This window comes from Nocardioides sp. NPDC101246 (assembly GCF_044767415.1).
In the GTDB taxonomy this organism is placed as follows: Bacteria; Actinomycetota; Actinomycetes; order Propionibacteriales; family Nocardioidaceae; genus Nocardioides.
Window position 1 is genome coordinate 1 of sequence record NZ_JBIWNX010000007.1, and the last position, 55,364, is coordinate 55,364.

Here is a 55,364-nt window from a genome sequence, read left to right on the forward strand (position 1 = left end):
AGCCAGCCAAATCTTTTCTCGATCTGGTCCGGAGTCCAGGACCGCCGAAGGCGGCCGGCGAAGCCGGCGGGCCGAAGGCCCGTCCTTGACGCCGGCCCAGATCGAGAACACCCTCAAAGCAAGGGTCGGCGGCCCACAGTGCCAAGAAGAACCAGTTCCCAACGGACTGAAAAGCCCGACCAGACGCGAAAGCGACCGTGTTGGTCTCGACACGCTCGCTGGCGCTCGCGGCTCGACCAGCGAGATGGAGCAGAACGTCAGCGGCGCGAGCGGATCCCGAGCCGAGCAGTCTCCCCGGTAGCAGAACGCTCGAGCGCGGCGATGAGAGTGCGGGCGTCGTAGCGACCCTCATGACGGTGCGTACCGACGAAGAACGTAGGGGTGCCGCGGGCGCCGCTGTCGTTGGCCGAGGCCATGTCCTCGCGGACGTGCTCGGCCAGGTCCGGGTCCTCGAGGTCGCGGAGGAACTGTTCGACGTCGAGCCCGAGGGCTCCGGCGTACCCGGCCAGGTCCTGGTGCTCGAGCTCGTTCTGGTGGTCGAAGAGGTGCTTGTGCATCTCCCAGAACCGACCTTGCCGTCCCGCGGCCTCGGCGGCGACCGCGGCCAGTTCGGCGTGCGGGTGCTGGGGGAGGGGCAGATGGCGTACGACGTAGCGGATCCGTGGCCCGAAGTAGTCGCGGACCTCGTTGGCGGTGCCGGTGGCGCGGGCGCAGAAGGGGCACTCGTAGTCGAGGTACTCGACCAGGGTGATCTCGGCGTCCTCGGCCCCGTAGATGTGGTCGCGCTCCGGGTCGACCGGAGTCGAGAGCACCTTCGGCAGCGCCGCGTCGCGCTGGCCGAGGAAGCGCGCGGAGAGCTGGAAGATCACCCAGCCCAGCGCGGAGGCGAGCACCACGGAGAGGAGTACGCCGACGATCGCGTCGCGCCGCAGCGTCTCGGAGTCGAAGGCGAGGGTGGTGATCAGCAGTGCGACGGTGAAGCCGATCCCCGACAGCGCCGCGCCGCCGAGAACATGGCCGCCGCCGACGCCCTGGGGCAGCTGCCCGAGCCGTAGCCGCGTGGCCACGAGCGCGCCGCCGCCGATCCCTAGCGTCTTGCCGAGGACCAGGCCGGCCACGACGCCCCAGGTCACCGGCGAGCTCAGCGCCTCCCCGAGCACGCCGTCGCGCAGGTCGACGCCCGCGTTGGCGAGCGCGAAGACCGGCACGATGAAATAGCTCGTCGGTACGTGCAGCGTCTCCTGGAGCCGTTCGTTGACCGAGATCGTGCGGGTCAGCTCGTCGCGGGTCTCCCGCTGCAGCGTGGGCAGCGGCGACTGCCGGAACGCCCGGAACCGCGAGGTCGCGACCTCCATCTGGGCCCGGGTCGGCTCCGCCGCCGGCACCAGCAGACCGGCCAGCATCCCGGCGATCGAGGCATGCAGACCGGCGCCGAGGGTGGCCACCCAGGCGATCAGGACGAGCAGTACGTAGGGCCCGGCCCGCCACACCTTCACCCGGTCGAGCACGAAGATCCCGACCAGGGCCAGCCCGGCCACCACCAGCGGCCCGATCTCGAGCTGCTCGGTGTAGGCGACGCCGATCACGCTGACCGCGACGATGTCGTCGATGACGGTCAGCGTGAGCAGGAAGATCCGCAGCTGGGTGGAGACCGCAGGCCCGACCAGCGCGAGCATGCCGAGCAGGAACGCGGTGTCGGTGCCGATCACGATGCCCCACCCGCGCGCGGCCTCGCCGGAGGGGTTCAGCAGCAGGTAGATCATCGCCGGCAGGAGCAGGCCGCCCGCGCCGGCGATCAGCGGGACCACCATGCGGCGACGGTCGGTGAGCTCGCCGACGGCGAGTTCGCGGCGTACCTCCAGGCCGACGACGAAGAAGAAGACCACCATCAGGCCGTCGTTGACCCAGTGGTGCAGGCTCATCGAGAGGCCGACGTCGCCGAACCGGACCGAGACCACCGTCTCCCACAGGTGCTCGTAGCCGTGCGACCACGGCGAGTTGGCCCAGGCCAGCGCCAGCAGCGAGGCGATGACCAGCAGCGTGGCGCTGGTCGACTCCAGATGCATGAAGTGGCGCAGCCTGGTGCCGAGCTGCCCGGTCAGGTCTTCGTCACGCCGGGACTTCGTCTGCTGCTTCGCCACGGGACCAGCCTAGGCCGCGCTCGGGTCTCCACGTGTGAATGTCCGCGTGAGAGTCACCTCAGCGACGCACGGCGACCAGCCCGGAGAGCGTGCCCTGGAGCAGGGTGCCGTCGGGGAGGATCGTGCCGACCATCTGCAGGGTGTTGGCCAGCGGCCCGAGGCCGAGGAAGGTCTCGGAGAGGATCTCGCCGTCGGCCGGGTCGATCCGGGCCAGGCGCCAGGTCAGGCCGCTGCCGCGGCGGGTGACGGTGTAGAGGACGTCCTCGCCGCGGGAGAGCCGGGGGACCGCGGCCGAGGGCACCTCGTTGCGCCAGACCGACGTGCAGGTGCCGGCGCGCTCGTCGACGTCGATGCGCTCCATGCCGCCGGCGAAGTCGGCCTTCGACGGCACGGACTCGCCCGCGTCCTCGGTCGCCTGCGCGGGGTAGGGGTAGCCGTAGGTGCTGGCGATGTAGACGGAGTCTCCCCAGGCCACCGGGGAGTTCTCGGTGCCGCTGCTCTCCTCGGTGAGGATCGGCAGCCGGCAGACCTCCCGTCCGTCGCGCGCCCGGTAGACGAGGAGGTTCTCGCGCGGAGAGGCGTTGTCGGTGATCACCACGAACTCGGCCCCCGTGCGCTCCCCGAAGAACGTCGGCGTCGACCCGCTGCCGTGGCTGAGCTGTCCCGGCTTGCGGGCTTCCCCGCGGTCATAGGCCTGACGCCAGACGGTCCGCACCCCGTCGCCTTCGGCGCGCAGGAGGTACGTCGCGTGGTCGGTCGTCACCGCGACCCCGCTGGGGGCGCTGGAGATGGAGTTGGCGACCTTCTCCTCGTCGGTGCCGAGACTCGCGGTGACGACGTCGCCGTCGGGGGTGACGTACCCGGCGCGGCCCTGGGCGGTCGCGAACCAGATGTTGGCGTCGTAACCCGGTCCGACGGTCGTGACCGCGTCGCCCTCGGGCAGGGTCAGCGGCACCTCGCGCTCCACGTCGATCGACCAGCCGAGGCCCGACCTGGAGTGCGCCAGCCAGAGCAGGGAGCCGGAACCGTCGACGGTGACGAGTCGCGACTCGTCGTCGATGTAGGCATAGACACCACCGAGGAGCGAGCCGGCGGAGAGATGGCGCCGGGCGACGGGGAGGAGCGTGGTGGGGTCGAGGAGGTAGAGGCTGGGCGCCCGGTCGATGTACTCGGTGCACAGCGCCTGCACCATCCCGTCGGCTCCGCTGAGGATCGTCGGGCACACCGCGGGCAGCGGCACCGGCTGCGCGGGGGAGGGGTCGGCGCCGGGGCCCTCGAACGGCGTCGTGTCGGAGGCCCCCGCGTCGCCGTGCATGTTCCAGGTGCCGTCCGGTCCGGCGTACGGATTCGGCGGCATGGCCGCGCCCGCCGCAGGACCGGCCGTGGGGCCGGCCACGAGGGCGACGAGGGCCAGGAGGACGGTGGCAGGCGCGGTCCGGCGGATCATGCTGAGGATCTAAGCATGAGTAAGTCGAGCGGATCGCTCGAAGATCATGTGGTGGTCGCCACAGGCGTTACACGAATGTCCAACAGATGCGTGACCTGTCACCCACATCGTCGTTAGCCACTCTGACGGTGGGTAACAGCCGGATGACAGCGCCGAACCAAGTGCGCGGCCCGGTGCCTGCCGTGCATGGGGGCTTCCGGTGTATGTGTCCGGGTGTTGACGGACGCAATCACACACATCGTGGGCATAGCCCGATCGAACTATGTCCTATAGGTCTTTTGGCTCATATTTTGTAGAGGATAAAGTCCTTTCAAGTCTTCCTTGAAAGTCTGGATGGGAGTTAGATGGGCAACATGACAACTAGGCGTTCTCGGCCCGGCCGCCCTAGGCATGTTCCCGATTCAGGTACGACCTCACCGCGCGACCAGATCCTGGATGCCGCATCGCGGCTCTTCGTCTCCCAGGGTTTCGCGGCGACGTCTACCCGCGAGATCGCCGACATGGTCGGAATCCGCCAGGCATCCCTCTACTACCACTTCGCGGGGAAGGACGAGATCCTCGGCGAGCTGCTCCGCCGGTCGGTCCGCCCGACCACGGACAAGGTCGAGAAGATCCTCGACCGGGTGCCGCCGCTCGACTACGAGACCGCGCTCTACCTGCTGGTCCTCGTCGACGTACGCACCCTCGCCGACGTTCCGCACAACGTCGGCATGCTCTACCAGCTCCCCGACGTGGCCAAGTGCGAGGTCTACGACGAGTTCCGCAACGAGCACGCGGAGCTGGCCGGGCACTACGCCCACCTGGCCGGTGAGATCGCCTCGAAGACGGTGAGCTCGACGGTCAGCCGCAAGCAGCTGGGTGACCTGCTCATCCAGCAGGTCGAGGGCGTGATCAACATGCGCACCGAGGACCCGAGCCGTCGGATCCCGTGCCGCGAGGCCTGGGCGATCGCCGCCACCTGCCTGCGGATCTGCGACGTGCCGCAGGAGAAGATCGACGCCGCCGCGCCCATCGCCATCGAGCTGCTCCCGCAGTTCATCGACGAGAAGGTCGTCGAGCCCGCCTGACCCCGCCTGCGTGAGCGTCATAACCCGGTGGACTCGGGTGCGCGGGTAGGTTTCGATGTGGGCATGACCCTCTTCGTCTCGCACACCACCATCGACTGCCACGACGCGTACGCGCTCTCGGAATGGTGGAAAGCCCTGCTCGGCTACGTCGACGTGGAGGGTGACCCGAACCTCCCCGGTCACGAGGAGTGCATGATCCTCGATCCGGAGACCGGCCACCGGCTGCTGTTCATCGAGGTGTCCGACGAGGAGCTGCCCGCCAAGCGGATCCATCTCGATCTGCGCCCGCGCACCGGCACCCGCGACGAGGAGGTCGAGCGGCTCCTCGAGCTCGGCGCGATCCAGATCGCCGACCATCGCGGGAAGTACGGCCCCGGGACCGGCTGGGTGATCTTCGCCGATCCCGAGGGCAACCAGCTCTGCGTGCTGCGCTCCGAGGCGGAGGTCGCCGCGCACGAGGCGCAGACCTCAGGGGCGTAGCAGCTCATACATGCTGGAGAACCCCTGGTCGCCGTGACCCTGGGCGATCCGGCGGTCCATCAGCGCCTTCACCTCCCGCATCCGTACGGCCTCGACACCGGTCGACTCCCGGTGCCCGATCAGATCGTCCATGAGCGCGGCCTGCACGTCGAGGTCGCCGAGGTCGGGGCCGTACGTCCCGTCCTTGATCGCGCCGGCCATCAGCTGCAACAGCCCGGCATAGCCGTTCAGCGACCCGGCCAGCCGCTCGGTGAACGCCTCCAGGTCCATGCCCTCGGCCTCGACCAGGCTGAGGGTGTGCAGGTATCCGATCAGGAACTCGTACCCCATCGCGACCTGGGCGTTGAACTCGACAGCGGCATATCCCGCGTCCGGGCCGTGGTAGAGGACCGAGCCGAGCTCCTGCAGCGCCGGCCGGGCCGTCTCGTACGCCTCGCGGTTCCCGCTGAAGGCCAGCGAGATCCTGGGCGTGCCGACGTCGGGCGGGTCGCCCATCACCTTCCCGTCGACGTACGCGGCCCCGTGCCCGGCGGCCCAGGCGTCGTTGGCACGCGCCTGGGCCGGGGACCCGCTGGTCAGGCTGACCAGGATCCGGCCCGCGGCCGCCTCGCCGACCGAATCCAGCACGTCCTCGACGGCGGTGTTGTCCAGCAGGCTCAGGATCGTCATCGGGCTGGCCGTCACCGCCTTCGCGGCGGTCGAGGCGACCATGGCACCGGCGTCGGCGAGCGTCTCGGCCTTGTCGGCGGTCCTGTTCCAGACGGTGGTCCGATAGCCGCGCTCGAGGTAGGCCCGGGCGAGCGCCGATCCCATGTTTCCCATCCCGATCACGGTGATGGCGGGTCGGTGGTCGAGTTCCGTCATGGTGCAGCTCCATCTCTCGTCGGTGTGTCTTCATGGTCGAAGATCAACTCGACTTGAGGTCAAGGGAGAGGGACGGGTCATCGGTGCCATCACCATCCGATCGGGCCGAGGCGGTCGACGAAGACACCGGTGGGGCCGTCGGGGTCGAGGGTGGCGAGCCGGACGATCGAGTCGGTGCCCTCGGTGACCGTCAGCTGACCGGTGTGGTGGTTCATGTCGGTCGCGGCGAAGGTGCGGTTCGCGACCTCACCGGGCGTGGCGACGTTGAACTTGATCTCCGGCAGCGCGTGGGCGTAGCGAAGCGTGATCATGTTGAGCGCGGCCTTGGAGGAGCTGTACGCCAGCTCGTGCATCGTCGCGACCGGCTGGTCCGGGTCGGTGATCACGCTGAAGGAGCCGCCCCCGCTGGAGACCATCACCACGCGCGGGTTGCCCGACCTGCCGAGCATCGGCAGGAACGCCTGGGTGACCCGCACGGGTCCGTACACGTTGGTGTCGTAGACGGAGTGGAGCTCCTCGGCGGTCGCCTCGCTCGGCGTGACCGCCCGGCCCGGCGCGCCGGCGTTGTTGATCAGGACGTCGAGGATGTCCGTGTGGCCCAGGACCGTCTGCACCGCCTTCTCGACCGAGTCGTCCGAGGTGACGTCGAGCGGGACCAGGACGACATCGGCCCCGCCCTCCCACAGCCGGTCGACCGCGGCCCGGCCGCGGACCGGGTCGCGGGAGCCGAGGAAGACCTTCCAGCCGAGGTCGCCGAGGCGCCTCGCCGCCTCCAGGCCGAGTCCCTTGTTCGCACCGGTGATGAGTACCGAGGTCTGGTCGTGACGCATGTCGAGCCCCTGTTCGAAAGTGATCCGTCCCGCGCTCGTCGGCGGGTGGGATCATCGTCCGGGTACGGCCCGGGGCGCATCAACGGCGAAGGCGGCAACGCAGCGATCAGCTGGGCTTATCGATCGGGTCCTGTCCGAACCGGCGCGGGCCAAGCGAGGCGGCCACGTCGACGAAAGCCCGTGCGCGACGGCTCAGCGAACCGGTGCGCCAGGCCAGGACCCACTCGGTCGTGGGCGCGTCGTGGACCGGCAGCAGGACGACCCCGGGGTGCGAGCCGTGCTGGCGGGCATGCTCGTTGAGCGGGCTGACGCACTCGCGGGCGGCCACCCGGGTCAGCACCTCGTGGAAGGTGGCCACGGCGGGGCCGCGCAGGATCGGCCGGCCACCTGGGGTGACGCGCGGCAGCAGCGCCTGGATCCAGGTCTCCGGCGTCGGCGGCGCCGGGTCGACGACGACCCGTCCGCCGAAGTCCTCCATCGACACCGACTCCCGCTCGGCGAGCTCGTGGCCGGCCCAGACCGCGAGGACCCGGCCTTCGGTGAGCACGACCGGACCCTCGGTGAGGTCGGGCTCGTGCACGGGCTTCCAGACCAGGATGAGGTCGACACCGCCGTCGCGCAGCGCGGTGAACGGATCGCTGAACACGATCTCGTGCATCGATACGCTCGCCTCCGGGTAACGGGCGACGAAAGCGTCGATCACGTTGCGGATCTCGATCCCGACGATCCCCAGGACGCCGAGCCGGAGCACCCCGGCGACTCCGCGCACCGAGTCGGCCGCGCGGGTCAGTCCCTGCTGGATGGCGTCGTACGCCGGGCGCAGGTCATCACGCAGCCGCTCGCCCAGCGGCGTCAGTGTCACCGTCCGGCTCGTCCGCGCGAACAGGGCGCCACCGATCCGGCGCTCCTGGGCCTTGATCACCTGGCTCACCCGGGCCTGCGAGACGTGCAGGCGCTCGGCGGTGCGGCCGAAGTGCAGCTCGTCGGCGAGGGCCAAGAAGATCTCGATCTCCCGCAGCTCCACGTGTCGTCCTTCGGTCATCGGATGGGGACCCGCCGGGCTCGACGGGCCCGCCGATGATAGTCGTCAGCGCTCCGAGGAGGACCCGGTCGCCTCGGTGAGGTCGGCGTCGTTGGCCGCGATCGCGCCGGCGAAGGCGCCGGCGCCGAGTGCGAGTGCTGCGACGCCGAGCGGCCTGCGACGTGTGATCGGTGTCGACGGCGGTGGGGCGTCGGGGTCCTCGGACACGGCTCTGCGATCAGCCGATCGAGACGAGGTCGTGGCTGAGGAAGGCGTGCTGGAGGGTGCCGTCGGCACTCGCCCACTCGACCTCCGCCGTGGTGGCGGAGTCGCCGGCCTCGTACGAGAGGACGGCGGTGGTGAGGGCGGACAGGTCGGCCGAGCCGGCGCCGAGCGGCATCAGGGTCGGGGTGGCGCCGGGGGAGATGGTCAGGGCGAACGTGTCGAGGTGGTCGGGCATCGAAGCTCCTCTGGGTGTCGGTGCACCCCAGCCTCGTCCGGCCACCTGTGAGCGAGCCATGACCCGCATCGCGCGGGCCTGTGGGTCAGCCGGTGGCGACCGGGAGGTCGTGGTTGCTCCACTGGCTCCACGAGCCGGGGAAGAGCGCGGCGTCGTGGCCGGCGATCGCCAACGCGGCGATCTGGTGGGCGGCGGTGACGCCGGAGCCGCAGTAGGTGGTGACGGGGGAGTCCGCCTCGACGCCGAGCGCCGCGAAGCGGGCCCTGAGCTCCTCGGCGGGCAGGAAGCGGCCGTCGGGGCCCAGGTTGTCGGCCGTCGGGGCGGAGACCGCACCCGGGATGTGCCCCGCCTTCGGGTCGACGGGCTCGACCTCGCCGCGGTAGCGCTCGGCGGCGCGGGCGTCGAGCAGCAGACCCTGGTAGGCCTCGACCTGCTCGAACGGCAGCACGGGCAGGTGGCCCGGGGTGAGCGTCACCGTGCCGGGCGCGGGCACGACGTCGTCGGTGGCCAGCGGGTGCCCGGCGGAGGTCCAGGCGCCGAGGGCGCCGTCGAGGAGGAGTACGTCGGCGACGCCCGCCCAGCGAAGCAGCCACCAGGCGCGGGCGGCGGAGGTGTTCCCGACGGCGTCGTAGGCGACCACGGTGTCACCTGCGGAGATGCCCCAGCGGCGGGCGGCGGCCTGGAGCTCCGCGAGCTCGGGGAGCGGGTGGCGGCCGTCGGTCGGCGCGCCGTGGCGGGCCAGCTCGGTGTCGAGGTCGACGTAGACGGCGCCGGGAAGGTGGCCCTCGAGGTAGGACTCGTGTCCGGGAGGGCCACCGAGCTGCCAGCGTACGTCGAGGAGGACCGGGGGCTGGTCGGAGGCGAGCGCGGTCGCGAGCTCGTCGGCGCTGATGAGTACGTTCACGGGTGAAGTCTTTCAGGAGAGCGGTCAGGTGCTGGCCCATCCGGCGGACTCGGCGCTCAGGTGTCGGCAGACCTGGGTCACGGCCGGCGGGACGCCGGGGCCGGTGACGAGCCAGAGCGTGTTGAGCGGCCCGAGCCTGGGTTCGTGGAGGCGTACGACGGTGCCGTCGGTGAGCGCGCCGTCGACGAGGTAGCGGGGCAGCACCGAGGCGCCGATGCCGGCCACGACCGCGCGGAGGATGCCGCGCAGGTCGGGGAGTACGAGCGCCGTGCGGTTGGTGGGGCGCTCGTCGAACTCGGTGAGCCAGTAGCGCCGGATCATCGGGAGGTCGGGGGAGTAGGCCGCCAGGGGGACGGCGGCGAGCGCGTGTACCGGGTCCTGCTCCAGCTCGGCGGGATCGACCTGGGCAGCGATCGCCGGAGCCGCCACGAGGAGGAACTCCTCGTCGACGAGCACCGTCGACCGCAGCCCGGCGTCGTCGGGGCGTATCGAGGAGACCACCAGGTCGAGCCGGCCGTCGGCGAGGCCGTCGAGGAGGTCCTGCGCCAGGCCGGTGGTCACCGCGACGTCGAGACCGTCGCGGATCAGCGGGGCGAGGGCCGGCACGATCCGGGTGGTCATCACATCAGCCGCGCCGCCGATCCGGATGCTCCCGGGGCCGATCGCGGGCTCGGTGCCGACGGCGCCGCGGAGCTGGTCGACCAGCGGGGTGATCCGGGCGGCGAGGGCGTCGGCCCGGCCGGTCGGCACCAGCCCGCTGCGAGAGCGCTCGAACAGGGTCGCACCGAGCTCATGCTCGAGCTTGCGGATCCGGGCGGTCACCGCGGGCTGGGTGAGGTCGAGGCGGCGGGCGGCGCCGCTGATCGACCGCTCCCGGTGGGCGTGCGCGAAGGCTTCCCAGAGATCCAGCGAGGTCATAGAAATAACTATGGCAGAGCAGGAGGTCGCGGGAGTGAACCGAGAGATCCTCGTCGTTAGGTCATCACCAAACCAAACCAGGAGGAAACACCCGTGACACGCGTACTGATGGTCGTCTCCGCGGCCGACACCCTCGTCCTCGCCGACGGCACCGAGCACCCGACCGGCTACTGGGCCGAGGAGGTCGCCGCCTCCCACGAGACGCTCTCCGGAGCCGGCGTCGAGATCGACATCGCCACCCCGGACGGCAAGGCGCCGACCGTGGACGCGCTCTCGCTCAGCGAGCAGGGCGGCGTCCAGCCCGAGGACGCCGAGCGCTTCCGCGCCTACCTCGCGACCCTCGAGGACCAGCTCGCCAAGCCGCTCGCGCTCGCCGACATCGACCCGTCGACCTACGACGCCGTCTACATCCCCGGCGGCCACGCCCCGATGACGGACCTGGTCGAGGACCCCGCGCTCGCCGCACTCCTGACCGCCACCGACGGCGCCGGCCGGCCGGTCGTGGCACTCTGCCACGGTGTCGCCGGTCTCCTCGCCGCCACCGGCGAGCGTGGTTGGCTCTTCGGCGGCCGCCGGATGACCGGGTTCACCGACACCGAGGAGCAGCAGGGCGGCTACGGCGACAGCATCCCGTTCTCGGTCGAGCAGCGGATGCGCGCCGCCGGCGGGATCGTCGAGACCGGTGAGCCGTGGAGCGACACCGTCGTTGTCGACGGCACCCTGATCACCGGCCAGAACCCGCAGTCCAGCGTCTCGACCGCGAAGGCGCTCCTGGAGCGGCTCGCCTGACCGGACGGATCGGAGGAGGGGCCCGGTGACCCGGAGGTCGCCGGGCCTCCTGCTGTCCAGGGCGGCCGACACGTTCTCCGGCGGGCCAGCCATTCGTGTGAATCGCGATTTACTTATGGCTCTCGACGGATCGAAGTGACGTGCGTTACTTTCATGCACATCTCTCGTTGTCAGTTTGCCGACAAGCACCCGTCCCCCAACGCAGGAGGCCCTCGTGAGCCTGCAGCCCTCGGTCTCCGTCACGCGCGTGATGGTGCCGGTCGGAGCCTATTTCGCGTTCGCGTGGGACGTCCTGTGCGAGCTGTTCCGCGGCCGCTTCGCGACGCGGGAGTTCTTCGACCAGGCCTGGTTCGCCGTGCGCGTCTCGCTCCTGCCCACGGCCGTGATCACAGTGCCTTTCGGGGCGGTTCTCTCGCTTCACATCGGGTCGCTCTTCGCCCAGCTCGGAGCGCAGTCGTTCACCGGCTCGGTCGCGGTCCTCGGGATCGTGCAGCAGGCGGCGCCGGTGGTCACGGTGCTCGTGGTGGCCGGGGCCGCGGGCACGGCCGTCGCCGCGGACCTGGGCGCACGCACGATCCGCGAGGAGATCGACGCGATGGAGGTGCTGGGCATCAACACCGTCCGCCGGCTGGTCGTGCCGCGCGTGGTCGCGCTCGCGGTCGTGGCCACGCTCCTCAACGCGGTCGCGACGACGGTCGGGGTCGGCGGCGGCTACGCGTTCAACGTGCTCGTCCAGGGCGGGTCACCGGGGGCGTACATCCACTCGTTCACCACCCTCTCCCAGCTCGCCGACCTGTGGATCGGGGAGCTCAAGGCGTTCGTCTTCGGGCTGATCACGGGCACGGTCGCCTGTTATCAGGGGATCAACGCGAAGTCCGGGCCGCAGGGCGTCGGTGACGGGGTCAACCAGTCGGTGGTGGTCTCGTTCGTGCTGCTCTTCATCGTCAACGCCGCGATGACGCTGCTCTACTACCAGATCGTCCCGCCGAAGGGGATGTGAGATGACCAGACGAGCAGTCACCTCCGGCGTCGAGGCCTTCGCCGGCCTGGGGGACCAGGTGGTCTTCTACGGGCGAGCGCTCGCCGGCGTACCGGTGACCCTGCTGCGCCACCGCAAGGAGGTGCTGCGTCAGCTCGCCGAGGTGAGCTTCGGCCGCGGCGCGCTCGTCCTGGTCGCCGGCACGGTCGGCATCATCATCTTCGAGGTGCTCGCGGTCGGCAGCGTCGTCGGGCTGGTGGGCTACCAGGGGCTGAAGCAGGTCGGGATCCAGCCGTACGTCGGCTTCCTCTCCGCCTACTTCAACACCCGCGAGGTGGCGCCGCTGGTCGCCGCCAACGCCCTGGTCGCCACGGTCGGCGCCGGGTTCACCGCCCAGCTGGGCGCGATGCGGATCAGCGAGGAGATCGACGCCATCGAGGTGATGGCGATCCACTCGGTCCGCTATCTGGTGAGCACCCGGATCATCGCCGCGCTGCTCGCCGTGATCCCGCTCTACCTGATCGGGCTGATGGGGACCTACGCGGCCACCCAGGCCGTCTCGGTGCACTACTACGAGCTCACCGTCGGCACCTACGACCACTACTTCGACCTGTTCCTGCCGCCGATCGACATCCTCTACTCCTTCGGCAAGGTCATCGTCTTCACGATCGTCATGACGCTGATCTGCTGCTTCTACGGCTTCCACGCGACCGGCGGCCCCGCCGGGGTCGGGGTCGCGGTCGGGCGCGCGGTCCGGCTCTCGCTGGTGATGATCGTGGTGACCGACTTCTTCCTCAGCCTCGCGCTGTGGGGCTCGACCACCACCGTCCGGATCGCGGGGTGAGCTGATGTCGCAGGTCGGTCGAAGAGCGGCGTACGGGATGGTCTACTGCCTGGTCCTGGGGCTGCTGGTCACGCTGTGCGTCGGCATCTACCGCAAGGCGATGCCCTGGCAGCGGAGCGCGGAGGTCACCCTGGTCGCGGCGCGTGCCGGGCTCGGGCTCAACCCGCAGTCGGACGTGAAGTTCCAAGGTGTCCTGGTCGGGCAGGTCTCGGCGGTGCACGCCCGACCCGACGGCGTACGCGTCGACCTGGCCATCGACAAGTCCAAGCTCGCCCTCATCCCCGAGAGCGTGTCCCCGCGGGTGGTGCCCAAGACCCTCTTCGGTGACAAGTTCGTCGACCTGGTCGGCTCGCCCGAGGCCGGTCCGGAGCGGCTCAGGTCGGGCCAGGAGCTCGAGGTCGACGAGGTCGCGGTCGAGGTCAGCGACCTGTTCAGCCGGCTGGAGTCGATCCTGGCCGCGGTCGACCCGGCGAAGCTGTCCACGGTGCTCTCGGTGATCGCCGAGGTGCTCCAGGGCCGCGGAGAGCAGATCGCGGCCACGCTCAACCGGACCCGCGAGTTCCTGGAGCAGGTCGACCCGCACCTGCCCACGCTGGTCGAGGACCTGCGCAAGCTCGACCGGACCGCGGACGTCTACGCCGAGGGCGCCGACGACCTCGGCACGATCCTGACCTCGGCCGCCGACCTGAGCCGGGACCTGCTGGTGCCGAGGCAACGCTCCTTCGACGAGCTGCTCGACCAGGTCACGGGGGTCTCGAAGCAGACCTCCGACCTGCTCGATCGGAGCGGGGCCACGTTCGTGAAGGTGACCGGGCGCCTGGAGCCGGTCACCGAGCTGCTGGAGGAGTACTCCTCGGTGCTCGGATGCACGGTCACCGGCACCCGGATCGTCGACACCCTCGCCAACGAGGTGATGGGATCACGCGGCCCCTACGCCAGCCTGACCTTCGACATGATCACCGACCAGGCGCCCTACACCTACCCCGACGATCTGCCGACCAACCCCGACTCGACCGCTCACGACAGCAAGCTCCCGGCGATCTATCCCGGCTGGGAGCCGCACTGTCCGGAGTTCACCGACGCCGTGCTGGCGATGCGCAACCACGGCCCTTACTCCCAGCTGCTTCCGGGTGTCGTGCTCGACCTGGACGAGAAGCACGGGGCGAGCCAGGACGCCCCCTCGCAGAGCGAGCGGGAGAGCGCGGCGATGACCAGCGCGGCGGTGGCCCGGGCGCGGGAGGCGCTGGCGCGGGCGATGGCCGCCTCGCTCACGGGCCGACCGCAGGACGAGGTGCCCGGTTATGCCGGGATGCTGCTGACCCCGATGGTCTCGGACGGAGAGGTGGACCTGCCATGAGCCACGGACGGAGCCCGCTGCCCGCCTCCGCGGTCAAGCTGACGGTGTTCGCCGCCGCATGCGCGGTTCTGGTGGGGCTGCTCGCCGTGGCGATCGGGAACATCTCCTTCCGCAGCACCCATACCTACGCCGGTCTGTTCACCGATGCCACCGGGGTGCAGCAGGGCGACCGGGTGCGGTTCGCCGGCGTGGACGTCGGATCGGTGCAGGGCGTCGAGCTCGACGGCGACGACCTGGCCCGGGTGATCTTCGAGGTCGACGAGGAGATCCCGATGTACGCCGCCGCCCGGCTCCAGCTGCGCTACGAGAACCTGCTCGGCCAGCGCTATCTGTCGATCTCCGCCGATCCCGGCGGAGCCGAGACGAAGATGCCGCCCGAGGGGACCTACGGGGTCGACCACACCACGCCCGCGCTCAACCTGACCGACCTGTTCAACGGCTTCCAGCCGCTGTTCCGGGCTCTGGACCCGGCCAAGGTCAACCAGCTGAGCATGGAGCTGGTGCGTGCGTTCCAGGGCGAGGCCGGCCGGATCAGCTCGCTGATGACGCACCTGGAGTCGCTGACCAGCACGATCGCCGACCGGCAGCAGGTCATCGACCGGGTGATCGACAACCTCAACACGGTGCTCACCACGGTCGGCGAGCGCGATGCCAACCTGACCGCCCTGATCGTCGAGTTCAAGCAGCTGATGACCGGCCTGGCCGCCGACAAGGACACGATCAGCGCCTCGCTCACCGACACCGCGGACCTGCTGACCACGGGTGGGGCGCTGCTGCGTGACGTACGCAGTCCGTTGCACGACAACCTCGTCCCGCTCAGCGACCTGAGCGCCCAGCTCTACGACGACCGCGACATCCTCGACAAGTCGCTCGACCGAGCGCCGATCAAGCTGCGCGCGGCCAACCGGGCCGCCTCGCACGGATCGTGGTTCAACTTCTTCGCCTGCCAGATCGGCCTGCAGATCACCTTGCTGGACGGGCAGGTCATCAACCTGAGCAGTCCGTCGGTCTCGGCCAACGAGCGCGACACCGTCTGCGGTGGAGGTGAGCTGTGAACCGGACCCGCACCGAACAGGACTTCGTACGCTTCGCCGCGATCGGCACGCTCGCCGTCGCGCTCGTCTTCGTCGGTGTCCTGACCTGGAAGCGGCTGCCGCTGGTCAGCGGTGACACCACGACCTACACGGCAGAGTTCGCCGACGCCTCCGGTCTCGTTGCCGGCGAGGACGTCCGGGTGGCCGGGGTGAAGGTCGGCACGATCAGCGACATCAGGCTCGGCAGGGGCAAGGTTCTGGTCGACATCGAGGTCGACGGCCTCGAGGTGGGTGAGCAGAGCACGGCCCGGATCGAGATCAAGACGCTCCTGGGCCAGCACTACGTCAGCCTGCAGTCCGACGGCGAGCCGCTGCGCGACGGCGGGGTGATCCCGCTCGCGCACACCTCCACCCCGGTCGACATCGTCCCCACGCTCGACGAGCTCGGCGCGAAGACCGCCGAGCTCGACTCGGCGAAGATGGCCGAGGCGTTCGCGGCGCTGGCCACGGTCCTCGACAGGTCAGCGCCTCAGCTGGAGCCGACGCTGAGGTCGCTCACCGACATCTCCGAGGCGATCAGCTCGCGCGATGCGAAGATCCGTGAGCTCTTCGAGAACACCAAGACGGTCTCCGGCGTGGTCGCGGCCCGCGACCAGGACCTGAAGGAGCTGCTGGCCAGCTCCGTGCAGGTGCTGCAGATGCTCGAGGATCGCCGCGAGGTGCTCGACCAGCTCATCTCCGGCACCAAGCTGCTGGCGACCCAGGTGCGTGCGGTGATCAGCGAGAACGAGGCGCTGATCGAGCCGACCCTGGCCAAGCTGGACGCGGTCTTGAAGGTGCTGCGCGCCAATCGCGAGCAGATCGACGCCATCCTCGAGAACAGCCTGGCCTACGCCCGCTCCTTCATGGGTGTCGCCGGCACCGGCCGCTGGCTCGACGCGACCGTCGGTCTGCCGCAGGGCGCCGCGGTGTGCCTGCAGCCGACCACCGGTGACCTGGGCGACCTGGTCGGAGGCCTGCTGAGCGAGGCCAACAAGGCGCTCAACGACTCCGACCAGCCGTGCCTGCCGGCCGGGCCCGCGGTGACGAGGTGAACCGATGAGAAGCTTCCGGATCTGGACAGCCCTGGTCGTCGCGATCCTGCTCGTCGGGGTCGGCGTCGCCGTCGTCGGCCAGCGCGACCAGGACCGTCGGGTCACGGTGATGTTCAGCCGCACCACCAGCCTGTACGAAGGTGCCGCGGTCAAGGTCCTCGGCGTCAAGGTCGGCCGGGTCACGCAGATCGAGGTCGACGGCACCGCGGTCGCGGTCTCGATGACCTATGACCGCGACGTACGCCTGCCGAAGGACGTGCACGCGATGATCGTGCCGCCCTCGCTGGTCGGTGACCGGTTCGTACAGCTGGCACCGGCGTACGTCGAGGGGCCGGTGCTGGCCGACGACGCCCGGCTCGGGGTGGAACGTTCCGGAGTGCCGCTCGAACTCGACGACACCTACCAGGGCCTGGACGAGCTCGCGGTCGGGCTCGGGCCCCAGGGCGCCAACCAGGATGGCGCGCTCTCCGCACTGGTCGCGTCCTCGGCAGAGGCGCTCGACGGCAACGGTGAGCTCTACCGGGAGACGGTGACCGAGCTGGCCGCCGCGCTCGACACGCTCGCGACCAGCAGCGATGACGCCTCGGCGACCGTGACCAACCTGAACACGACCACCAAGACCCTCGCCGGCAGCGACGAGGAGATCCGTGCGGTCGTCACGGCCCTGGCCGGCATCGGGGTGCAGCTCAACGGGCAGCGCGGCGACATCAAGGCAGCCGTCGAGCAGCTCCGGCAGGCGCTCGAGACGCTGGCCGACTTCGTGCACGGCAACCGCGGCAACCTGGACAGGACCATCGCCGACCTCACCGCGGTCGTGGACCAGCTCGACGACCACAACGCCGAGATCGGCGAGGTGATCAGCCTGACCCCCGCCGGCCTGTCGAACCTGATCGAGTCCTTCGTCCCGATCAACTCCAAGATCGACGACGTCACCAAGCTCGACCCGGCCGCGCGAGCCGGCTCGCTGGTGCTGCGGGCCAACCTTCTCGACAACCTCGACGTCACCCTCGCCACCCTCTTCGACACGGTCTGCGCGGAGTTCCCGGCCGAGCTGAAGGTGCAGCTCTCGGGAATCTGCGGGGCGCTGCGCGCCGTGGGCGGCGACGTCGGGAAGCTGCTCGACCAGCTCGTGCACGCCTCGCCCGACGGGATTCTCCAGCTCTCCGGCGGCTCGACCACGACCCTGCCGGGTCTGCTGACCGGAGGAGTGGAATGAAGCGACTCACGATCGCGCTGGCGGCAGGCTCGCTCGCCTTGAGCGGCTGCTCCTTCACCCGCGTACAGGACCTGCCGTTGCCCGGTTCCGTGCGCGGCGAGGACACCTACCCGGTGACCGTGGTCTTCGCCGACGCCAACAACCTGGTGCCCAACGAGACCTGCCGGATGAACGACGCGATCATCGGATCGGTGGAGTCGGTCACCTTGGCCAAGGACCTGCGGGCTCAGGTGGTGTGCCGGGTGAAGCGGTCGGTGAAACTGCCCGCCAACCTCTCGCCGACGCTGGCCGAGACCAGCCTGCTGGGGGAGAGGTACGTCGCGCTCGACCCGCCCGCCGGCGAGGAGTCGCGCGGTCGGCTGGCTCCCGGCGCCACCATCGAGGAGGCCGCGACCCACATCAGCCCGAACGTCGAGGTGGTGCTCAGTGCCCTCTCCCAGGTGCTCAACGGAGGCAACCTCGGCAAGGTCGCCTCGATCACCGACGAGCTCACCGCGGTGCTCGAGGGCACCGACGTGCCCGCGACCCTGAAGGCGATCGAGCGGTTCATCGCCACGCTCGACACCAACCGCGACACCCTGGTCCGGACCCTGGACTCGCTCGACCGGTTCGCGGCCCGGCTGGCCGAGCAGCGCACGGCCATCGCGGCGGCGATCGACTCGGTGCCCGGCGGGCTGCGGGTCCTGGAGCAGGAGCGCCCCAAGGTGGTCCGCACCCTGGCCGCGGTCCAGGATCTCTCCGAGCGGGCGACCACGGTGATCGACCGGAGCAAGCGGGCCACCGTCGCCGACCTGAAGCGGCTGGTGCCGGTCGTGGAGTCGCTGGCCACCAGCGGCAACGACCTGGCGATGCTGATCGAGCGGCTCAGCACCTTCCCGTTCCCGACCAACACGATGGCGGTGATGAAGGGCGACTACGGCGGCGCGCTCGCCAACATCGTGGTCGACGTCGACCTGCTCAACCAGCTCCTGATGCCGCAGGCCGGGTCGCTGGCGGCCGAGACGGCGAAGGATGCCGCTCGGGAGACACCGGACCCATCGGCTCCGGACCCGCTGGCCGAGCTTCCCCTCGACGACCTGCTCGGCTACGCGCCGCCGCTGGGCCTGGAGGACATCGTCGGCGGCCTCCTCGGCGGAGGCACCCCATGAGGCGCGTGACGCGGATCCAGCTGATCGCCTTCGTGCTGCTCTCGGTGTTGGCGATCGGCTACGGCTCGGTGCGATATCTCGACGCGGGCGACCTGGTCTCTCCGCCCTACGAGGTCTCGGCGGAGTTCGCCGGATCGGGCGGCGTCTACCCGCGGGCCAACGTCGAGCTCCTCGGCGCCAAGGTCGGTGAGGTCACCGAGCTCCGGCCGGGACCCGGCACCGGCACCACCGTCGTCATGGCGGTCGAGGAGGGCGTGGAGATCCCCCGAGCGGTCGAGGCCCGGATCCGGGTGAAGTCGGCGATCGGGGAGCAGTACGTCGAGCTGACCCCCACCCGCGCCGGAGCACCCCACCTCCGGGCCGGTGACGTGATCCCGGTGGCGGCGACCCAGACGCCCGTCGACACCGCGACGCTCCTCCAGCACGTCGACGCCCTGATGAGCTCGCTCGACCCCGACGACCTCGCCACCGTGCTCGACGAGCTCTCGACCGGGCTCTCGGGCGGCTCGGGACCGGCCACCGAGCGGATCCTGGACGACTCCGCCGAGCTCTCGAAGGTCGCCCTCGACAACGTCGAGGAGATCAACTCGCTGATCGACAACGCCCGCACCGTCCTCGACACCCAGGCCGATCTGGCGCCGACCACGAGCATGTTCCTGGAGCAGATCGCCGGGCTGCTCTCCCAGTTGGAGTCGATCGAGCCGGAGATCGGCGAGGTGTTCACCCAGGGCGTGCGCGCCGGCACCGAGATGAACGGTCTCCTCTCCGTCAACTCCTCGGCCATCCCGCTGCTTCTCGACGACACCCTGCACACCGTCGAGATGGTCGGCGCGCGACTGCCGTCGGTGCGCAAGCTGCTGGTCATGCTGCCGTGGATCCAGGAGTCGGTCTCGGCCGTGTTCCGCTACTGCGACGAGATCGACCCGAAGACGGCCGAGCCGGTGAAGAGCTCGTGCCACTACGACCAGCACGGCCGCCCGCTCTACTCCGCCTACGTGGGTCTGCAGCTGCCCGAGGTCCCCGGTCGTCGGGGCGGACAGTCCTACTTCCCGTGCACCGAGGGCTACGAGGGCACCACCCGCTACCTGCCCGACGGCACCCCGCTCGAAGGCGACGGGCCGCCGCAGGAGAAGGATGCCGATCCCAACCTGGAGGCTCGGTGCACGGTCGACCCGACCGATCCGGTGGCTCCCGACGTACGCGGGTCCCAGAACGTCGACATCCCCGGGACGCCCGCGGTCGAACGGCACTCCGCCCAGGATGCCTCGACGCCCGAGATCGCGCTCTACGACCCCAACACCCACACCGTCGCGACCCCTGACGGGACGGTGCGGATGGACACGTCCGCGCCGCCGTCCGCGGCGGGCGACCGGCTCGGTTGGCTTCTGACCGGCGCCATGAGAGGAGAACGATGAGCAGGCGAAAGATCGTGACCGGGGTGCTGGCGCTCGCGCTGGCGGCGCTGGTCGCCGCCAACGTCGTGGTCAGGATCCGCGCGACCGACGACGAGGACGGCAGGGCCGCACGCGTGGTCGCCCAGCAGGCCGTGACCGGGTTCTTCAGCCTGAACCACGCCGACCCCGGCAAGGACGTCGACGCGGTCGTGGCGCTCTCGACGGGCACGTTCAAGAAGGAGTACGCCGCCAAGCGCTCCGACATCGTGGAGAGCGTCACCAAGAACGAGATGGTCGTGAAGGCGACGGTGCCCGGTGACGGTGCCGCGCTGGAGTATCTGTCGCCGACCTCGGCCCGGGTGCTCGTCGCGGTCGACGTGCACTCGACCTCGAAGAGCGAGTCGAGCGACTCCCGCTACCGCACCCGGGTGCGACTGGCCAAGCAGGACGACGGCGCCTGGAAGGTGTCGGGACTGGAGCAGATCGGATGAGCGAGACCACGCAGGAGACTGCTCCCGAAGCCGCCGAGGAGAGCCCGGACCGGACCGTCGAGGAGGCACGCCGCCTGGATCTCGGTTCGCTGCGCTCCTCGCTCGGCACCCACCGCCTCCACGCCGCACTGGCAGCCCTGGTCCTGGTGGCCGCGGGCCTGCTCGCCTGGCAGCTGCTCGCCGCGTCCGCGGAGGACCCCGTCCGCCCGGTGACCTCGAAGGACGGCTACCGGGCCGGCACGGTGCCGGTTGCGCAGGACGCCCTCGAGGTGGCCGTCGAGGCCCTGCCCGCGGCGCTCACCTACGACTACCGCACCCTCGACCAGAGCCGTGCGCAGGCGACCGCCCAGATGACGCCGGCCTTCGCGAAGGAGTTCGCGGGGACGTACGACGAGACCGTCGGCAAGCTCGCCGAGGACAAGCAGGCGGTCACCAAGGCGGTCGTCCGCGGCGGCGGCGTGCTCAGCGCGAGTGAGACCAAGGTGACCACGCTCGTCTTCGTCGACCAGGTGCTGGTGGCCAGCAAGCAGGCCGCCGACGAGGCACCGATGGTCGTCGCGCAGAGCCGCGTCGTCGTGGAGCTGCGGCGCAGCGGCGAGACCTGGAAGGTCTCCGACATCCGCCCCTTCTGACCCCACAAACGTGCCGAGTCGGCTCGTCCTGACCGTGGTGGACGCTGAGTCGGCTCGTTATAACGAGCCGACTCGGCGGTGGTGTTGGTCAGGATGAGCCGACTCGGCGGGGGTTCTAGATGACTCGAGCCCCGGTGCGCATACGACGGCGCATGTCCCACAGCGTCAGGTGGGCGGGGAACTGGCGAAGCCGGCGTGGCATCCGCCGGTAGACCGGCGGAAAGACCTTCCAGAACCGCTCGTAGCGCCGCTGGTCCTTCTCCGTCCACTCGAACCCGAGGATCTCGCGGGTGCGCGGGTCCAGGTTGCCGCGGTCGAGCAGGGCCTGGAGCGGGGTCATCCAGCGCAGCCAGATCGGCGCGCCCTGGGTGATCAGCCGGTGACAGAAGTCCTGGACGGCGGGGTCGGGTTCCAGGCCGGCGATCTGCCGCTCCCAGTACGCGTCGAACTCCTCGAGCGTCTCGGGCCACTGCTCGGGGCGTACCTGCAGGGCGTTGCCGAAGATCTGCGCGTCGCGGTAGAGCCGTAGCCGCACCTCCGGGCTCGGTGGGCCCCAGATCCGCTCGTGGATGAAGATCCCGTTGTGTGCCAGCGTCGCGGCGACCCACAGCTGCAGATCGGGGTCGAAGGCGGTGTAGCGGCCGGGGGAGCGGACCGTGCGGTGGGCCCGGTTCACCATCCTCGAGATCGCCCGGCGCTCGTCCTCGGAGCCGAGGATCATCACATAGACGTACGTCATCGTCGTCCGCAGCCGGTCCGCGGGCCGTTGCAGCGTGGTGCTGTGCTCGGCGACGCCGAGCCCGACCCCCTTCTCGGCGAGCTGGAAGAACACGGTCGATCCGGCTCCGAGCATCAACGCCTGCTCGGCGATGAGATCGGCCAGTCCGTACCCGTCGTTCTGGTTGGTCTCGGTGGGGCGTTCGGCGATGCTCATGGGGGCTTGCCTTCCTTCCCGATTCGGAGTCCTTCGAGTGTAGTCCAGAATTGAATACGCGTTAGAAAAACTAGTGCAGCGCGACCAGCTCGTGGAGCGTGCTGCCACGCTCGACCCGGGTCTCGCCCTCGATCGTCACGGCGAGCTCGAAGTCGGAGAGGAACCGGAAGTAGCCGGGCCGGCCGACCAGCCGACGGATGACGGGCTTGAGCAGAGCGCCGCCGACCCTGGTGCCCACGACCGGGACGTCGTCGAGCAGATCGTGGCCGTGGATGACCTTGCGTACGTCGAGGCGCAGGTCGATCGTGGCGTCGGTGACCCCGTCGGCGGAGGCCTCGGTCTCCAGGCGGATCCAGGTGGGATGGCTGCGGCGGGCGTCGGGGTGGTGCTGCAGCGGCCCTTCGGTGAGCGTGACCTCGCCGGTGCTCAGCAGGATCTCCTCGCCCAGCGCCAGCATCAGCGGCTTCGACTCGTGGTGGTCGAAGCGTTTCTGGGTCTTCACCGTCGCGAAGACGATCGAGACGTCGTCGGTGTAGAGCCGGCCCCAGTGCCAGCGGTCGATGATCCGGGGCATGTTGCCGGCGCCCCAGTTGTGGTCGTGATAGCCGATGCCGGAAGCCTCGATGGTCTCGCCGTCGAGGACGACGGTGCCGGTCACGACCGCCCGCGGGCCGGGGACGACCCAGCCGAAGAAGTCGCTCTCGCCGTACTTCGTCCAGCCCTGGCCGGGCATCCATGACGGCGTCCGGTTGGTGAAGGTGAGGTCGAGCTCGATGCCGTCCTCGGCGACCTTGACCCGGTGCACCGGGAGCGGGTCGGTGCCGACCAGCTCGGCGGTGTTGTGGCCGATGCGGGTGCGGCACCGGTCGGCGGACGCCTCGAAGGCCATGTGCGGGTAGTGCTTGATGACCTGCCTACGAGTGCCGTCGGGGTGGTAGACGACGATCTCGACGACCGGCTTGCTGCCCGGTGGCTCCTCGGGCCGGCGCTTCTGCAGGAAGACCACGACGGTGTGGCCGGTCTCGAGGCGGGCGTCGAAGTACCAGTGCTCGAAGGCCCACTTCGAGTCGGCGGGGTGCAGCGCGTTGTCACGCGGTTCGACGACGGTCAGCTTGCCGTCCTTGCTGCCGGGGCCGCTCCAGCCCTCGGTGATGGTGATCGCCACGTCGCTCTCTCCTCGGGTCAGCGCCGCAGCGCACTGGTCGCGTCGAACTCGGCCTGCCGGCCTTCCATCTGAGCCGCGTACCAGCTGCGGCGATGGCGGTTCATCACGCCCGCGTGCAGCTGACGCAGGCCGGGCAGCCGACGCAGCAGCTCGACGAGCGTCATCAGCGGGAACCGCGCGACGATGATCAGCAGCCACGGGAACGCCGGCGGCATGTCGTACATCCTTCGGGTCTCCGGGGCCATCCACAGGGCGCAGTAGTCCGAGTAGATCCGGTAGTTGTACGCCGCCCGCAGCCGCTTGAGCCCACGCTGACCCGGTCGCGGCGCGAACGCCGCCGGGAACGACTCGATCAGCTCCTTGCCGGCCGGGCCGGCGTCGTAGCTGCGGGCCGCGGTGCTCATGAACAGCACCTGCAGCTGTTCGATGATGGTGTTCGGCGCCCACCGCGGCTGCACCCCGAGCAGGTGGCCCATGTAGCGGTTGAAGTGGATCAGCGCCCGCATCTCCTTCGGCGTCGTCTGGACGCCGGTGAGCCACAGAGCCAGCGCGGGCGCGACGGCGCCGCCGATCTGGGTCATCTGCTCGTAGGTCTGGCTGATCGGCAGGCCCCATGCCTCGTGGTCCCACTCGGGGTGGTCGCCGACCCGCTTGCGGACCGCGACGTGCATGACCCGCACCAGCATCGCGGTCTTGCGCGCCTGGGAGTTCTTCTCGAAGAGCTGGCCCGGCTCGGAGACGTCGATCCAGAACTTCACGGTCTCCAGGAACCGGCGCAGCGCGGTGTCGCCGGCGTACCCGCCCGCGAGGGACAGCGGCATCGCCACGGCGCCCTCGGTGTAGATCTCCAGCGTGATCGCGCCGGCGACGCTGAACAGCATCGTGCCCCAGCGGGTCCAGACGGCGGCCCCCTGCTCGACGAGGTCGCGGTCGACCCAGTCCGGCACGGTCTCCAGGTCGGCGAAGAGGGCCTTCATCGACTCCGGGGCGTCGGGCACGGACTCGATGCCGTGGTCGAGCGCCGACTCGAGCATCGCACGGCCCTCGCCCCGGCCGTACGTCGACCCGAAGAAGACCTCGGCGACGAACCGTTCGGCCAGCGGGTCGCCGGCGAACTGGTCCTCGCACAGCAGCCGGGCCTGCTCGTCGGTGGGGAAGAGGTCGTGCCCGGTCAGCTTCCGGAACACCGCGCGCCGGCGCTGCCAGTGGGGGAGGTCCTTGCGGTTCCAGTACTGGAACCGCGTCGGGCAGACCTCGCCCGGTGCTCCGGACGGGGGTGGCGGGGTGTGCACGTCGGTGCTCATGGGCTCTCCTGATCGCTCGTGCTGCCCGTCACCCTAACCGAGAACCGTACATCTGTGTATGGTTCTCACTTGACCGACCGAGGAGGATGGGGCGATGGCGACCCAGGTGCGACGCTCCCGCGGATCCCGGCTCACGGCCGACGACTGGGCCGCGGCCGCGCTCGACGTGCTGGTGGCCGAGGGCATCGGCGCCGTCGACATCAATGCCGTCTGTCGTCACGCCGGCGTCACGCGAGGCAGCTTCTACTGGCACTTCGCCGACCTGGCCGCCCTGCATGCGGCGATGGCCGCGCACTGGTCCGCGCAGACCCGGGAGGTGCTCGAGCAGCTGGCCGAGCTCGACCTGCTGCCGCCGCGCGAACGCCTCAGGGCGATGACCATGCGTCTGCTCGACGACTCCAACTGGGGCGTCGAGCGTGCGCTGCGCGACTGGGCCCTCACCGAGCCCACCGTCGCCGAGGTCATCGCCGAGGGCGACCGGTTCGTCTTCTCCCTCGTCGAGGGTGCCCTGCTGGAGCTTCGCGGCGACCCTGCCGAGGCCCGCGTCCTGGCCGGCCTGCTGGTCTATGCGGGCATCGGCTTCGCCCACGGCCGGTCCGGACTGCCCAAGCCGACCGCTGAGGAGATCGAGCAGCTCTTCGACCTCGTCGGCCCCGACGCGACGCCGTCATCGCCGACGGATTCCTGACTGCCGGGCGTACGTCCTCACCGGGGACGTCTCAGGAGGCGACCTCGCCGTCGGTGTCGAAGTCGGCCTCCACGATCGAGCGCTCGAGCTTGCTGAGCAGCCGGGCGAGCTCGTCGCGCTCCTCCCTGGTCAGGTGGTGGAGCAGTGCGTTCTCCGCGCGCAGGTGGTCCTCGATCGCGCGGTTGATCACCTCGAGGCCCTGGTCGGTGAGCTGGGAGTAGACGACGCGCCGATCCTCCGCGTCGCGCTGGCGGGTGATGAGTCCGGCGGCCTCGAGGCGGTCGAGCCGGAAGGTCACGCCCGCCGAGGAGAGCAGTGAGCCGCTGGCGAGATCGCGGCCGGTCTTGCGGTAGGGCGCGCCCGCGCGGCGCAGCGCGGCGAGGACGTCGAACGAGGCCGAGTTGAGATTGTGGCGGCCGAAGACCGTGGTCAGGACCGACTGGTAGCGCAGGTAGATCCGGTGCACCCTCCCGAACAGCGCGATGGGAGAGGGGTCGAGGTCGGGGCGCTCGTGTGTCCACTGGGAGACGATCGCGTCGACCGCGTCATCGCCGCCCGAGGGCTGATCGACGCTGGATCCGGTGTGACTCATGGTCGCAGTGTACGAGCCGACTCGGGCTCCGCGAGACAGGAAGTTAACACGAAGGGGGTTGACGGAGGATCGTGACGCACCGCACACTCTAAGCACTTAACGATTAAGCACTTAGGGATTATTCGTCTGTAGAGTGCTGCGAACCGAAAGTACCCTCACATGGTCAACATCACCCCGGTGCCGCCGGCCGTCACGGCCGAGCAGATCAGTGCCCGGCTCGAGCGGTTGCCGCTCTCGCGCTGGCACGTCAAGACCCGCGTGCTCGTCGGCGTGGCCACCTTCTTCGACGGCTTCGACCAGCTGATGATCGCCTACGCGCTGCCGGTGCTCATCCCGTTCTTCGGCCTGAACCCGGGCATGATCGCCTGGACGATCGCCATCGGCGGCATCGGCATGCTGCTCGGCGCGCTGGCCGGTGGCTGGCTGGCCGACCGGGTCGGCCGGGTGCCGGTCCTCGTCGGCTCGCTCGTGCTGTACGCCGTCATGAGCCTGCTCATGGCGGGCACCTCCACGCTGTGGATCTTCCTGGTGCTCCGCTTCGTCCAGGGCTTCGGGCTCGGTGCGGAGGTCCCGGTCGCGGCGACGTACATCGGTGAGATCACCCGCGCCCACCGCCGCGGTCGCTTCGTGCTGATCTACGAGCTGATCTTCCCGGCCGGGCTGGTCGCCTCGGCGCTGGTGGCGGCCTGGGTCGTACCTGCCTTCGGGTGGCGCTGGCTGTTCGCGCTCGGCGCCATCCCGCTGATCCTGGTGCCGTTCATGCGTCGCGTCCCGGAGTCGCCCCGCTGGCTCGCCGCCCGCGGCCGTCTGGAGGAGGCCGACCAGGCGACGCGCCGGATCGAGGCGGAGGTCGCCGCGCAGAAGGGTGAGCTGCCCGCCCCTGCGACCAGCTCGGCGCAGGCGGTCCGGCAGGGCCGGGCCCGCCTCTCGGAGCTGTTCCAGGGTGTCTACCTGCGGCGCACGCTGATGCTGGCAACGGCCTGGCTCACGGCGTACTTCGTCAACTACGGGATCGCCGCCTGGCTGCCCACCATCTATGGCCGGGTCTTCCATCTCGACGTCGACACCGCGCTGCGCTACAGCGTGGCCACCAGCGTCGCCGGCATCCTCGGCTGCATCGTCATCGCGCTGACCATCGACATCGTCGGTCGCCGGGTGGCGATCACGGTCGCCATGCTGGGCAGTGCGGCAACCCTGTTCGTGCTCGCCTCGACCGGAGCGACCAGCGCAAGCACCGTCCTGTTCTGGTCGGCGGCCTCGGCGATGTTCATCTTCGCGGTCAACCTCGCGCTGTACGTCTACACCGCAGAGCTCTATCCGACCCGGATGCGGGCGCTGGGCGTCAGTGTCGGTGGGGCGTTCGGCAGGCTCGGCATCATCGTCGGCCCGCTGGTCGTCGGCGGCCTGATCGGCCGCGGGTTCTCGATCGCCGACGTGTTCATCGTGATGGGTGCGGTCGCCGTCGTCGGCGCGCTCACCACCGTCGTGTTCGCGGTCGAGACCCGGGAGCGTACGTTGGAGGAGATCTCCCAGTGAGCGCCTCGGACCTGAGGGACGTGGTCGTCCCAGCCGACGAGATCCTGGTCGCGGGGGAGTGGCGTCGCGGCAGCGGATCGGGGTCGGAGAGCATCGACCCCGCCGACGGCGGCGTGATCACGACCGTGCACCACGCCTCGGAGGCCGATGTCGACGAGGCCGTCACCCGCGGAGCGGAGGCCGCCGCCACGTGGGGCCGGCTGCTCCCGCACGAGCGGGCGCGCCACCTGCACCGGATCGCCGACGGGATCGAGGGCTCGGCCGAGCGGCTCGCCCGGCTGCAGACCCGGGACACCGGCAAGACGCTGGCCGAGACCTCGGCCCTGGTCGCCAGCGCTGCGGGCACCTTCCGCTATATGGCTGCCGCGCTGGAGACCTTCGACGAGGAGCTGACCGCGCCGCGCGGGCACTCGCTCACGATGAGCGTCCACGAGCCGATCGGCGTGGTCGGCGCGATCACCCCGTGGAACTCGCCGATCGCCAGCGACGCCCAGAAGATCGCGCCCGCGCTCGCCGCCGGCAACGCGGTCGTGCTCAAGCCGGCCGAGTGGACCCCGCTGGTCTCGCTCGCCCTGGGCCGGATCATCACCGAGTCCGGGCTTCCCTCCGGTCTGGTCTCGGTGCTGCCCGGCCGGGGATCGGTCGTCGGCGACGCGATCGTGCGCCATCCCGGCGTCGGCAAGGTCTCCTTCACGGGAGGCACCACGACCGGCCGTCTCATCGCGCACGCCGCGGCCGAGAAGCTGATGCCGGTCACGCTCGAGCTGGGCGGCAAGTCCCCGACGATCGTCTTCGAGGACGCCGACGTCGAGGCCGCGATCGCGGGGATCCTGTTCGGCATCTACTCCAGCTCCGGCCAGAGCTGCATCGCCGGATCGCGGCTCTTCCTGCCCTCCGCTCGCGCCGAGGAGTTCCTCGAACGCCTGGTCAAGGCCGTCGCGCGCCTGCGCATCGGCCACGGGCTCGACCCGCTCACCCAGGTGGCGCCGCTGGTCCATCACCGGCATCGCGACAGCGTGGCCGGCCACGTCGATCGTGCCCGTGACGACGGCGGGGAGGTGCTGGTCGGTGGTGAGGTCCCCGACGGGGAGGCGTACGAAGCCGGTGCCTACTACCGCCCGACCGTCATCGCCGGCCTGGACAACTCCTCGGCGACCTGCCAGGAGGAGATCTTCGGGCCGGTGCTCTCGGTGCTCACCTATGACGACGAGGACGACCTGGTCGCCCGCGCGAACGACTCGGTCTTCGGGCTGGCGTGCGGCCTGTGGACCGGTGACTACCGGACGGCCTGGCGGGTGGCCCGCCGGATCGACGCCGGCACGGTGTGGATCAACACCTACAAGCAGTTCAGCATCTCCACCCCGTTCAGCGGGATGAAGGAGAGCGGCCTCGGCACCGAGAAGGGCCGTCGCGGCATCGCGGAGTACACGCGCCAGAAGAGCCTCTACTGGGGACTCGACGAGGCGCCGCACCCCTGGGCCGGCTGACCGGTCGCCAAAGAACGGGTCCGCAAAGTGACCTGGGTCATGGTTTCCTCTTGACATGAAAAAGCCTAAGCACTTAAATATTAACCACAAAGAGAAAGGAGTCGGGATGTCGATCGCAACACTGCACTCGCTGCGCAGCGTCCAGCTGCAGGTGCCGACCCTCACCGAGTCGACGGACTTCTACTCCGAGGTCTGGGGCCTCTCGGTCATCGAGCAGGACCACGACGACACCTGGCTGCGGGGCACGGGGGAGCACCACCACGTCCTCCAGCTGACCCGGGCGGCGCGCAACGGCCTCGGCGCCATCTCGTTCGCGGTGCGTACGCCGGCCGAGGTCGACGAGGCCGCTCGCCGGCTCGCCCTCCGCGGGATCCCGATGCTCACCGAGCCGGGCGCCCTGGACCAGGCGGGCGGCGGCTACGGCATCCGCTTCGCCGACCCCGAGGGCCGGGTGATCGAGCTCGTCGCCGACGTCCACGCCGTCAAGCCGCTCGACCGGGACCGTCCGGTCCCGATCGGGGTCACGCACGTCGTGCTCAACACGGTCGACATCGACCGTGCGGTGGCCTTCTACACCGACGTCCTCGGGATGCGGGTCTCGGACTGGTCCGAGCACCGGATGGCGTTCCTGCGCTGCAACACCGACCATCACAGCATCGCCTTCAACCAGGCGGCGTGGACCTCGGTCAACCACGTGGCGTACGAGATGCCGAGCATGGACCACTTCATGCGGGGCATCGGCTCGCTCAAGCAGCAGGGCGTCACCCCGCTGTGGGGTCCTGGCCGCCACGGTCCGGGCAACAACACCTTCTCCTACTTCGCCGACCCCGCCGGGCTCGTGTGCGAGTACACCTCCGACGTCGCCCAGGTCGTCGAGGACCAGTGGCTGTGCAAGGTGTGGCGCCGGGTCCCCGAGCTCTCCGACCTATGGGGGACCGCGGGCCCGCCGTCCAAGGACGTACGCAGCCACATGGCCGGCGTCGAGGACGCGGGCGTCTTCGCCGACCGTCCCGAGCTGGCGACGGCCTACGCCCCGGCGACGGCCCGCGAGCTGGCGGAGGTGACCCGATGACGAAGGTCAGCATCATCGGCGCCGGCGCCATCGGCAGGCCCGTGATCGAGGCACTGGTGGCCGGTGCGGTCGAGGACATCGAGGTCGTGGGAGTCGTCAACGACACCCCGGTCGGCGAGTGCCCGGTGCCGCAGATCCGGCTCGCCAAGGCGATCGAGAGCAGCGACGTGATCGTGGAGTGCGCCGGTCAGGCGGTCGTCTCCCGGCACGGGGTCGAGATCCTCGAGGCCGGTCGCGACCTGCTGGTCACCTCGGCGGGAGCGCTGGCCGACCAGGAGCTGGTCGGCGCACTGAAGGCTGCCGGTCCGGGCCGGATGTTCATCACCTCCGGCGCCATCGGCGGTATCGACCTGCTGGTCAGCGCCGCCAGCCACGGTGCCGTGCACCGGGCGTCGGTGACGACCACCAAGCTGCCCGCGACCCTGCTGCAGCCGTGGATGGACGACGAGACCCAGGAGCGGATCCGCGCCACCAGCGGGCCGACGACGATCTTCGAGGGCTCCGCCGCCGAGGCGGCGCTCTACTTCCCGCGCTCGCTCAACGTCGCGGCGACCGTCGGGCTGGCCGTGGGCGATCTGGAGCTGGTCGAGGTGCGTCTTGTCGCCGACCCGGCCGCCTCGCTGACCAGCCATGTCATCGAGGCGGACGCGGACGCGGGCAGCTACCGCTTCGAGATCCGCAACCACCCCTCGGCAGCCAACCCGCGTACCAGCGGTGTGGTCTCGCGTGCCGTGGTCCGGTCCCTGTCCATGCTCGTCGGCCGCCCGGTCGGCGCGGTCAGCATCATCTGAGGCCGCGATGACCACCACCACGCTCCGCGCCACCGGGGTCCACGTCGAGGACACCGGCAGCGGCCCGACCATCCTGTGCCTGCACGGCATCGGGTCCAGCTCGGCCTCGTTCGCACCCCAGGTCGCGGCGCTCGCCGGCGAGTTCCGGCTGCTGGCCTGGGACGCCCCCGGCTACGCCCGCTCCGCCGATCCAGAGACCGAGCTCGACCTGGACGGCTTCGCCGACGCGGCGGCTGCCGTCATCGAGGAGTACGCGGCGGCCGGCCCGGTCCACGTCCTGGGTGTCTCCTGGGGCGGGGTGATCGCGGTCCGGCTCGCCTCCCGCCACCCGCAGCTGGTCCGCAGCCTCGTGCTCGCCGACGCGAGCCGCGGCTCCGGCACGTCGCCGGAGAAGGCGGCGGCGATGCGTACGCGGGCCGCCGAGCTCGATGCCGCCGGCAGCGCCGGCTTCGCCAGCGGTCGCGGGCCGCGGCTGGTGAGTCCGGCTGCGCCGGGCGAGCTGGTCGACCGGGTGATCGCCACGATGCGGGACTCGATCCGGGTCCCGGGCTACGCCCTGGCCGCCGAGTCGATGGCGGCGACCGACCTGAGCGCCGAGCTCGGCGCGATCGACACCCCGACGCTCGTGCTCTGCGGCGACCAGGACCAGGTCACCGGGATCACCGAGTCGCAGGCGCTCGCCGGCGGCATCCCGGACGCGGTCCTGGTGACGCTGCGCGGCGCCGGCCACCTGGCCAACCAGGAGTCGCCCGAGGCGTTCAACGCCTGGCTCTCCTCCTTCGTCGGGATCGTCGAGCGCCTCTACGGCTGACGCCCCTGACCAACCCCGAACCCGATAACGAACACAGCACCGAAAGGAACGACCCCATGTCGATCACCCAGCAGCCCCTCACGTACGAGACGGCCGAGAGCCTGGAGGAGTTCACCGACTCCATCATCCTGACCCGCGCCTCGCGTCATGAGGACTGGGACACCCTCGGCTTCCAGGCGAAGGCGGGCGACCAGTTCAAGCGCGCCCAGGTCCGCTACGTCGGCTCCGGCGCGACCGGCAACCACGAGAACGACAACCGCACCATCAAGTCCCAGGGCTTCACCTTCTCCAACATGCTGCTGCCCCCGGGCGGCGAGGGCCCCGAGCACACCCACCACGACGCCGAGGAGGCCTTCTTCGTGCTCGAGGGCGAGGTGGAGGTCGGCGTGCACCGCGACGGCCAGGTCGTCAAGCGCACCCTCGGCTACCGCGACATGATCGTGGTGCCGGCCGGCGTGCCGCGCAGCCTGAAGAACAACGGCGACACCGACGCGCTCTTCTGCGTCATCATCGGTGCCCAGAAGCCGCAGGTCCCGACGTACCCGGAGACCTCCGCGATGCACGGCGTCACCCGGGACTGACCCATGAGTCTTCACGGTGCACCGGTTCTGGTCACGGGCGCGGGCCGCGGCCTCGGGCTGGCGATCTCCCGGCGCCTGGCCCAGGCCGGTGCCCGGGTGTGGCTCGCCGACATCCGCGAGGACTGGCTGGAGACGGCCGGTGCCACCCTCCGCGAGGAGGGTCATGACGTCTCGACCGTCCCGGTCGACGTCACCGACCACGCCTCGGTGCGGGCGATGGTGAAGGAGACCGGGCCGGTCCACGGCCTGGTCAACAACGCCGCCCGCGCCGACGGGGTCGGCGGCAAGCCGGTCCACGAGATCGACCCCGCCGAGTGGGACTCGCTGATGGCGGTCAACCTGCGCGGTCCGTGGCTGGTCAGCCGCGAGGTCGTCCCGGGGATGATCGAGGCCGGCGGCGGCCGGGTGCTCAACATCGGCTCGGACTCGGCCCTCTACGGCTCGGCGAACCTCGCCCACTACATCGCCTCCAAGGGCGGTCTGGCGGCGCTGACCCGGGCGATGGCGCGCGACCTCGGTCCGTACGGGATCACCGTCAACACCCTGGCGGCCGGCCTGACGACCACCGAGGCGGCGCAGCAGATCCCCGAGCACCGCCACCAGCTCTACCGCGACAACCGGGCGCTGACCCGGGACCAGGAGCCCGCCGACGTCGTCGGCGCCGCGGCCTTCCTGCTCGGCCCCGAGGCCGCCTACATCACCGGCCAGCAGCTCGTCGTCGACGGCGGCTTCGTCTTCCACTGACAGTCCCTGACTGTTTCCACCGACAGGACCAACCCCATGGATCTCCATCTCGCCGATCGCACCGTGCTCGTCACGGGCGGCAGCTCCGGCGTCGGCCTCGCGACCGTCGCCACCCTCCTCGAGGAGGGCGCGAACGTGATCACCTGCGCCCGCCGTCTCGACGTGCTCGAGAAGGCGCTCGCCGACCTCGGCGCGCCCGCCGACCGGGTGCTCGCGATGAGCTGCGACGTACGCGACGCCGACCAGGTCAGCGCGCTGGTCGAGGCCGGGGTGGCCCGGTTCGGCGGGATCGACGGGCTGGTCAACAACGCCGGCCAGTCCCGGATGCTCGGGCTCGACAAGGCGAGCGTCGAGGACTTCCGCGACGAGCTCGACCTGAAGTTCGGCGGCGTCCTCAACGTGACCGGTGCGGCGCTCGAGCACCTGCGTGCCTCCGACGCCGCCGCGATCGTCACGATCAACGCGGTGCTCGCCCGCCAGCCCGAGCCGCGCCTGGTCACCACCTCGGCCGCGCGCGCCGGGCTGCTCAACCTGACCAAGTCGATGGCGTCGGAGTACGCACCCGACATCCGCGTCAACAGCGTCTGTCTCGGGCTGATCGACACCGGCCAGTGGCGCCGGCGCTTCGAGGCCGACGAGACGGCCGCCTCCTACGAGGCGTTCGAGCGTGACCTCGCCGACGACCGCGGCATCTCGCTGGGCCGGTTCGGCCGGGCCGAGGAGGTCGCCGCGATGGTCGTGACCCTGCTGTCCCCCCGCGCCTCGTACGTCACCGGTGCGGCGCTCGACGTGTGTGGCGGCGTTGCCCGCTACGTGGCCTGAGGAGACTGAGATGACCAACCTGACCACCGCTCCCGCACCCGATGTGGTGACCTACGCCGACGGCGGCGAACTGCTCGTCGCGGTGCTGCGCGAGGTGGGCGTCGACACCGTCTTCGGCGTCATCTCCGTGCACAACCTGCCGCTCGTCGAGGCGGTCTCGCGGGAGCTGCGCTTCGTGCCGGTACGTCACGAGGCGAGCGCCGTCAACGCCGCCGACGGCTACGCCCGGGCCACCGGCGGCCTCGGCTGCGCGCTGACCAGCACCGGCACCGGCGCGGGCAACGCGGCCGGCTCGTTGGTCGAGTCGCTGAGCTCGGCCACCTCCGTGCTGCACGTGACCGGGCAGGTCGAGTCGGCCTACCTCGGCTCCGGACGCGGCTTCATCCACGAGACCAAGGACCAGCTCGGCATGCTCGAGTCGGTCTCGCTCGACGCGGTCTGCGTGCCCTCGCTCGAGGAGTCGGCCGGCATCCTGCGCGCCGCCGTCGACCGAGCCCTCGGCGGTCCCGGCCGGGCCGGGGGCCCGGTGAGCGTCGAGTGGCCCATCGACCTGCAGTACCTGCCGCAGCGCGAGGTCGTCACCCTGGTCGAGGAGGGCTCAGCCGAGCCGGGCCCCGGCGCTCCGGCGGGGCTCGAGGAGCTGATCGACCTCGTCGTCGCCGCCGAACGCCCGCTGATCTGGGCCGGTGGCGGCGTCGCCGAGGCCGGGGCGGCGCTCACCGAGCTCATCGACGCCTGGGGCGCCGGGTTGCTGACCTCCAACTCCGGCCGCGGCGCGGTCCCCGAGGACCACCCGCTCGTGGTCGGCAACTACGGCGCCACTCCTGGTGGCGGCGCGCTGCTCGCCGAGGCCGACCTGCTGCTCACCATCGGCACCCACTTCCGCTCCAACGAGACCCGCGACTACGACCTCGTCCTGCCCGCTGTGCACGTCCAGGTCGACCTCGACCCGGCCGCGCTCGGACGCGTCTTCCCGGTCGCCGCCGGGGTGGCCGCGGATACCCGCGACGTGCTCCCGTCCCTCACCGCCGCGGTCCGCGGCCGCGCCGCGGTCGCGGGGGAGTGGCGGGCCCGGGTGACGCGGGCACGCGAGGACGTACGCACCACCCAACGCGAGGGGCTCGGCGACCACGCCGTGCTCGCCGACGCGCTGCGCTCCGCGCTGCCGCGCCGGTCGGTGCTCGCCCGCGACGTCACCATCGCGTCCTCGTCCTGGGGCAACCGGCTCTTCGAGGTCTACGACCCGCGTGACAACGTCTTCCCGCGCGGCGGCGGCATCGGCCAGGGGATCGGTATGGGGCTCGGTGCCGCGATGGGCCGTCCCGACGAGCCGACCGTGGTGATCGCCGGTGACGGCGGCCTGGCCGTACACCTCGGTGAGCTGCTCACGCTCGCCCAGGAGCGGCCGTGGCTGGTGCTGCTGGTCTTCAACGACGGCGGCTACGGCGTGCTCCGCAACATGCAGGAGGCGCGCGGTGTCGACCGGGCCGGCGTCGACCTGACGACTCCCGACTTCGCCGCGCTCGCCGGCGCGCTCGGGCTCGACTACCAGCGGATCGGCACCGCAGCCGAGGCCGCGACCGAGCTCGAGCGGGCCGTCGCCCGGCGCGGACCGGTGCTGGTGGAGGTCGACCTGGCCTCCTTCGGCCCGATGCCGCGGCCGTTCACCCCACCGGTCAAGGTTCCCGACCCGACCACGAGGAGGTCGTCATGAGTGCCGCCACCGAGGAGCAGGAGCTGGAGCTCCTGGTCAAGCAGATGACCCTGGAGGCCGACGGCGTACTGTCGCTGCGCCTCGTCCACCCCGACGGCGACGAGCTGCCGGAGTGGACCCCGGGCGCCCACGTCGACCTGACCCTGAAGGGGTCACTGGTGCGGCAGTACTCCCTCTGCGGCGACCCCGCCGACCGGAGCGGCTACCGGGTCGCGGTGCTGCGCGAGCAGGCCGCCCTCGGCGGCTCCGAGTACGTCCACGAGGGCCTGCGCCCCGGCCACCGCCTCCGGGTGGTCGGCCCCCGCAACAACTTCGACTTCCTGCCCGCCAAGCGGTACGTCTTCGTCGCCGGCGGCATCGGGATCACCCCTCTGCTCGCGATGCTGACCGAGGCCGAGCGGCAGGGCACCGACTGGGAGCTGTGGTACGGCGGCCGCCGCGAGGACTCGATGGCGTTCCTCGACGAGCTGGCCGCGTACAAGGACCGGGTTCGGGTCATCCCCGAGGAGACCCACGGCCGGCTCGACCTGGCCACCGCGCTGCCGACGCCCGACCCCGGCACGCTGGTCTACTGCTGCGGACCCGAGGGGCTGCTGGCCGCCGTCGAGGAGCACGCCGCGGGCTGGCCCGAGGGGACGCTCCAGGTCGAGCGCTTCAAGGCCAAGCAGATCGACGTCGACCCCGACGGCGAGCAGCCGATCTCGGTCGACTGCCGGCGCTCGGGCCGCGTGGTGCAGGTGCCTGCCGACGTACCGGTCATCGACGCCCTCGAGGGTGCCGGGATCACGGTCTCGAGCTCCTGTCGCGACGGCATCTGCGGCACCTGCGAGACCAAGGTGCTGGCCGGCACCCCCGACCACCGCGACTCCCTGCTCAGCGACACCGAGCAGGCGGCCGGAACCACCATGATGATCTGCGTCTCCCGGGCGCGGACCCCCGAGCTGGCGCTCGACATCTGACGCGCCGCATCGATCGCACACGAGGGAGAACACAGCAATGGGCTATCTAGCGCCGATCCAGGCGGCCGTCACCGAGACGACGCCGTGGGAGACCAAGCTCGCCGGAGCCATCGAAGAGGTCTTCGGCAGCGGCCGGCACGACCTGCCAGGGCTGGTCGACGGGCTCAACGAGCTCGGCATCCCGGCCCCCGGCGGCGGTCAGTGGACCGCCGAGGGATTCACGACAGCGATCGCCGAGCTCGCCGCGGCGGGGAAGCAGGAGGACTGAGCCATGGGACCGATGGTGAAACGACAGCTGAGCGCGGAGCAGATCCTCGCGACCGGCCTGCGCAACCAGTGGTACGCGATCTGCCCCTCCGAGATGGTGCCGCAGGGCGGCGTCCACAAGGTGCGCCGGCTCGGGATCGACTGGGTGCTGTTCCGCGAGTCCGACGGCACCCTGCGGATGCTCGAGGACCGCTGCCCCCACCGCGGCGCGCCGCTCTCGCAGGGCCAGCACCTCGGCAGCAAGATCGCCTGCGCCTACCACGGTGTCCAGGTCGACGGCACCGGCAAGGTCGTCTCGGTGCCCGGTCTGCCCGGCTGCAACCTGGAGGGCAAGACGCTGGTCCCCAGCCCGCCGCTGCAGGAGCTGGGCGGCGCGATCCTCGCCTACATCGGCGACGAGCAGCACCCCGACCCCGTCCCGGTCGCGCTGCCCGACCCGCTGGTCGACGAGGAGATCTCCTCGTTCCTCTGCTACGCCGAGTGGGACACCCCGTGGCGCTACGCCATGGAGAACCTCCTCGACCCGATGCACGGCGCCTTCCTGCACCGCGAGTCGCACTCGATGTTCGGAGGTGACGTCGAGGCCAGGTTCCGGATCCGCGAGACCGACCGCGGGTTCTTCTTCGAGAAGACCGACCAGCGTGGCGTGAACTTCGACTGGGTCGAGTTCTGCCGTACCGGCATCGACTGGGTCGACCTCTCCATCCCGTACCCGCCGACCGCCGGCCCCGGCGGCTCCTTCGGCATCGTCGGCATGGGCACCCCGATCGACGCGGGCACCACCGCGGTGTTCTTCTGGCGCTACCGCAAGGTCAGCGGCTGGGAGCGCGACGTGTGGCGCTTCCTCTACCGCACCAAGCTCGAGGCCCGCCACTGGCACGTGCTCGAGCAGGACCGGGTCATGCTCGAGGCGATGGCCGAGGACGCCGACCAGGCCGAGAACCTCTACCAGCACGACCTCGGTGTGGTCCGGCTGCGGCGGCTCTACAAGAAGCTCGCCGAGGAGCAGGCGGCAGCGCTCGCGCCTTCGCTTGAGCCGGTACCGGCCGGGCGCGCCTGAGGCGAGCCCGGCCGGCCCTGCCGGAGAAGGATCAGCGGACCGGAGCGCCCGGCCCGAGCGGGATCCCGAGCGCCCACCACAGGAAGAACAGCGCGGTCCAGGCCAGGCTCATCGCGATGGCCAGCGGCAGCGTGTAGGAGGCGAGGGTGCCGATCCCGGCGTCCTTGCGGTAGCGCTGCAGGAAGCCGAGGGCCATCACGAAGTACGGGCTCATCGGGGTGATCGCGGTGGAGCCGGAGTCGGCGATCCGGAAGAGCGCCTGGGTGGTCTCCGGCGGCACCGAGAGCAGCATCAGCATCGGCACCAGGACGGGCGCGGCGATGGACCACATCGCCGAGCCGCTGGTGACCATGATGTTGACGACGCTGAGCAGCGCCAGCACGAGCAGAAAGACCACCCACACCGGGATGTTGCTGGTCTCCAGGGCCTCGGCGGAGTTGACCGCGAGCACGTCGCCGAGGTGGGACCACTCGAAGTACGCCAGGAACTGCGCGATCGCGAAGAAGAGCACGAGCACCGGCGCCATCTGCTTGATCCCCTGGCCCATCAGCGCCGGTACGTCGCCGGCCTTGGTGATCGAACCGGACAGCGTGCCGTACACGGTGCCGGCGAGGCCGAAGAGCACCGCGACGATCGCGGCGATGCCGGTGAGGAACGGCGACTCGGTCAGCGACCCGTCCTCGCCGCGCAGAGGAGAGGACGGCGGGATCACGACGGCGGCGACGACCACGATCGCGACCAGCAGGCTCACCAGGGACCAGCGCAGCGCCCGGCGCTCGCGGCCGTCGAGCTCGAGCGTGCCGAAGTCGCCGTCGTCGGCGTCCTCGTCGGCGTCGAGGTCGGGCCGCTTGGAGAGGACGAACTTGGTCATCAGGGTGATCACCGCGGCCAGCAGCAGCGAGGAGGCGATGTTGAAGAACCAGTTGCTGACGGGGGAGACGTACGCACTCTCGTCGACGATCTGGGCCGCGGCGGTGGTGATCCCGGCGAAGATCGCGTCGTTGGGCGTGGGGATCGGGCTGGCGTCGTACCCGCTGGCGATCGCGGTGTAGGCGACCACGATCCCGAGGATCGGCGAGCGCCCCACGGCGCGGAAGGCGAGGCCGCCGAGCGGAACCAGGATGATGTACGCAGCCGCCGAGGCCACGTGGGCGACGGTTCCGGTGAACGCGACGGCGAAGACCACCCAGCCGACGGGCACCCGGGAGATGCCGGTCTTCATCGCGGCGGTGAGGAAACCGGTGCGCTCGGCGACGGCGACGCCCATGATGACCACGACGATGGTCGCCATCGGCGGGAACTCGGCGAAGTTGGAGACCATCGTCGAGACCGCCATCGCCAGGCCCTCACCGCTGAGCAGGCTCTGGACGACGACCTCCTCCCCGTCGCCGGGGGAGATGACCGAGACGCCGGCGGCGGCACAGATCGCGCTGATCACGGCGAGGATCGCGGCGAGGATCCAGAAGAGCCAGAACGGGTGCGGCAGGGCGTTGCCGACGCGCTCGACCACGCCCATGGCGCGGATGATCCATGGCAGTCTCTCGCTGCTGGTGGGGGTCGTGGTGCTGGTCATGTCAGTCACCCTTCGCTGGTGAGGCGGTGGCGGGAGAAGAAGTCCCAGATCACCGTCGCGGACTCGATGGTGTGGGTGACGTGGCCGCCACCTGAGTAGATGTCGCCGCCCGGCCAGACGTGGCCCCCGCCGGCGACGGCTACGTGCTGGACCTCGGCGTCCTGGTCGCACCCGGTCCAGCGGGTGGTCTCGACGTCGCGGCGGGTGCGGGTGGTCGACCCGGTGCAGCCGTTGTGCTCGGCCCAGCCCTGCACCCACTCGGGGATGGCGGGCAGGTCCCGGTCGGCGTCGCCCGCGTAGGGGATGGTCGCGTCGGCGACGCCGTGGATCTCCAGGATCGGCGTCGGCGGTGCCTCGGCGCAGCCGGTCCGGGCACCCGGGTAGAGCGCCGGGGCGACCGGGGCGACGGCCGCGAAGGTGTCGGGCAGCTGGCAGGCGAGGAGCGCGGCCAGGCCGGCGCCGTTGGACTTCCCGGTGGCATAGACGCGGGTCGTGTCGATGCAGTGGTCGGCCTCGATCGCGGCGAGCAGGTCGGTGGTGAAGGCGACGTCGTCGACGCCCGGGGCCTCGTAGGGCGCGCCCTGCCAGGCCTTGCGGTAGCCCGATCCGGTGCCGATCGCGCCGTCGGGATAGGCGACCACCGCCGGGAGGTCGGAGAGCTCGGAGAAGCCCTCGACCTCGACGCCGGTGCTGCCGCGGCCGTGGAAGGCGAGGATCAGCGGCCAGTCGTCGCGGCGGTCGTAGCCCTCGGGCAGGCGCAGCACGTAGCTGCGTTCGAGGTCGCCGCTGGTCAGCTCGTACTTCTGGCTGCTGTCGGGCTCCTGGCCCGTGGGCTTGGCGCAGGAGGCCGGGGTGCTCTTGCCGGCTGCTCGGTCCAGGACGGAGGCGCGGGTCAGGGCGGAGGTGGCGGTCGGCGCCAGGGACAGCGCGGCCACCGCCGCGACCGCGATGGCCGGGGCCAGGAGGCGTGATCGTCGTGGGGACATGGTGCTCCTTCGGGGCAGGTCGGTGCGTTTTCGGGTGTGCTGGATCGCCCGGCGACGCGGTGCGCGTCCCGGTCGGGTCCCGAGCTGGAGGGGCGGGTGGCCTAGGTGTCGAGCCACTCCTTGATGAAGGCGACGAGGCGGTCGGTGGCCTCGGCGAGGATCGCGCGGCCGTTCTCGGCGGTGGCGCGACGCGGGTCGCCGAGCACGCCGGTGGGGGAGAGCCGGTTGTAGGGGAGGGCCACGGCGGGATGGCTCACCGAGCGGGCCAGCCGGGCGAACGGGTCGAGCTGGTCGGGCGCGGTCGTGCCCGGGGCGAGCAGGTCCTGGCGTACGAGGTGTGGGGCGATGTGCAGCATCTGGGCGGTCTCGGCCTCGCCGCTGTGACCGGACACCGGGCTGAGCTCCATCGTGGCCACGGCGTCCTTGGCCAGGACGGTGACCGGCGCCCAGGCGAGCTCGAGCTCCGGGCGGTCGCGCAGCAGCTCCTGGGCCAGCGTGCCGAGGGTGGCGTTGTTGCCGCCGTGCCCGGTCACCACGAGGAACCGGCGCCAGCCGTGGGCGGCCAGCGACTCGACGTACTCACGTACGACGGCGGCGAACAGCGCCGGGCGCAGGCTCACCGTGCCGGCGAAGGCCTGATGGTGGGGCGAGACGCCGACCGGTACGCCCGGACCGATGACGACCTTGCCGGGGAGGGCCTCGGCAACCGCCTCGGCGAGGGCCTCGGCGCGGATCTGGTCGGTGGCCAGGGGCAGTCCGGCCCCGTGCTGCTCGAACGCGCCGACGGGGATGACCACGACCGTCCCGCTCTCGGCGGCCGCCGCGGCCTCGAGGGTGGTCATCTCGGCGAGCTTCGCGGTCATCGGGCCTGCTCCGGTCCGAGGGTGGAGGCGATCGCCTCGCGGATCGCGACCAGGTGCTCGCGGGTGAGGGCGGCCGCGGCGTCGGCGTCCCCGTCGCGTACGGCCTCGACGATCCGGAGGTGGTCGGCGTGGTCGCGGTCGCGGTCGGTGTAGCGGTGCCGGATCTCGATCTGGTCGCGCGCCCTGACCTGCAGCAGCGCCTCGACGGTCTCGCGTAGCAGCAGGTTGCCCGAGGCACCGGCGAGCGCGACGTGGAAGTGCAGCTCGGGCCGCTCGTCGGCGTACTGCGGCTTGAGCGAGTTGTCGGCCGAGAGGGTCAGCGCGGTGAGGTCCTCGTCGGTGCGCTGCGCGGCCGCGGCCGCCGCGACGGGCGGCTCGAGCACGATCCGGGCGTCGAGGAGCTCGAGGACCGACTCGCTGCGCGACTCCGAGACGTGCGGGTTGACCAGCAGCCGCCGGTTCACCCCGCCGCTCACGTAGGTGCCCGATCCGTGCCGGAAGCGGATCACGTCGGTCGCCTCCAGGCGGCGCAGCGCCTCCCGGATCGTCGGTGTGGTCACCTCGAACCGTTTGGCCAGCTCGCGGGAGGAGGCAAGGGCGTCGCCCGGCTCCAGGCCCGCGGCCTCGATCATGGCCACGATCCCGTCGGCGATGCGTTCAGAGAGCGATGATGTGTTGCTGGTCACAGAAAGTGACTAAATCACTTATTGAATTACGCGTCAAGGACGACGACGCTTGCAGACGGCTTGCGTAAAGCAGTTATATTCTTGCGTTCATGAGTAGACGTCTTGCTGACGCAGCCGCCCGTGCCAAGGTCTCCGAGGCGACCGTGAGCCGGGTGCTCAACGGCAAGCCCGGTGTCTCGGAGGCGACCCGCGAACGGGTGCTGACCGCGCTCGACGTGCTGGGCTACGAGCGGCCGGTGAAGCTTCGCGGCGAGCGCGCCAGGCTGGTGGGTCTGGTGCTGCCCGAGCTGCAGAACCCGATCTTCCCGGCGCTCGCCGAGGTCCTCGGTGCTCACCTCGCCCAGCAGGGGCTGACCCCGGTGCTGTGCACGCAGACGGCCGGCGGTGTGACCGAGTCGGAGTACGTCGACCTGCTCCTGGAGCAGCAGGTGGCCGGGGTCGTCTTCGCCGGCGGCGCCTACGCGCAGCGGGACGCGGGCCATGCCCACTACGACCGTCTCGCCGGCCGCAACCTTCCCGTCGTGCTCATCAACGCGGCCATCGACGACCTGCCGTTTCCCCGGGTGGTCTGTGACGACGCCGATGCGATGGAGCAGGCCGCCGAGCACCTGATCGCGCTCGGGCACGAGCGGATCGGGCTGGTCCTGGGCCCGCGCGACCATGTTCCGTCCGAGCGCAAGCTGGCCGCCTTCCGCGCCGTCTGCGACCGGACCGGGGTGCCGTTCGACGAGGACCTGGTCGTACGCAGCCTCTACTCGCTCCAGAGCGGACAGGCCTCCGCGGCGCGCCTGGTCGAGCAGGGCGCGACCGGCATCGTGTGCGCCAGCGACCCGCTCGCGCTGGGAGCGGTCAGAGCGGTACGCCGGGCCCGGCTCTCGACGCCCGCGGACGTGTCCGTGATCGGCTTCGACGACTCGGCGTTCATGGCGTTCACCGACCCGCCGCTCACCACCATCCGGCAGCCGATCGAGGCGATGGGCCGGGCGGCGGTCGACTTCCTGGTGAGCCAGATCGACGGCACGCTCGGGCCGGTCGACGAGCTGCTCTTCGAGGGCGAGCTGGTGGTCCGGCGCTCGACCGGACCTGCAAGCCGGCGCGCAAAGTCCTGAAATTAATTACGTACTGTCAAGTTCTTGCGCGCCTTCTGTGGCTGGCTCTACGGTCGCTGCACGCCGTCAGGGTGACGGCTATCACATCAGTGTGAGCTACCGCTGAAGCGGAGCTCGAAGCAGTGAGCACAGAGAACGGAGTGCCCGTGACCGCCACGGAATCTCGACGGAGCGAGCCGGCACCGGCACCGCTTCCGGTCTTCACCGAGCGCCCTTCCGACTGGTGGCGCTCCGCGGCGATCTACCAGATCTACCCGCGCAGCTTCGCCGATGCCAACGGCGACGGCACCGGTGACCTGGCCGGGGTGCGGGCCCGCCTGACCTATCTGCGCGACCTCGGGGTCGACGCGATCTGGTTCACCCCGTGGTTCCCCTCGCCGATGGCGGACGGGGGCTACGACGTGGCCGACTACCGCGCGATCGACCCGGTCTTCGGCGACCTCGCCGAGGCGGAGGCGCTGATCCAGGACGCCCTCGAGCTCGGCATCCGCACGATCATCGACGTCGTCCCCAACCACGTCTCCGACCAGCACCGTTGGTTCCGGGCCGCGGTCGCGGCCGGGCCGGGGGCACCCGAACGGGACCGCTTCTGGTTCCGCGATGGCCGCGGTCCCGCGGGCGAGCAACCACCCAACGACTGGACCTCGGAGTTCGGCGGCACGGCGTGGACCAGGCTCACGACCCCCGACGGCGTCCCCGAGCAGTGGTACCTGCACCTCTTCTCCGCCGAGCAGCCCGACCTCAACTGGCAGCACGAGGACGTACGTCTCGAGCACGAGGAGATCCTGCGGTTCTGGTTCGACCGGGCCGTCGCCGGGATCCGGATCGACTCCGCCGCGCTGCTCGCCAAGGACCCGGACCTCCCCGACGTCCCCGCCGACCCGCGACCGGGCGAGCACCCCTACGTCGACCGCGAGGAGCTCCAGGAGATCTACCGCGGCTGGCGCCGGATCGCCCAGGAGTACGGCACCGACCGGGCCCTGATCGGCGAGGTCTGGCTCCCCGACACCGCCCGGTTCATCCGCTACCTGCGCCCCGACGTGCTGCACGCGGCGTTCAACTTCGACTTCATGACCGCGCCGTGGGACGCCGAGGCGCTGCGTACCTCCATCGAGACGACGCTGCGCGTGCACGGCGAGGCCGACGCACCGGCCACCTGGGTGCTCTCCAACCACGACGTCACCCGTCCGGTGACCCGCTACGGCCGCGCGGACACCGCGTTCGCCTTCGAGACCAAACGCTTCGGCACCCCGACCGACCGAGCTCTCGGCGAGCGGCGGGCGCGGGCGGCGGCGATGCTGGCGATGGGGCTGCCCGGGGCGTACTACCTCTACCAGGGCGAGGAGCTGGGCCTGGACGAGGCCGACATCCCGCGGGACCGCATCCAGGACCCGATGCACTTCCGCAGCGGTGGTGTCGACCCCGGCCGGGACGGCTGCCGGGTGCCGCTGCCGTGGAGCGGGGACCGGCCGCCGTACGGCTTCAGCCCGACGGGCGTGAAGACCTGGCTGCCCCAGCCCGAGGGCTGGGCGCAGCGGACGGCGCAGGCGCAGTCGGCCGACCCGCGCTCGATGCTCTCGCTGCACCGGATGGCGCTGCTGATCCGGCGTACGCACCCAGACCTCGTCACCGGCGACTTCAGCTGGATCGACACCGACCCCGGGATCCTCGCCTTCCGCCGTGGCGCGCACTTCGCGTGCGTCGTCAACCTGACCGACACGCCGGTGGAGCTGCCGAGCAGCGACCACGTCTGGCTCGCCAGCTCGCCGCTCGAGGCGGGCCGGCTCCTTCCCGATGCCGCGGTCTGGCTGCGGCCCACGACCTGAGACCCCACCACAACATCCAGGAGACAGACCATGAGAACCACTCGGTTGCGCAGCGTCGCGCTCGCCGCGGTCGCGGCTGTCGTGCTCGGCTCGCTCGCCGCTTGCGGCGAGACGTCGGACGACGGCGACGGAGTCACCATCACCGTCGAGGGCTGGCGCCCCGGCGACAAGCAGGCCACGATCGACGCCGTCAAGGCGCAGGCGGCGGCCTTCAACAAGGAGCATCCCGACATCACCGTGAAGCCGGTGGAGTGGCAGTGGAACGCGCAGACCTTCCCCGCCCAGCTCTCCGGCGGCACGCTGCCGATCTCGTTCCGGGTGCCGTTCACCGACACCAAGGGCCTCGTCGAGCGTAAGCAGGTCGCCGACGTCGACGCGGAGGTCCGTGAGCTGCCCTACTTCGACCAGCTCAACCCGACGGTGCTGGCCGCGGCGCAGGGCACCGACGGGAAGGTCTACGGGCTGCCCTCCGACGTCTACGCCAACGCGCTCCACTACAACCGCGACCTGTTCACGAAGGCCGGTCTCGACCCCGACAAGCCGCCGACCACGTGGGAGGAGCTGCGCTCGGCCGCCAAGCAGATCCACGACCGGACCGGCGCCACCGGGTACGCGGAGATGACGACGGGCAACACCGGTGGCTGGATCCTCACGACCCTGACGTACGCCCTCGGGGGAAGGATGGAGACCGAGGACGGGGACACGTTCACCGCGACCGTCGACAACGCGGAGACCGAGCAGGCGCTGCAGCTGCTGCACGACATGCGCTGGACCGACAAGTCCTTCTCCGGCAGCACCGCCTACGACTGGAACAGCATCAACCAGGCGTTCGCGGCGGGGAAGGTCGGGATGTACATCAGCGGCTCGGACGTCTACAACTCCCTCGTCACCACCGCGGCGATCGACCCGAAGTCGTACGGGCTCACCGCGGTCCCGATGGATGACTCGGCCGACGCCGGCGCGCTCGGCGGCGGCTCCGTCAACGTCGTCAGCGCCAAGGCGAGCGAGGCGGAGGCCGAGGCGGCCGTGGCCTGGGCGGACTTCTTCCGGGTCCGCAAGTACACCGACGAGTCGGCGGCCGTCGCCGACGCGAAGACCCAGACCGCTGCCGAGCAGCCCGTGGGGACGCCGACCTTCCCGATCTTCGACGAGACCTCCTACACCACCTACCAGGGCTGGGTGAAGGACTACGTCAACGTGCCGCTGGACCAGATGACCGGCTACACCTCGAGGATGTTCGACCTCACCCTGGTCGCCGAGCCGCCCGCCCAGACCCAGGCCGTGTACGGCGCGCTCGACCCGGTCGTGCAGAAGGTGCTCAGCGACGAGAACGCCGACATCCCCTCGCTGCTGAAGGATGCCGACGCCTCGGTGCAGCAGATCCTGGACAAGGGGTGAGGGTGGCCGTCGACATCTCCCGCGTCAGTGGGCCGGCCCTCGTGAGAGGGCCGGCTCGCCGGCGTACGTCCTTCGTCTCCGGGCTCGCGAGGTGGTGGCGCGGCAGCGCGGCGACCCTGGTCTTCCTGCTGCCGATGCTCCTCGTCTTCGGGCTGTTCTCGTGGTGGCCGATCGCCCGGACCGTGGTGATGAGCCTGCAGGAGACCAACCTCGTCGGGCCCGCGGAGTGGGTGGGCCTGGAGAACTTCCGCACCGTGCTCAACGACCCGCTGCTCCCGGTGGCGCTGCGTAACACCGCCGTCTTCGCGGCGATCGCGTTCGTCTTCGGCTATCCGATCCCGCTGGTCATGGCGGTGGTCTTCAGCTCGCTGCGGAAGCTGCGCGGCCTCTACGCCTGCCTGGCCTACCTGCCGGTCGTGGTGCCGCCGGCGGTGGCGGTGCTGCTGTGGAAGACCTTCTACGACGCCGGGTCCGGGGGAGTGTTCAACACGGTCCTGGGCTGGGTCGGGCTCGGTCCGGTGCCATGGCTGGAGTCGGCCGACTGGGTGCTGCCCTCGCTGGTGATGGAGGCGACCTGGGCCGCGGCCGGGGGCACGGTGATCATCTATCTCGCGGCACTGACCACGGTGCCGCAGGAGCTCTACGACGCCGCCTCGGCCGACGGAGCCGGCGTGCTCGGCAAGGTCTGGCACGTCACCCTCCCGCACCTGCGCCCGGTGCTGCTGATCACCTTGATCCTCCAGATCATCGGCACCGCCCAGGTCTTCCTGGAGCCCTACCTCTTCACCGGCGGCGGTCCCTCGCACGCGTCCTTGACGCTGCTGCTCCTGATCTACGAGTACGCCTTCGGCAGCACGACCGGCGGCGGGGACTACGGCTCGGCGACCGCGCTGAGCCTGATGATGGCGGTCGGGCTGGCGCTGCTGTCGTGGCTCTACTTCCGGCTCACTCGTGGATGGAGCGACTGATGAGCTTCGTCTCCTCCCTCGACCGGCGGCGTACGTCGGTGCGCTGGGGTCTTCGCGGCGTGCAGGCGGCGATGCTGCTCGGACTGGTGGTGGTCTGCCTCGGGCCGCTGCTGTGGCTGGCGAAGTCGGCGGTGACGCCGACCCAGGACACGCTGCGCTCGCCGATCTCGCTGTGGCCGAACGGGCCGGACCTCTCGATCGTGACGCAGGCGTGGACCGAGCTGGGTCTGTCGGCCTACCTGGTCAACACGGTGGTCATCGCCGCCGGGTCCTGGGCCGTCCAGGTGCTGGTCGCCGCGACCGCGGGCTATGCGCTCTCGGTGCTGCGGCCGCGGCTGGGCCGCGTGCTCTACGGCGCCGTGCTCGCCACCATGTTCGTGCCGATCGTGCTGCTGCTCGTCCCGCTCTACCTCACCGTGCTGAGCCTGCCGGTCGTGGGTTGGTCGCTGGTCGGGACGTACGCCGGTGCCTTCCTGCCCGCGGGCGCCTCGGCGTTCAACGTGGTGATCATGAAGCGGTTCTTCGACAGCCTGCCCCGAGAGATCCTCGACGCCGCGAGGATCGACGGCGCCGGGCCGTACCGGCTCTTCTGGTCGGTGGTCCTGCCGATGTCGCGCCCGGTGCTCGGCGTGGTGTCGGTCTTCGCCGTCCTGGCCGCGTGGAAGGACTTCATCTGGCCGCTGATCGTGCTGCCCGACCCGGCCAAGCAGCCCATCGCGGTCCGGCTGCCGTCCATCGCCCCGACCACCGACCTCTCCGTCCTCCTCGCGGCGATGGCGATCTCCGCGGCGCTGCCGATCCTGTTCTTCCTCCTCTTCCAGCGGTTCTTCCTGCGCAGCGAGGGGCTGGAAGGGGCGGTGAAGGGATAGGCCTGCCGATCCCGGCAGGCGCCTCACGGCGAGCTCACGCCTCGGGGCTCAGGGCTTCCGGCTGGTGGATCCGGACCCGGGTGACTCCGGCGACCGTCGCCGCGGCGGACTCGGCCAGGGCGCGGTCCTTCGGAGTGCTCGGCCCGCTGATCACGACGCTTCCGTCGGCGACCACGACGAGCCAGTCGGGATGACCGAGCTTGGTGATGAGCGAGGTCAGCTCACGATCCAAGGTGTCGTCGTCGCGGGCCAGGGCGGCGGCGACGTCGCTCCGGCTGATCACGCCGACCAGGACGTCGTCGTCATCGAGGACCGGGAGGCTTCTCAACGCCCGCTCGGCCATGATGTCGACGGCGACGGACACCTCGGCGCCCTCGCGCACGGCGACCGTCACCGGGCTCATCACCCGCTCGACGTACGCGGGGGGCAGGTCGGTCACCGGCTCTGGTGAGAGCACGTGGGCGCGCGGGTCCGGCAGGACACGGTCGCGGATCAGGTCGATCTCGGCGACGACGCCGCAGACCCGTCCAGAGGAGGTCACCACCGGCATCGCGGTGATGTGATGGTCACGAAGAAGCGTGAGTGCCTCCCGGACGGGAGTGTCTCTCCGTGCGGTGACGGGTGATGAGGTCATGATCTCTCGGACCAGCATGATCAACTCCGTGGCAAGGGTTCGGTTGCTATGGGGCGAGCCTCGTGGAGCGGGCGAGAGCGGTCATGAGTGCAAGGTCCCATCGGCAAAAGACCTTCGGCCCGATGACAGGACCTTCGTCACCGACCTGATGGACGAACGTCATCGCGGTCCGGACCAGCCACGCCGTGGCGGGTCGCGGTCGGGCTGCCGGACCTAGGTCCCGATCTCGCGGCACCGATGGCCCTGACACCCGTGAAGAGGCCCGGCGAGATTAGGAGCATCACCCGACGCACACACCGAGCCCGCAGGAGGGACGATGGCCCAGCACGATCGGATCCTGGTCGGCATCGATGGGGGAGAAGGTGGCCGAGCCGCGATCCGGCACGCCGCCGAGCGAGCCGGTCGAAGTGGTGCCGACCTGTGGCTCGTCCATGTGATCGACCTCGCCATCGCGACGGGCGTCTTCTACCCCTACGGCTATTCGGGCCTCGCGGACCAGATTCGCGAGGCCGGGGCGACCGCGCTCGAGCACGCGGAGAAGGAGGCCGCCGAGCTCGTCGGGGCGGAGAACGTGACCACGACGCTCCTCGACGGGGGAGTGGTGACGGAGCTCGTGCACGCGGCGGCCGACTCCACGATGGTCGTTCTCGGCGACGAGCGCCACCATGGCCTGTCCCGTATCGTGACGGGTTCGGTGACCGGCCGGGTCGCCTCACGTGCGCCGGTGCCCGTCGTGATCGTGCCGGCAGCCTGGCCCGACGGCGCAGACACCCGCATGGTGGTCGTGGCCGTCGCGGACTGCGACACCTCCACCGACCTTGTCGTCCGGGCCCTCGGCGAGGCGGTGGACCGCGGCGGCGGCCTGGTGATCGTCCACGCCTGGGAGGTCCCGGCCGTCTACTACGAGTCGACGCTGGGGCAGCTGGACGCGGCAGGCCTGGTGGCGGACGCGCGTCATCAGCTGATGCAGACCCTCGAGCGTGCCCGACAGCTGGTCCCGAGCTCTGCCGGGGTCGACGCGTGGATCGAGGTACGCCGGGGTCAGCCGGCCCGGGTGGTCACGGAGGCGACGGAGAAGGCAGCCCTCCTGGTCATCGGCCGACGCGGGCACGCCTTCCCGCTGCGCCGTCTGGGCGGCACCGGTCACGCTCTGCTGCGCGAGTCCGCATGCCCCGTCGAGGTCGTTCCTCCCGTGTCCTCGACACCATGACCGGGCAGGACGTGCTGCTGCGTGACGGCACCATCGCCCGCGTACGCGACGCGGTGGCGGGGGACCGGGACCAGCTGGTCGAGCTCCACGACCTGCTCTCCGAGCGCCATCGCTACGAGCGGTTCTTCCACGTCGGGGAGCTCGACGGCCTCCGCTTCGTCGAGGACCTGCTGCCGCGGCTGGCCGTGGGCGAGGCGGTCGCCAAGGTGGTCGTCGTCGAGGGCCGTATCGTCGGGCTGGCGAGCGGCACGAGGACGGGCTCGGACGGGGACGCCGAGCTGGCCCTGGTCGTCGCCGACCGGTATGCCCACCACGGCGTGGCCACCCTTCTCCTCGAGCACCTGGCCGTCGCGGCGTCCGGCGCGGGCGTGACGGACCTGGTGGCGTACGTGATGGCTGACAACGCCCCCGCGTTCGACGTCCTGCGGCACGCCGGGTTCGACCTCACCTCGACCTCGCACGAGGACACCGTCGAGGTACGTTTCCCGGTGCGGCTCACCGAGCGCGTGCTGGAGGCGATGATCTCCCGTGAGCAGCGGACGGACGCCGACTCCGTCGCGGCGCTGCTGCGGCCGCGCTCGGTGGCCGTGATCGGCGCGAGCCGGCGCGCGGACCACCCCGGCCACCAGGTCGTGCGCAACCTGTTGCGGGCGCGGTTCGCCGGCACCGTCCACCCCGTCAACCCGCACTGCGACTTCCTGCTGGGACAGCGCTGCCACCCGTCGCTGCTCGACGTCGGGCCGGTGGACCTGGCCGTGGTCGCGGTGCCGGCGGCAGGGGTGCTGAAGGTCGTGGAGGAGTGCGCCCGCAGCGGCGTACGCGACCTGGTGATCCTCTCCAGCGGCTTCGCCGAGGCGGGCCCGGACGGGCGACGCCTCCAGGACCAGATCCTGGCGGTCGCCCGCGAGTCGGGTATGCGCGTGGTGGGACCCAACTGTCTCGGGATCGCCAACACCGACCCCGACGTCCGGCTGGACGCGACCTTCTCGCCCACCTCGACCGGGCGCGGGAGCGTGGCGATGATGGCGCAGTCCGGGGCGGTCGGGATCGCAGCGCTGCAGCGGGCCGACGAGCTCGGCGTGGGGCTCTCGGCGTTCATCTCCGCCGGCAACAAGGCCGACGTCAGCTGCAACGACCTCCTCATGTACGCCGCGGAGGACGAGGCGACCAGGGTGGTCTCGCTCTATCTGGAGTCGTTCGGCAACCCGCGCAAGTTCTCCCGCCTGGCCCGGCGGTTGGCCGACCACACGCCGGTCGTCGCCCTGGTCGGAGGGAGCAGCCACGCCGGCCGGCGGTCGGCGGTCGGCCACACCGCCTCGGCGGTGACGTCCGCGGAGGCGGTCGACGCGCTCTTCCGGCAGTGTGGGGTGATCGGCGTACACAGCCTCGAGCAGCTGCTGCAGACCACCAGCGTGATCGCGAACCAGCCCCTGCCCGGTGGCCGCCGGGTCGGGATCGTCGGCAACGCCGGCGGGCCCGGCGTCCTGGCCGCCGACGCCTGCGAGAGCGAAGGGCTGCTGCTCGCCACGCTGAGCACGGAGACCATGGCCGCGATCCGGGCGATCGTGCCCGACGCGTCGTCGGTCCAGATGCCCATCGACCTCGGCTCCGGCATCGGCTGGGAGGCCTACTCCGAGGTGCTCTCGACGCTCACCCGCAGTGGCGAGGTCGACATGCTGATCGCCTTGCGCACGCCGCTGCCGGCTCTCCCGTACGCAGCCTTCACGCGTGCGCTGCGCACCGCGTTGCGTGCCGATCCGGGACAGACCGCACCGCCGGTCGCGACCGTGGCCGTCATGCTCGACCCGCACGGTCCGGGCCGACCCGTCAGCGTCGGGAGCGGCCATGTGCCCGTCTTCGCGTTCCCGGAGGATGCCGCGCGTGCCCTCGGCCCGATCGTCAGGTACGCGGACTGGCGCGCCCGGCCCCACACCCCCGTCACCGAGGCGCCTCCCGGTAGCCGCGCGACTGCTCGCGATGTGATCGCCCGGACGCTGCGGGTGAGCCCCGAAGGGGGCCGGCTGACCGAGCCGGACACGCGCCAGCTGCTGGCTGCGTACGGGATCGGTGTCCTGCCGAGCGTGCTCGCCGACGGTGCCGAGGAGGCCGTCGACGCAGCCGAGTGGGTGGGCTACCCGGTCGTGCTCAAGGTCGCCGACCCCGCCATCGCGCATCGCACCGATGCGGGTGGCGTTCGCGTCGGTCTGAGGAGTCCCGACGAGGTACGCGTCGCCGCGCACGCGCTCCTCGGCCTCCGGGTCGAGCATCCGGGCCTGATCGTCCAGCGCCAGGTCGCCGCCGGCGTCGAGCTGATCGCGGGTGTCACCCAGGACGAGCTCTTCGGGCCGCTGGTCATGGTGGGATACGGCGGCGCCTACACCGAGCTGATCGGCGACCGCAGCTTCCGGCTGACACCGCTCAGCCGCTCCGATGCCGCGGCAGCGCTTCGGGACCTGCGCACCGCGCCGCTGCTGTCGGGATACCGCGGCGCGCCGCCGGCGGACGCCGCCGCCGTCGAAAACCTCCTGGTGTCCCTCGGGCGTCTCGCCGACGATCTGCCCGAGGTGGCCGAGATCGACCTCAATCCCCTGATCGTGCACGAGCGTGGCGTCTCGGTCGTCGATGCGAAGGTCCGGCAGCAACCGTTGCCGCGGGCCTCGGAGGCCGCCCTGAGGAGCCTGCTCCCGCCCGCCGACGCCGGTGAGGATCGCTAGGCCACGACCTGCCGCATCATCTGGTGGCCGAGATCGGTGGCCCAGTCGCCGGCGCGCGCCTCCTCATGGCGGCCCAGGGGTCCCTCCGTAGCGCCGACGTAGAAGCTCGTCGAGGGGGCGACGTCGTAGCCGCGGCGGCGGAGCAGGTGGGCGACGTGCCGGGCGGCCGAGCCGGGGAGGTGACGCATCGCCCGCGCCCGGGTGTCGAAGACGGCGATGCGTACCGAGCGTGCGTCCTGGAGGTCGGCGAGCCACTCGCGCACACCGCGGGCCTCGACCTCCGCCGGGGCGCCGCGCAGTACGGCGTCGGCGCGTGTGCTCGGCCTGCTCAGGCCCAACGCGTGCGTCGGGGCGCCGATCACGACCAGGTCGTGGGTGCGGAGCACGTCGTCGCCGGCCGCCGTCACCGGGATCACCCTGACGTGCACGCCGGCGCTGCGCAGGCCGTTGGCAACCGAGGTGGCGATCGTCGCGGTGTTGCCGAACATCGACTCGTAGACGACGGCTGCTCGCATCATGTTCACGTCCTTCCGTCGGCGCCGCGCCCCCTGCGCGGTGCCGTTGGCACCACGCTGCGGCCGAACGTAGGTGCCCAGGCAGTGGCACACGTCCCCGACCAGAGGACCTTGGTCCGATGCCGTCGTGCCAGACCGCGCGGAGGCTGGAGACATGAACTCGTCCGATTCCCCGGTGGTGCTCGAGGGGCAGCTCGACCCCCGGGTCAGCCGAGCCCTGTGGCTGGTCAAATGGCTCCTGCTGATCCCGCACTGCATCATCCTGCTCTTCCTCTGGATCGCCTTCAGCGTGCTCACCGTCGTCGCCTGGTTCGCGATCCTGTTCACCGCCCGCTATCCGCGGGCGATCTTCGACTTCAACCTCGGCGTCCTGCGCTGGACCTGGCGGGTGGACTACTACGGCTACGCTGCGCTCGGCACCGACGCCTACCCGCCGTTCACGCTCGAGGACGTCCCCGGATACCCGGCCCGCCTTCACGTCGCCTACCCCGAGCGGCTCTCGCGCGGTCTGGTGCTGGTGAAGTCGTGGCTGCTGGCGATCCCGCACCTGCTGCTCCTGGGCTTCTTCCTGGGCGGGGGTCTGTACGCGGCACAGGGCAGCGATGACCCCGGCACCTGGGCCTGGGGGAGCGGGATCGTCGGGCTCTTGGTGCTCTTCGCAGGCGTGGCGCTGCTCTTCGGGCGCGGCTACCCGCGCGGCATCTTCGACCTCGTTCTCGGGATGGACCGGTGGGCGGCGCGCGTCGGGGCGTACGTCTTCCTGATGACCGACAGCTATCCGCCCTTCCGCCTCGACCAGGGCGGGAGCGACCCGGTCGGGCTCGTCCCGCCGGAACCGTCCGCGCCGACGGGCGAGGCACTGGTGTCGCAGCCCGCCGAGACCCCGGTCGGAACCAGGCAGCCGTGAGCGCGCTCCCGAGGGTGCGTCGCGGGACCTTGGTCCTCAGCGCACGGGTAAGACGAGCATTGGCGAGCGCCGTCATCGGTCGTAGGTTGAGCAGGTGACCGAATCCGCAGAGTCCGAGCGTGCAGCAGAGCCCATCCGGGTCTTCCTGCTCGATGACCATGAGGTGATCCGCCGGGGGATCAAGGATCTCCTCGAGGACGAGGACGACATCGTCGTCGTGGGCGAGTCCGGGCTCGCCGAGGAGGCCCGGCACCGGATCCCAGCGCTGCGCCCGCATGTCGCGATCCTCGACGGACGGCTCCCCGACGGGTCGGGCATCGACGTGTGTCGCGACGTCCGCTCGGTCGACCCCAGCATCGCCGCGCTCATCCTGACCTCGTTCGACGACGACGACGCGCTGTTCTCCGCGATCATGGCGGGCGCGGCCGGCTACCTGCTCAAGCAGATCCGCAGCGCCGACCTCGTCGACACCGTGCGCCAGGTCGCCGCGGGGCGATCGACCCTGGACCCCGCGGTCACCGCCCAGGTCCTCGAGCGGATCCGCAGCGGGCCGAAGTCCAACTCGGTCTTCGAGAACCTGACCAACCACGAGCGCCGGATCCTGGAGCTCATCGGCGAGGGCATGACCAACCGACAGATCGGGAAGGAGATGCATCTGGCGGAGAAGACGGTCAAGAACTACGTCTCCTCCCTGCTCGCCAAGCTCGGCCTGGAGAGCCGAACACAGGCCGCGATACTTGTCACCAAGACGTTGCAAGGCTGATACGTTAAGGGGTGTACCACTCATGTGACGTGGAGGGTCGACGTGGGACGTACGCCACCACGGCAGCGCCGTCCACGAGATGACGCGGCAGAGAAGACGCTGAGCAACACACCGCTCGACGAGCTGTTGACCGAAGTGCTCGACCGGGTCACCGTCGCTCGAGACGAGCAGGTGCGGTGGAGACTGCTGCTCGACGCGATCGTCACGATGGGTGCCGGGCTGTCGATCGACGACCTGTTGAACCGGATCGTGGAGGTCGCCAAGGCCCTGGCCGGCGCGAAGTACGCAGCCCTCGGGGTCCTGGCCAGCGGTGGCGAGCGGCGGCTGCGGGTGTTCATCAACCGCGGTCTCACCCCCGAGCAGGAGCTCCGGATCGGAGACCTGCCCACCGGACACGGTCTGCTCGGCCTGCTGATCGACCATCCGGAGCCGGTCCGTCTGCGCGACATCGAGGAGCACCCGGCCTCCTACGGGTTCCCCGCGCACCACCCGCCGATGCGCTCCTTCCTCGGTGTTCCCGTCCGCATCGGCGAGAAGGTCTTCGGCAACCTCTACCTCACCGAGAAGACCGACGGTGCGGAGTTCACCGACCAGGACGAGAACATCGTGGTCGCCCTGGCAGCAGCTGCCGGCGTCGCGATCGAGAACGCCCTGCTGGCCGAGGAGGCCGCGCGGCGCGGCCGGTGGCTCGACGCGCGCGCCGAGA

55 protein-coding genes (1 of these 55 running past the window's edge) are annotated in these 55,364 nt (G+C 70.8%); 36 read left to right on the forward strand and 19 right to left on the reverse strand.

The genetic code is table 11. The features are described from left to right. Positions 1-257: 257 nt before the first annotated feature. Positions 258-2,141 (reverse strand): Na+/H+ antiporter NhaA, encoded by a 1,884-nt coding sequence (gene nhaA / locus ACIRON_RS14195; protein ID WP_402992921.1) that lies wholly within the window; start codon positions 2,139-2,141, stop codon positions 258-260. Between the two features lie 58 nt (positions 2,142-2,199). Further along, complete coding sequence (locus ACIRON_RS14200) at positions 2,200-3,588, reverse strand: hypothetical protein (RefSeq protein ID WP_402992922.1); 1,389 nt, start codon at positions 3,586-3,588, stop codon at positions 2,200-2,202. A 353-nt stretch (positions 3,589-3,941) separates the two neighbouring features. Between ACIRON_RS14200 and ACIRON_RS14205 the strand changes: the two genes are divergently transcribed. Continuing rightward, positions 3,942-4,655: a TetR/AcrR family transcriptional regulator gene (locus ACIRON_RS14205; RefSeq protein WP_402992923.1), complete on the forward strand. Its 714-nt coding sequence runs from the start codon at positions 3,942-3,944 to the stop codon at positions 4,653-4,655. A gap of 63 nt (positions 4,656-4,718) precedes the next feature. Next, positions 4,719-5,135, forward strand: a complete 417-nt coding sequence (locus ACIRON_RS14210; protein WP_402992924.1) for a VOC family protein — start codon at positions 4,719-4,721, stop codon at positions 5,133-5,135. Here the strand turns inward: ACIRON_RS14210 and ACIRON_RS14215 are convergent. From ACIRON_RS14215 to ACIRON_RS14245, 7 genes are all read right to left on the reverse strand, one after another. Continuing rightward, on the reverse strand, positions 5,124-5,999 hold the full coding sequence (locus ACIRON_RS14215) for an NAD(P)-dependent oxidoreductase (RefSeq protein ID WP_402992925.1): 876 nt from the start codon (positions 5,997-5,999) through the stop codon (positions 5,124-5,126). The genes ACIRON_RS14210 and ACIRON_RS14215 overlap by 12 nt on opposite strands. Positions 6,000-6,088: 89 nt before the next feature. Then, positions 6,089-6,829 (reverse strand): SDR family NAD(P)-dependent oxidoreductase, encoded by a 741-nt coding sequence (locus tag ACIRON_RS14220; protein WP_402992926.1) that lies wholly within the window; start codon positions 6,827-6,829, stop codon positions 6,089-6,091. A gap of 106 nt (positions 6,830-6,935) precedes the next feature. Continuing rightward, positions 6,936-7,853, reverse strand: coding sequence for a LysR family transcriptional regulator (locus ACIRON_RS14225; RefSeq protein ID WP_402992927.1), 918 nt, complete (start codon positions 7,851-7,853; stop codon positions 6,936-6,938). Between the two features lie 63 nt (positions 7,854-7,916). Continuing rightward, entirely contained in the window at positions 7,917-8,078 is a 162-nt protein-coding gene (locus ACIRON_RS14230) for a hypothetical protein (protein ID WP_402992928.1), read from the reverse strand. 10 nt (positions 8,079-8,088) lie between these two features. Beyond that, entirely contained in the window at positions 8,089-8,310 is a 222-nt protein-coding gene (locus ACIRON_RS14235; protein WP_402992929.1) for a hypothetical protein, read from the reverse strand. An 85-nt stretch (positions 8,311-8,395) separates the two neighbouring features. Then, positions 8,396-9,214 carry a sulfurtransferase gene (locus ACIRON_RS14240; protein ID WP_402992930.1) on the reverse strand — a complete coding sequence of 273 codons (819 nt, stop codon included), beginning with the start codon at positions 9,212-9,214 and terminating at the stop codon, positions 8,396-8,398. A 24-nt stretch (positions 9,215-9,238) separates the two neighbouring features. Beyond that, positions 9,239-10,132: a LysR family transcriptional regulator gene (locus tag ACIRON_RS14245; RefSeq protein WP_402992931.1), complete on the reverse strand. Its 894-nt coding sequence runs from the start codon at positions 10,130-10,132 to the stop codon at positions 9,239-9,241. A gap of 93 nt (positions 10,133-10,225) precedes the next feature. Between ACIRON_RS14245 and ACIRON_RS14250 the strand changes: the two genes are divergently transcribed. The 11 genes from ACIRON_RS14250 to ACIRON_RS14300 all read left to right on the forward strand — a co-directional run bounded on the left by ACIRON_RS14250 (position 10,226) and on the right by ACIRON_RS14300 (position 21,110). Continuing rightward, positions 10,226-10,921, forward strand: coding sequence for a type 1 glutamine amidotransferase domain-containing protein (locus ACIRON_RS14250; protein ID WP_402992932.1), 696 nt, complete (start codon positions 10,226-10,228; stop codon positions 10,919-10,921). Positions 10,922-11,171: 250 nt separating this feature from the next. Next, the gene (locus ACIRON_RS14255; RefSeq protein WP_402993233.1) at positions 11,172-11,921 is read left to right on the forward strand and encodes an MlaE family ABC transporter permease; all 750 of its coding nucleotides are present in this window, start codon (positions 11,172-11,174) and stop codon (positions 11,919-11,921) included. A 1-nt stretch (position 11,922) separates the two neighbouring features. Then, entirely contained in the window at positions 11,923-12,744 is an 822-nt protein-coding gene (locus tag ACIRON_RS14260) for an MlaE family ABC transporter permease (protein WP_402992933.1), read from the forward strand. Between the two features lie 4 nt (positions 12,745-12,748). Then, positions 12,749-14,101: an MCE family protein gene (locus ACIRON_RS14265; RefSeq protein WP_402992934.1), complete on the forward strand. Its 1,353-nt coding sequence runs from the start codon at positions 12,749-12,751 to the stop codon at positions 14,099-14,101. Then, entirely contained in the window at positions 14,098-15,156 is a 1,059-nt protein-coding gene (locus tag ACIRON_RS14270) for an MCE family protein (protein WP_402992935.1), read from the forward strand. Before ACIRON_RS14265 ends, ACIRON_RS14270 begins: the two co-directional genes overlap by 4 nt. Then, on the forward strand, positions 15,153-16,229 hold the full coding sequence (locus ACIRON_RS14275) for an MCE family protein (protein ID WP_402992936.1): 1,077 nt from the start codon (positions 15,153-15,155) through the stop codon (positions 16,227-16,229). The genes ACIRON_RS14270 and ACIRON_RS14275 overlap by 4 nt, the downstream gene beginning before the upstream one ends. 4 nt (positions 16,230-16,233) lie before the next feature. Next, the gene (locus tag ACIRON_RS14280; RefSeq protein ID WP_402992937.1) at positions 16,234-17,445 is read left to right on the forward strand and encodes an MCE family protein; all 1,212 of its coding nucleotides are present in this window, start codon (positions 16,234-16,236) and stop codon (positions 17,443-17,445) included. Continuing rightward, complete coding sequence (locus ACIRON_RS14285; protein WP_402992938.1) at positions 17,442-18,593, forward strand: MCE family protein; 1,152 nt, start codon at positions 17,442-17,444, stop codon at positions 18,591-18,593. Before ACIRON_RS14280 ends, ACIRON_RS14285 begins: the two co-directional genes overlap by 4 nt. After that, positions 18,590-20,008, forward strand: coding sequence for an MlaD family protein (locus ACIRON_RS14290; protein WP_402992939.1), 1,419 nt, complete (start codon positions 18,590-18,592; stop codon positions 20,006-20,008). Before ACIRON_RS14285 ends, ACIRON_RS14290 begins: the two co-directional genes overlap by 4 nt. Continuing rightward, a complete protein-coding gene (locus ACIRON_RS14295) occupies positions 20,005-20,478 on the forward strand; it encodes a hypothetical protein (RefSeq protein WP_402992940.1) in 474 nt (157 codons plus the stop codon). Before ACIRON_RS14290 ends, ACIRON_RS14295 begins: the two co-directional genes overlap by 4 nt. After that, positions 20,475-21,110, forward strand: coding sequence for a hypothetical protein (locus ACIRON_RS14300; protein ID WP_402992941.1), 636 nt, complete (start codon positions 20,475-20,477; stop codon positions 21,108-21,110). The genes ACIRON_RS14295 and ACIRON_RS14300 overlap by 4 nt, the downstream gene beginning before the upstream one ends. A gap of 115 nt (positions 21,111-21,225) precedes the next feature. Here the strand turns inward: ACIRON_RS14300 and ACIRON_RS14305 are convergent, their stop codons facing one another. The 3 genes from ACIRON_RS14305 to ACIRON_RS14315 all read right to left on the reverse strand — a co-directional run bounded on the left by ACIRON_RS14305 (position 21,226) and on the right by ACIRON_RS14315 (position 24,513). Then, positions 21,226-22,044: an oxygenase MpaB family protein gene (locus ACIRON_RS14305; protein ID WP_402992942.1), complete on the reverse strand. Its 819-nt coding sequence runs from the start codon at positions 22,042-22,044 to the stop codon at positions 21,226-21,228. A 70-nt stretch (positions 22,045-22,114) separates the two neighbouring features. Next, positions 22,115-23,209, reverse strand: a complete 1,095-nt coding sequence (locus ACIRON_RS14310) for a lipocalin-like domain-containing protein (RefSeq protein ID WP_402992943.1) — start codon at positions 23,207-23,209, stop codon at positions 22,115-22,117. Positions 23,210-23,226: 17 nt separating this feature from the next. Beyond that, complete coding sequence (locus tag ACIRON_RS14315) at positions 23,227-24,513, reverse strand: oxygenase MpaB family protein (RefSeq protein WP_402992944.1); 1,287 nt, start codon at positions 24,511-24,513, stop codon at positions 23,227-23,229. A gap of 94 nt (positions 24,514-24,607) precedes the next feature. On the opposite strand from ACIRON_RS14315, the gene ACIRON_RS14320 reads away from it, so the two are divergent. Beyond that, complete coding sequence (locus ACIRON_RS14320) at positions 24,608-25,201, forward strand: TetR/AcrR family transcriptional regulator (RefSeq protein WP_402992945.1); 594 nt, start codon at positions 24,608-24,610, stop codon at positions 25,199-25,201. Between the two features lie 31 nt (positions 25,202-25,232). Here ACIRON_RS14320 and ACIRON_RS14325 read toward each other — a convergent pair whose 3' ends face one another. After that, positions 25,233-25,793, reverse strand: coding sequence for a MarR family winged helix-turn-helix transcriptional regulator (locus ACIRON_RS14325; protein WP_402992946.1), 561 nt, complete (start codon positions 25,791-25,793; stop codon positions 25,233-25,235). Positions 25,794-25,952: 159 nt separating this feature from the next. On the opposite strand from ACIRON_RS14325, the gene ACIRON_RS14330 reads away from it, so the two are divergent. The 12 genes from ACIRON_RS14330 (at position 25,953) to ACIRON_RS14385 (ending at position 37,637) form a co-directional block, all read left to right on the forward strand. Further along, positions 25,953-27,329 (forward strand): MFS transporter, encoded by a 1,377-nt coding sequence (locus ACIRON_RS14330; protein WP_402992947.1) that lies wholly within the window; start codon positions 25,953-25,955, stop codon positions 27,327-27,329. Beyond that, positions 27,326-28,816, forward strand: a complete 1,491-nt coding sequence (locus ACIRON_RS14335; RefSeq protein WP_402992948.1) for an aldehyde dehydrogenase — start codon at positions 27,326-27,328, stop codon at positions 28,814-28,816. The genes ACIRON_RS14330 and ACIRON_RS14335 overlap by 4 nt, the downstream gene beginning before the upstream one ends. A gap of 106 nt (positions 28,817-28,922) precedes the next feature. Then, a complete protein-coding gene (locus tag ACIRON_RS14340; protein WP_402992949.1) occupies positions 28,923-29,888 on the forward strand; it encodes a VOC family protein in 966 nt (321 codons plus the stop codon). Next, on the forward strand, positions 29,885-30,679 hold the full coding sequence (locus ACIRON_RS14345) for an aspartate dehydrogenase domain-containing protein (protein ID WP_402992950.1): 795 nt from the start codon (positions 29,885-29,887) through the stop codon (positions 30,677-30,679). Before ACIRON_RS14340 ends, ACIRON_RS14345 begins: the two co-directional genes overlap by 4 nt. Before the next feature lie 7 nt (positions 30,680-30,686). Next, positions 30,687-31,490, forward strand: coding sequence for an alpha/beta fold hydrolase (locus tag ACIRON_RS14350; protein ID WP_402992951.1), 804 nt, complete (start codon positions 30,687-30,689; stop codon positions 31,488-31,490). Positions 31,491-31,546: 56 nt separating this feature from the next. Beyond that, positions 31,547-32,071 (forward strand): cupin domain-containing protein, encoded by a 525-nt coding sequence (locus ACIRON_RS14355; RefSeq protein WP_091047114.1) that lies wholly within the window; start codon positions 31,547-31,549, stop codon positions 32,069-32,071. 3 nt (positions 32,072-32,074) lie between these two features. Then, a complete protein-coding gene (locus ACIRON_RS14360) occupies positions 32,075-32,815 on the forward strand; it encodes a 3-oxoacyl-ACP reductase family protein (RefSeq protein WP_402992952.1) in 741 nt (246 codons plus the stop codon). 36 nt (positions 32,816-32,851) lie between these two features. Next, on the forward strand, positions 32,852-33,637 hold the full coding sequence (locus ACIRON_RS14365) for an SDR family oxidoreductase (RefSeq protein ID WP_402992953.1): 786 nt from the start codon (positions 32,852-32,854) through the stop codon (positions 33,635-33,637). A gap of 10 nt (positions 33,638-33,647) precedes the next feature. Continuing rightward, the gene (locus ACIRON_RS14370) at positions 33,648-35,351 is read left to right on the forward strand and encodes a thiamine pyrophosphate-binding protein (RefSeq protein ID WP_402992954.1); all 1,704 of its coding nucleotides are present in this window, start codon (positions 33,648-33,650) and stop codon (positions 35,349-35,351) included. Further along, positions 35,348-36,310, forward strand: coding sequence for a PDR/VanB family oxidoreductase (locus ACIRON_RS14375; protein ID WP_402992955.1), 963 nt, complete (start codon positions 35,348-35,350; stop codon positions 36,308-36,310). The genes ACIRON_RS14370 and ACIRON_RS14375 overlap by 4 nt, the downstream gene beginning before the upstream one ends. A gap of 37 nt (positions 36,311-36,347) precedes the next feature. Beyond that, positions 36,348-36,578 carry a recombinase-like helix-turn-helix domain-containing protein gene (locus ACIRON_RS14380; RefSeq protein WP_402992956.1) on the forward strand — a complete coding sequence of 77 codons (231 nt, stop codon included), beginning with the start codon at positions 36,348-36,350 and terminating at the stop codon, positions 36,576-36,578. 3 nt (positions 36,579-36,581) lie between these two features. Further along, entirely contained in the window at positions 36,582-37,637 is a 1,056-nt protein-coding gene (locus tag ACIRON_RS14385) for a Rieske 2Fe-2S domain-containing protein (protein ID WP_402992957.1), read from the forward strand. A 31-nt stretch (positions 37,638-37,668) separates the two neighbouring features. Here ACIRON_RS14385 and ACIRON_RS14390 read toward each other — a convergent pair whose 3' ends face one another. From ACIRON_RS14390 to ACIRON_RS14405, 4 genes are all read right to left on the reverse strand, one after another. Further along, positions 37,669-39,210: an AbgT family transporter gene (locus ACIRON_RS14390; protein ID WP_402992958.1), complete on the reverse strand. Its 1,542-nt coding sequence runs from the start codon at positions 39,208-39,210 to the stop codon at positions 37,669-37,671. A 5-nt stretch (positions 39,211-39,215) separates the two neighbouring features. After that, complete coding sequence (locus ACIRON_RS14395) at positions 39,216-40,196, reverse strand: alpha/beta hydrolase family esterase (RefSeq protein WP_402992959.1); 981 nt, start codon at positions 40,194-40,196, stop codon at positions 39,216-39,218. Positions 40,197-40,297: 101 nt separating this feature from the next. Further along, entirely contained in the window at positions 40,298-41,059 is a 762-nt protein-coding gene (locus tag ACIRON_RS14400; RefSeq protein WP_402992960.1) for a creatininase family protein, read from the reverse strand. Next, positions 41,056-41,745 carry a FadR/GntR family transcriptional regulator gene (locus ACIRON_RS14405; RefSeq protein ID WP_091047134.1) on the reverse strand — a complete coding sequence of 230 codons (690 nt, stop codon included), beginning with the start codon at positions 41,743-41,745 and terminating at the stop codon, positions 41,056-41,058. Before ACIRON_RS14405 ends, ACIRON_RS14400 begins: the two co-directional genes overlap by 4 nt. Before the next feature lie 89 nt (positions 41,746-41,834). Here ACIRON_RS14405 and ACIRON_RS14410 point away from each other — a divergent pair, with 89 nt between their 5' ends. The 5 genes from ACIRON_RS14410 to ACIRON_RS14430 all read left to right on the forward strand — a co-directional run bounded on the left by ACIRON_RS14410 (position 41,835) and on the right by ACIRON_RS14430 (position 47,915). Continuing rightward, positions 41,835-42,854 carry a LacI family DNA-binding transcriptional regulator gene (locus ACIRON_RS14410; RefSeq protein ID WP_091047137.1) on the forward strand — a complete coding sequence of 340 codons (1,020 nt, stop codon included), beginning with the start codon at positions 41,835-41,837 and terminating at the stop codon, positions 42,852-42,854. Between the two features lie 146 nt (positions 42,855-43,000). Beyond that, on the forward strand, positions 43,001-44,680 hold the full coding sequence (locus tag ACIRON_RS14415) for an alpha-amylase family glycosyl hydrolase (RefSeq protein WP_402992961.1): 1,680 nt from the start codon (positions 43,001-43,003) through the stop codon (positions 44,678-44,680). Positions 44,681-44,710: 30 nt separating this feature from the next. Then, positions 44,711-46,078, forward strand: coding sequence for an ABC transporter substrate-binding protein (locus ACIRON_RS14420; RefSeq protein WP_402992962.1), 1,368 nt, complete (start codon positions 44,711-44,713; stop codon positions 46,076-46,078). 2 nt (positions 46,079-46,080) lie between these two features. After that, the gene (locus tag ACIRON_RS14425) at positions 46,081-47,046 is read left to right on the forward strand and encodes a carbohydrate ABC transporter permease (protein ID WP_402992963.1); all 966 of its coding nucleotides are present in this window, start codon (positions 46,081-46,083) and stop codon (positions 47,044-47,046) included. Then, a complete protein-coding gene (locus ACIRON_RS14430; RefSeq protein WP_402992964.1) occupies positions 47,046-47,915 on the forward strand; it encodes a carbohydrate ABC transporter permease in 870 nt (289 codons plus the stop codon). The genes ACIRON_RS14425 and ACIRON_RS14430 overlap by 1 nt, the downstream gene beginning before the upstream one ends. 34 nt (positions 47,916-47,949) lie before the next feature. Here ACIRON_RS14430 and ACIRON_RS14435 read toward each other — a convergent pair whose 3' ends face one another. After that, positions 47,950-48,549 carry an HPP family protein gene (locus ACIRON_RS14435; protein ID WP_402992965.1) on the reverse strand — a complete coding sequence of 200 codons (600 nt, stop codon included), beginning with the start codon at positions 48,547-48,549 and terminating at the stop codon, positions 47,950-47,952. 316 nt (positions 48,550-48,865) lie between these two features. Between ACIRON_RS14435 and ACIRON_RS14440 the strand changes: the two genes are divergently transcribed. Both ACIRON_RS14440 and ACIRON_RS14445 read left to right on the forward strand, forming a co-directional pair. Then, complete coding sequence (locus ACIRON_RS14440) at positions 48,866-49,759, forward strand: universal stress protein (protein ID WP_402992966.1); 894 nt, start codon at positions 48,866-48,868, stop codon at positions 49,757-49,759. Beyond that, positions 49,756-52,473 carry a GNAT family N-acetyltransferase gene (locus ACIRON_RS14445; protein ID WP_402992967.1) on the forward strand — a complete coding sequence of 906 codons (2,718 nt, stop codon included), beginning with the start codon at positions 49,756-49,758 and terminating at the stop codon, positions 52,471-52,473. Before ACIRON_RS14440 ends, ACIRON_RS14445 begins: the two co-directional genes overlap by 4 nt. Here ACIRON_RS14445 and ACIRON_RS14450 read toward each other — a convergent pair. Continuing rightward, positions 52,470-52,991, reverse strand: coding sequence for a flavodoxin family protein (locus ACIRON_RS14450; protein WP_402992968.1), 522 nt, complete (start codon positions 52,989-52,991; stop codon positions 52,470-52,472). The genes ACIRON_RS14445 and ACIRON_RS14450 overlap by 4 nt on opposite strands. A 151-nt stretch (positions 52,992-53,142) precedes the next feature. Here ACIRON_RS14450 and ACIRON_RS14455 point away from each other — a divergent pair, with 151 nt between their 5' ends. From ACIRON_RS14455 to ACIRON_RS14465, 3 genes are all read left to right on the forward strand, one after another. Beyond that, positions 53,143-53,895: a DUF4389 domain-containing protein gene (locus tag ACIRON_RS14455; protein ID WP_402992969.1), complete on the forward strand. Its 753-nt coding sequence runs from the start codon at positions 53,143-53,145 to the stop codon at positions 53,893-53,895. A gap of 94 nt (positions 53,896-53,989) precedes the next feature. Then, entirely contained in the window at positions 53,990-54,658 is a 669-nt protein-coding gene (locus ACIRON_RS14460; protein ID WP_402992970.1) for a response regulator, read from the forward strand. A gap of 24 nt (positions 54,659-54,682) precedes the next feature. Then, positions 54,683-55,364, forward strand: the 5' portion of a protein-coding gene (locus tag ACIRON_RS14465) for a GAF domain-containing protein (RefSeq protein WP_402992971.1). 1,088 nt of this gene lie beyond the right edge of the window; only the first 682 of its 1,770 coding nucleotides appear in the window; its start codon is at positions 54,683-54,685; its stop codon lies off the right edge, out of view.

Excerpts from the sequence above, each read along its gene's own strand:
- ACIRON_RS14320 (WP_402992945.1), top strand. The coding sequence starts at position 24,608 with ATGGCGACCCAGGTGCGACGCTCCCGCGGATCCCGGCTCACGGCCGAC.
- ACIRON_RS14430 (WP_402992964.1), top strand. The coding sequence starts at position 47,046 with ATGAGCTTCGTCTCCTCCCTCGACCGGCGGCGTACGTCGGTGCGCTGG.
- ACIRON_RS14345 (WP_402992950.1), top strand. The coding sequence starts at position 29,885 with ATGACGAAGGTCAGCATCATCGGCGCCGGCGCCATCGGCAGGCCCGTG.
- ACIRON_RS14390 (WP_402992958.1), bottom strand. The coding sequence starts at position 39,210 with ATGACCAGCACCACGACCCCCACCAGCAGCGAGAGACTGCCATGGATC.
- ACIRON_RS14210 (WP_402992924.1), top strand. The coding sequence starts at position 4,719 with ATGACCCTCTTCGTCTCGCACACCACCATCGACTGCCACGACGCGTAC.
- ACIRON_RS14445 (WP_402992967.1), top strand. The coding sequence starts at position 49,756 with ATGACCGGGCAGGACGTGCTGCTGCGTGACGGCACCATCGCCCGCGTA.
- ACIRON_RS14370 (WP_402992954.1), top strand. The coding sequence starts at position 33,648 with ATGACCAACCTGACCACCGCTCCCGCACCCGATGTGGTGACCTACGCC.
- ACIRON_RS14380 (WP_402992956.1), top strand. The coding sequence starts at position 36,348 with ATGGGCTATCTAGCGCCGATCCAGGCGGCCGTCACCGAGACGACGCCG.
- ACIRON_RS14455 (WP_402992969.1), top strand. The coding sequence starts at position 53,143 with ATGAACTCGTCCGATTCCCCGGTGGTGCTCGAGGGGCAGCTCGACCCC.
- ACIRON_RS14330 (WP_402992947.1), top strand. The coding sequence starts at position 25,953 with ATGGTCAACATCACCCCGGTGCCGCCGGCCGTCACGGCCGAGCAGATC.
- ACIRON_RS14295 (WP_402992940.1), top strand. The coding sequence starts at position 20,005 with ATGAGCAGGCGAAAGATCGTGACCGGGGTGCTGGCGCTCGCGCTGGCG.
- ACIRON_RS14400 (WP_402992960.1), bottom strand. The coding sequence starts at position 41,059 with ATGACCGCGAAGCTCGCCGAGATGACCACCCTCGAGGCCGCGGCGGCC.
- ACIRON_RS14260 (WP_402992933.1), top strand. The coding sequence starts at position 11,923 with ATGACCAGACGAGCAGTCACCTCCGGCGTCGAGGCCTTCGCCGGCCTG.
- ACIRON_RS14365 (WP_402992953.1), top strand. The coding sequence starts at position 32,852 with ATGGATCTCCATCTCGCCGATCGCACCGTGCTCGTCACGGGCGGCAGC.
- ACIRON_RS14360 (WP_402992952.1), top strand. The coding sequence starts at position 32,075 with ATGAGTCTTCACGGTGCACCGGTTCTGGTCACGGGCGCGGGCCGCGGC.
- ACIRON_RS14350 (WP_402992951.1), top strand. The coding sequence starts at position 30,687 with ATGACCACCACCACGCTCCGCGCCACCGGGGTCCACGTCGAGGACACC.
- ACIRON_RS14410 (WP_091047137.1), top strand. The coding sequence starts at position 41,835 with ATGAGTAGACGTCTTGCTGACGCAGCCGCCCGTGCCAAGGTCTCCGAG.
- ACIRON_RS14235 (WP_402992929.1), bottom strand. The coding sequence starts at position 8,310 with ATGCCCGACCACCTCGACACGTTCGCCCTGACCATCTCCCCCGGCGCC.
- ACIRON_RS14340 (WP_402992949.1), top strand. The coding sequence starts at position 28,923 with ATGTCGATCGCAACACTGCACTCGCTGCGCAGCGTCCAGCTGCAGGTG.
- ACIRON_RS14435 (WP_402992965.1), bottom strand. The coding sequence starts at position 48,549 with ATGACCTCATCACCCGTCACCGCACGGAGAGACACTCCCGTCCGGGAG.
- ACIRON_RS14325 (WP_402992946.1), bottom strand. The coding sequence starts at position 25,793 with ATGAGTCACACCGGATCCAGCGTCGATCAGCCCTCGGGCGGCGATGAC.
- ACIRON_RS14420 (WP_402992962.1), top strand. The coding sequence starts at position 44,711 with ATGAGAACCACTCGGTTGCGCAGCGTCGCGCTCGCCGCGGTCGCGGCT.
- ACIRON_RS14300 (WP_402992941.1), top strand. The coding sequence starts at position 20,475 with ATGAGCGAGACCACGCAGGAGACTGCTCCCGAAGCCGCCGAGGAGAGC.
- ACIRON_RS14280 (WP_402992937.1), top strand. The coding sequence starts at position 16,234 with ATGAGAAGCTTCCGGATCTGGACAGCCCTGGTCGTCGCGATCCTGCTC.
- ACIRON_RS14200 (WP_402992922.1), bottom strand. The coding sequence starts at position 3,588 with ATGATCCGCCGGACCGCGCCTGCCACCGTCCTCCTGGCCCTCGTCGCC.
- ACIRON_RS14220 (WP_402992926.1), bottom strand. The coding sequence starts at position 6,829 with ATGCGTCACGACCAGACCTCGGTACTCATCACCGGTGCGAACAAGGGA.
- ACIRON_RS14385 (WP_402992957.1), top strand. The coding sequence starts at position 36,582 with ATGGGACCGATGGTGAAACGACAGCTGAGCGCGGAGCAGATCCTCGCG.
- ACIRON_RS14375 (WP_402992955.1), top strand. The coding sequence starts at position 35,348 with ATGAGTGCCGCCACCGAGGAGCAGGAGCTGGAGCTCCTGGTCAAGCAG.
- ACIRON_RS14270 (WP_402992935.1), top strand. The coding sequence starts at position 14,098 with ATGAGCCACGGACGGAGCCCGCTGCCCGCCTCCGCGGTCAAGCTGACG.
- ACIRON_RS14395 (WP_402992959.1), bottom strand. The coding sequence starts at position 40,196 with ATGTCCCCACGACGATCACGCCTCCTGGCCCCGGCCATCGCGGTCGCG.
- ACIRON_RS14215 (WP_402992925.1), bottom strand. The coding sequence starts at position 5,999 with ATGACGGAACTCGACCACCGACCCGCCATCACCGTGATCGGGATGGGA.
- ACIRON_RS14315 (WP_402992944.1), bottom strand. The coding sequence starts at position 24,513 with ATGAGCACCGACGTGCACACCCCGCCACCCCCGTCCGGAGCACCGGGC.
- ACIRON_RS14285 (WP_402992938.1), top strand. The coding sequence starts at position 17,442 with ATGAAGCGACTCACGATCGCGCTGGCGGCAGGCTCGCTCGCCTTGAGC.
- ACIRON_RS14290 (WP_402992939.1), top strand. The coding sequence starts at position 18,590 with ATGAGGCGCGTGACGCGGATCCAGCTGATCGCCTTCGTGCTGCTCTCG.
- ACIRON_RS14205 (WP_402992923.1), top strand. The coding sequence starts at position 3,942 with ATGACAACTAGGCGTTCTCGGCCCGGCCGCCCTAGGCATGTTCCCGAT.
- ACIRON_RS14355 (WP_091047114.1), top strand. The coding sequence starts at position 31,547 with ATGTCGATCACCCAGCAGCCCCTCACGTACGAGACGGCCGAGAGCCTG.
- ACIRON_RS14305 (WP_402992942.1), bottom strand. The coding sequence starts at position 22,044 with ATGAGCATCGCCGAACGCCCCACCGAGACCAACCAGAACGACGGGTAC.
- ACIRON_RS14255 (WP_402993233.1), top strand. The coding sequence starts at position 11,172 with ATGGTGCCGGTCGGAGCCTATTTCGCGTTCGCGTGGGACGTCCTGTGC.
- ACIRON_RS14265 (WP_402992934.1), top strand. The coding sequence starts at position 12,749 with ATGTCGCAGGTCGGTCGAAGAGCGGCGTACGGGATGGTCTACTGCCTG.
- ACIRON_RS14450 (WP_402992968.1), bottom strand. The coding sequence starts at position 52,991 with ATGATGCGAGCAGCCGTCGTCTACGAGTCGATGTTCGGCAACACCGCG.
- ACIRON_RS14440 (WP_402992966.1), top strand. The coding sequence starts at position 48,866 with ATGGCCCAGCACGATCGGATCCTGGTCGGCATCGATGGGGGAGAAGGT.
- ACIRON_RS14245 (WP_402992931.1), bottom strand. The coding sequence starts at position 10,132 with ATGACCTCGCTGGATCTCTGGGAAGCCTTCGCGCACGCCCACCGGGAG.